General features: G+C 71.3%; 46 protein-coding genes and 1 pseudogene. 34 read left to right on the top strand and 13 right to left on the bottom strand.

Annotation, left to right across the window (positions count from 1 at the left end):
• Nucleotides 1–267 precede the first annotated feature (267 nt).
• Nucleotides 268–933, bottom strand: coding sequence for a hypothetical protein (locus tag AB0M88_RS10840; protein WP_364098724.1), 666 nt, complete (start codon nucleotides 931–933; stop codon nucleotides 268–270).
• 78 nt (nucleotides 934–1,011) lie between these two features.
• Between AB0M88_RS10840 and AB0M88_RS10835 the strand changes: the two genes are divergently transcribed.
• From AB0M88_RS10835 to AB0M88_RS10825, 3 genes are read left to right on the top strand one after another with little or no spacing between them, the layout of a single operon-like run.
• Entirely contained in the window at nucleotides 1,012–3,633 is a 2,622-nt protein-coding gene (locus AB0M88_RS10835; RefSeq protein ID WP_364098721.1) for a valine--tRNA ligase, read from the top strand.
• Complete coding sequence (locus tag AB0M88_RS10830) at nucleotides 3,630–4,955, top strand: folylpolyglutamate synthase/dihydrofolate synthase family protein (protein ID WP_364098718.1); 1,326 nt, start codon at nucleotides 3,630–3,632, stop codon at nucleotides 4,953–4,955. The genes AB0M88_RS10835 and AB0M88_RS10830 overlap by 4 nt, the downstream gene beginning before the upstream one ends.
• A complete protein-coding gene (locus tag AB0M88_RS10825; RefSeq protein WP_364098715.1) occupies nucleotides 4,952–5,341 on the top strand; it encodes a DUF4233 domain-containing protein in 390 nt (129 codons plus the stop codon). Before AB0M88_RS10830 ends, AB0M88_RS10825 begins: the two co-directional genes overlap by 4 nt.
• Nucleotides 5,342–5,375: 34 nt before the next feature.
• Here AB0M88_RS10825 and AB0M88_RS10820 read toward each other — a convergent pair whose 3' ends face one another.
• Nucleotides 5,376–9,380: a VOC family protein gene (locus AB0M88_RS10820; protein WP_364098712.1), complete on the bottom strand. Its 4,005-nt coding sequence runs from the start codon at nucleotides 9,378–9,380 to the stop codon at nucleotides 5,376–5,378.
• A gap of 145 nt (nucleotides 9,381–9,525) precedes the next feature.
• On the opposite strand from AB0M88_RS10820, the gene ndk reads away from it, so the two are divergent.
• From ndk to AB0M88_RS10800, 4 genes are all read left to right on the top strand, one after another.
• Entirely contained in the window at nucleotides 9,526–9,942 is a 417-nt protein-coding gene (gene ndk / locus AB0M88_RS10815) for a nucleoside-diphosphate kinase (protein WP_364098710.1), read from the top strand.
• A gap of 226 nt (nucleotides 9,943–10,168) precedes the next feature.
• Nucleotides 10,169–13,327 (top strand): isoleucine--tRNA ligase, encoded by a 3,159-nt coding sequence (gene ileS, locus AB0M88_RS10810; protein ID WP_364098746.1) that lies wholly within the window; start codon nucleotides 10,169–10,171, stop codon nucleotides 13,325–13,327.
• Between the two features lie 147 nt (nucleotides 13,328–13,474).
• Nucleotides 13,475–14,158, top strand: a complete 684-nt coding sequence (locus AB0M88_RS10805; protein WP_364098708.1) for a lysophospholipid acyltransferase family protein — start codon at nucleotides 13,475–13,477, stop codon at nucleotides 14,156–14,158.
• Nucleotides 14,159–14,167: 9 nt separating this feature from the next.
• On the top strand, nucleotides 14,168–14,950 hold the full coding sequence (locus tag AB0M88_RS10800; protein ID WP_364098705.1) for an alpha/beta hydrolase: 783 nt from the start codon (nucleotides 14,168–14,170) through the stop codon (nucleotides 14,948–14,950).
• Between the two features lie 7 nt (nucleotides 14,951–14,957).
• On the opposite strand, the gene AB0M88_RS10795 is transcribed toward AB0M88_RS10800, so the two are convergent.
• Nucleotides 14,958–16,229 carry a hypothetical protein gene (locus AB0M88_RS10795; RefSeq protein WP_364098703.1) on the bottom strand — a complete coding sequence of 424 codons (1,272 nt, stop codon included), beginning with the start codon at nucleotides 16,227–16,229 and terminating at the stop codon, nucleotides 14,958–14,960.
• Between the two features lie 214 nt (nucleotides 16,230–16,443).
• Between AB0M88_RS10795 and AB0M88_RS10790 the strand changes: the two genes are divergently transcribed.
• From AB0M88_RS10790 to AB0M88_RS10740, 11 genes are all read left to right on the top strand, one after another.
• A complete protein-coding gene (locus AB0M88_RS10790; RefSeq protein WP_364098700.1) occupies nucleotides 16,444–17,184 on the top strand; it encodes an alpha/beta hydrolase in 741 nt (246 codons plus the stop codon).
• A gap of 14 nt (nucleotides 17,185–17,198) precedes the next feature.
• Nucleotides 17,199–19,697, top strand: coding sequence for a SpoIIE family protein phosphatase (locus AB0M88_RS10785; RefSeq protein ID WP_364098697.1), 2,499 nt, complete (start codon nucleotides 17,199–17,201; stop codon nucleotides 19,695–19,697).
• The gene (locus AB0M88_RS10780) at nucleotides 19,697–20,050 is read left to right on the top strand and encodes an STAS domain-containing protein (RefSeq protein ID WP_364098694.1); all 354 of its coding nucleotides are present in this window, start codon (nucleotides 19,697–19,699) and stop codon (nucleotides 20,048–20,050) included. The genes AB0M88_RS10785 and AB0M88_RS10780 overlap by 1 nt, the downstream gene beginning before the upstream one ends.
• A 20-nt stretch (nucleotides 20,051–20,070) precedes the next feature.
• Nucleotides 20,071–22,014, top strand: a complete 1,944-nt coding sequence (locus tag AB0M88_RS10775) for a TIGR03960 family B12-binding radical SAM protein (protein ID WP_364098691.1) — start codon at nucleotides 20,071–20,073, stop codon at nucleotides 22,012–22,014.
• A 67-nt stretch (nucleotides 22,015–22,081) separates the two neighbouring features.
• Nucleotides 22,082–22,798 carry a TIGR03936 family radical SAM-associated protein gene (locus AB0M88_RS10770; RefSeq protein WP_364098743.1) on the top strand — a complete coding sequence of 239 codons (717 nt, stop codon included), beginning with the start codon at nucleotides 22,082–22,084 and terminating at the stop codon, nucleotides 22,796–22,798.
• Between the two features lie 153 nt (nucleotides 22,799–22,951).
• Nucleotides 22,952–26,401, top strand: a complete 3,450-nt coding sequence (locus AB0M88_RS10765; protein WP_364098688.1) for an Rne/Rng family ribonuclease — start codon at nucleotides 22,952–22,954, stop codon at nucleotides 26,399–26,401.
• A gap of 100 nt (nucleotides 26,402–26,501) precedes the next feature.
• Nucleotides 26,502–26,948: a hypothetical protein gene (locus AB0M88_RS10760; RefSeq protein ID WP_364098685.1), complete on the top strand. Its 447-nt coding sequence runs from the start codon at nucleotides 26,502–26,504 to the stop codon at nucleotides 26,946–26,948.
• A 194-nt stretch (nucleotides 26,949–27,142) separates the two neighbouring features.
• Nucleotides 27,143–27,457 carry a 50S ribosomal protein L21 gene (rplU, locus tag AB0M88_RS10755; protein ID WP_169180867.1) on the top strand — a complete coding sequence of 105 codons (315 nt, stop codon included), beginning with the start codon at nucleotides 27,143–27,145 and terminating at the stop codon, nucleotides 27,455–27,457.
• 14 nt (nucleotides 27,458–27,471) lie between these two features.
• On the top strand, nucleotides 27,472–27,729 hold the full coding sequence (gene rpmA, locus AB0M88_RS10750; protein ID WP_364098681.1) for a 50S ribosomal protein L27: 258 nt from the start codon (nucleotides 27,472–27,474) through the stop codon (nucleotides 27,727–27,729).
• A 77-nt stretch (nucleotides 27,730–27,806) separates the two neighbouring features.
• Nucleotides 27,807–29,312 (top strand): GTPase ObgE, encoded by a 1,506-nt coding sequence (obgE, locus tag AB0M88_RS10745; protein ID WP_364098678.1) that lies wholly within the window; start codon nucleotides 27,807–27,809, stop codon nucleotides 29,310–29,312.
• 57 nt (nucleotides 29,313–29,369) lie between these two features.
• Nucleotides 29,370–29,822 carry a GNAT family N-acetyltransferase gene (locus tag AB0M88_RS10740; protein WP_364098675.1) on the top strand — a complete coding sequence of 151 codons (453 nt, stop codon included), beginning with the start codon at nucleotides 29,370–29,372 and terminating at the stop codon, nucleotides 29,820–29,822.
• Here the strand turns inward: AB0M88_RS10740 and trpS are convergent.
• Nucleotides 29,811–30,830: a tryptophan--tRNA ligase gene (gene trpS / locus AB0M88_RS10735; protein ID WP_364098672.1), complete on the bottom strand. Its 1,020-nt coding sequence runs from the start codon at nucleotides 30,828–30,830 to the stop codon at nucleotides 29,811–29,813. The two genes, AB0M88_RS10740 and trpS, sit on opposite strands and share 12 nt — an antisense overlap.
• A 190-nt stretch (nucleotides 30,831–31,020) precedes the next feature.
• Between trpS and pepN the strand changes: the two genes are divergently transcribed.
• The 7 genes from pepN to AB0M88_RS10700 are packed head-to-tail and all read left to right on the top strand — an operon-like array spanning nucleotide 31,021 to nucleotide 38,009.
• Complete coding sequence (pepN, locus tag AB0M88_RS10730; protein ID WP_364098669.1) at nucleotides 31,021–33,513, top strand: aminopeptidase N; 2,493 nt, start codon at nucleotides 31,021–31,023, stop codon at nucleotides 33,511–33,513.
• Between the two features lie 46 nt (nucleotides 33,514–33,559).
• The gene (locus AB0M88_RS10725; RefSeq protein ID WP_364098666.1) at nucleotides 33,560–35,065 is read left to right on the top strand and encodes an ATP-binding protein; all 1,506 of its coding nucleotides are present in this window, start codon (nucleotides 33,560–33,562) and stop codon (nucleotides 35,063–35,065) included.
• Nucleotides 35,066–35,113: 48 nt separating this feature from the next.
• Nucleotides 35,114–35,719 (top strand): nicotinate-nucleotide adenylyltransferase, encoded by a 606-nt coding sequence (nadD, locus tag AB0M88_RS10720; protein ID WP_364098663.1) that lies wholly within the window; start codon nucleotides 35,114–35,116, stop codon nucleotides 35,717–35,719.
• Nucleotides 35,720–35,760: 41 nt separating this feature from the next.
• Nucleotides 35,761–36,162 carry a ribosome silencing factor gene (gene rsfS / locus AB0M88_RS10715; protein ID WP_364098660.1) on the top strand — a complete coding sequence of 134 codons (402 nt, stop codon included), beginning with the start codon at nucleotides 35,761–35,763 and terminating at the stop codon, nucleotides 36,160–36,162.
• Nucleotides 36,159–36,764 (top strand): histidine phosphatase family protein, encoded by a 606-nt coding sequence (locus AB0M88_RS10710; protein ID WP_364098657.1) that lies wholly within the window; start codon nucleotides 36,159–36,161, stop codon nucleotides 36,762–36,764. Before rsfS ends, AB0M88_RS10710 begins: the two co-directional genes overlap by 4 nt.
• Before the next feature lie 13 nt (nucleotides 36,765–36,777).
• Nucleotides 36,778–37,131 (top strand): hypothetical protein, encoded by a 354-nt coding sequence (locus AB0M88_RS10705; protein WP_364098654.1) that lies wholly within the window; start codon nucleotides 36,778–36,780, stop codon nucleotides 37,129–37,131.
• 29 nt (nucleotides 37,132–37,160) lie between these two features.
• Nucleotides 37,161–38,009 carry a DegV family protein gene (locus AB0M88_RS10700; protein ID WP_364098652.1) on the top strand — a complete coding sequence of 283 codons (849 nt, stop codon included), beginning with the start codon at nucleotides 37,161–37,163 and terminating at the stop codon, nucleotides 38,007–38,009.
• 87 nt (nucleotides 38,010–38,096) lie between these two features.
• Here AB0M88_RS10700 and AB0M88_RS10695 read toward each other — a convergent pair whose 3' ends face one another.
• Both AB0M88_RS10695 and AB0M88_RS10690 read right to left on the bottom strand, forming a co-directional pair.
• Nucleotides 38,097–39,143, bottom strand: a complete 1,047-nt coding sequence (locus tag AB0M88_RS10695; RefSeq protein WP_364098649.1) for a hypothetical protein — start codon at nucleotides 39,141–39,143, stop codon at nucleotides 38,097–38,099.
• Between the two features lie 9 nt (nucleotides 39,144–39,152).
• Nucleotides 39,153–39,923 (bottom strand): putative protein N(5)-glutamine methyltransferase, encoded by a 771-nt coding sequence (locus AB0M88_RS10690; RefSeq protein WP_364098646.1) that lies wholly within the window; start codon nucleotides 39,921–39,923, stop codon nucleotides 39,153–39,155.
• A 1,026-nt stretch (nucleotides 39,924–40,949) separates the two neighbouring features.
• Between AB0M88_RS10690 and AB0M88_RS10685 the strand changes: the two genes are divergently transcribed.
• The 5 genes from AB0M88_RS10685 to AB0M88_RS10665 all read left to right on the top strand — a co-directional run bounded on the left by AB0M88_RS10685 (nucleotide 40,950) and on the right by AB0M88_RS10665 (nucleotide 46,200).
• On the top strand, nucleotides 40,950–41,570 hold the full coding sequence (locus AB0M88_RS10685; protein ID WP_364098740.1) for a ComEA family DNA-binding protein: 621 nt from the start codon (nucleotides 40,950–40,952) through the stop codon (nucleotides 41,568–41,570).
• Nucleotides 41,567–43,975, top strand: coding sequence for a ComEC/Rec2 family competence protein (locus AB0M88_RS10680; protein WP_364098643.1), 2,409 nt, complete (start codon nucleotides 41,567–41,569; stop codon nucleotides 43,973–43,975). Before AB0M88_RS10685 ends, AB0M88_RS10680 begins: the two co-directional genes overlap by 4 nt.
• A 23-nt stretch (nucleotides 43,976–43,998) precedes the next feature.
• On the top strand, nucleotides 43,999–44,586 hold the full coding sequence (locus AB0M88_RS10675; RefSeq protein ID WP_364098640.1) for a GNAT family protein: 588 nt from the start codon (nucleotides 43,999–44,001) through the stop codon (nucleotides 44,584–44,586).
• Nucleotides 44,587–44,833: 247 nt separating this feature from the next.
• Nucleotides 44,834–45,817 carry a DNA polymerase III subunit delta gene (gene holA / locus AB0M88_RS10670; protein ID WP_364098737.1) on the top strand — a complete coding sequence of 328 codons (984 nt, stop codon included), beginning with the start codon at nucleotides 44,834–44,836 and terminating at the stop codon, nucleotides 45,815–45,817.
• Entirely contained in the window at nucleotides 45,814–46,200 is a 387-nt protein-coding gene (locus tag AB0M88_RS10665; protein WP_364098638.1) for a hypothetical protein, read from the top strand. The genes holA and AB0M88_RS10665 overlap by 4 nt, the downstream gene beginning before the upstream one ends.
• Before the next feature lie 549 nt (nucleotides 46,201–46,749).
• On the opposite strand, the gene rpsT is transcribed toward AB0M88_RS10665, so the two are convergent.
• Together rpsT and AB0M88_RS10655 are read right to left on the bottom strand one after the other, a co-directional pair.
• Nucleotides 46,750–47,016: a 30S ribosomal protein S20 gene (rpsT, locus tag AB0M88_RS10660; protein ID WP_364098635.1), complete on the bottom strand. Its 267-nt coding sequence runs from the start codon at nucleotides 47,014–47,016 to the stop codon at nucleotides 46,750–46,752.
• A gap of 156 nt (nucleotides 47,017–47,172) precedes the next feature.
• Nucleotides 47,173–48,207, bottom strand: coding sequence for a phosphotransferase (locus tag AB0M88_RS10655; RefSeq protein WP_364098632.1), 1,035 nt, complete (start codon nucleotides 48,205–48,207; stop codon nucleotides 47,173–47,175).
• A gap of 34 nt (nucleotides 48,208–48,241) precedes the next feature.
• Between AB0M88_RS10655 and AB0M88_RS10650 the strand changes: the two genes are divergently transcribed.
• The 3 genes from AB0M88_RS10650 to AB0M88_RS10640 all read left to right on the top strand — a co-directional run bounded on the left by AB0M88_RS10650 (nucleotide 48,242) and on the right by AB0M88_RS10640 (nucleotide 51,149).
• Nucleotides 48,242–48,775: a DUF4240 domain-containing protein gene (locus AB0M88_RS10650; protein ID WP_364098629.1), complete on the top strand. Its 534-nt coding sequence runs from the start codon at nucleotides 48,242–48,244 to the stop codon at nucleotides 48,773–48,775.
• 136 nt (nucleotides 48,776–48,911) lie between these two features.
• Nucleotides 48,912–50,792: a translation elongation factor 4 gene (gene lepA / locus AB0M88_RS10645; protein ID WP_364098626.1), complete on the top strand. Its 1,881-nt coding sequence runs from the start codon at nucleotides 48,912–48,914 to the stop codon at nucleotides 50,790–50,792.
• An 81-nt stretch (nucleotides 50,793–50,873) separates the two neighbouring features.
• Nucleotides 50,874–51,149 (top strand): GlsB/YeaQ/YmgE family stress response membrane protein, encoded by a 276-nt coding sequence (locus AB0M88_RS10640; protein WP_364098623.1) that lies wholly within the window; start codon nucleotides 50,874–50,876, stop codon nucleotides 51,147–51,149.
• 108 nt (nucleotides 51,150–51,257) lie between these two features.
• Here the strand turns inward: AB0M88_RS10640 and AB0M88_RS10635 are convergent, their stop codons facing one another.
• From AB0M88_RS10635 to AB0M88_RS10615, 5 genes are all read right to left on the bottom strand, one after another.
• A complete protein-coding gene (locus AB0M88_RS10635) occupies nucleotides 51,258–51,617 on the bottom strand; it encodes a MerR family transcriptional regulator (protein WP_364098621.1) in 360 nt (119 codons plus the stop codon).
• The gene (locus tag AB0M88_RS10630) at nucleotides 51,614–52,294 is read right to left on the bottom strand and encodes an NAD(P)H-dependent oxidoreductase (protein WP_364098618.1); all 681 of its coding nucleotides are present in this window, start codon (nucleotides 52,292–52,294) and stop codon (nucleotides 51,614–51,616) included. The genes AB0M88_RS10635 and AB0M88_RS10630 overlap by 4 nt, the downstream gene beginning before the upstream one ends.
• 43 nt (nucleotides 52,295–52,337) lie before the next feature.
• Nucleotides 52,338–53,984 (bottom strand): PAS domain-containing protein, encoded by a 1,647-nt coding sequence (locus AB0M88_RS10625; protein ID WP_364098616.1) that lies wholly within the window; start codon nucleotides 53,982–53,984, stop codon nucleotides 52,338–52,340.
• 140 nt (nucleotides 53,985–54,124) lie between these two features.
• Nucleotides 54,125–54,919, bottom strand: a complete 795-nt coding sequence (locus tag AB0M88_RS10620) for a hypothetical protein (protein ID WP_364098735.1) — start codon at nucleotides 54,917–54,919, stop codon at nucleotides 54,125–54,127.
• A gap of 111 nt (nucleotides 54,920–55,030) precedes the next feature.
• A complete protein-coding gene (locus AB0M88_RS10615) occupies nucleotides 55,031–55,813 on the bottom strand; it encodes an enoyl-CoA hydratase-related protein (protein ID WP_364098613.1) in 783 nt (260 codons plus the stop codon).
• 36 nt (nucleotides 55,814–55,849) lie between these two features.
• Between AB0M88_RS10615 and hemW the strand changes: the two are divergent.
• Nucleotides 55,850–56,848, top strand: a pseudogene (gene hemW, locus AB0M88_RS10610) (radical SAM family heme chaperone HemW); the annotation flags it as partial.
• Nucleotides 56,849–56,966 lie beyond the last annotated feature (118 nt).

Raw genomic sequence — 56,966 nt, 5'->3', positions numbered from 1 at the left:
TACTGCACTCGGGAGGGTGTGGGAGAGTAGGACACCGCCGGACTCAACGTGAACAGTAGGCCCACCCCTGCGGGGGTGGGCCTACTGCCGTTTACCGACCTTTTCGACGCCGTGGATGACCACTCGAACGCGGCCCCGGCCGGAGTTGCAATAGCACGATAGGCGCGCTGCGGCCTTTAGTGGCACATGGTGGCGTGCGGCAGCGGCGAAGCCGGGTTCGGACGTTGCGCGTTTGGGGACGGCGGACGAGGCGTACGGAAAAAGGGGTTAATGCCTTTTCTGCGCCGCGTCCCGGATGCTGCGGAGCAGGGTGGCCGCGGCGGCTTCCGGTTGGTTCGGGAACATGGCTACGGCGAGCGAGCCGTGGTCGGCCCAGCCGCACACCGCGAGCGCGCCGTCGTCGGACTTGGTGGTGCCACATTTCATCGTGCCGCCCAAGCGGCCGGCGTCGACCTTGTGGAGGCCGGTGACCGCGCCCTGCTTGTCGGAGATCAGGCCGAAGGCGTTGTCGAGCTGGGCGTCGGGGCTCCAGATGGTGGCGGTGCCGCCGAAGAACAGGACGTTGTGGCCGGCGCTGTCGGCGTAGACGGCGCCCACGGTCTGCTTGAGGTTGATCTCGGCGTCGAGGGCGGTCTGGAGGTAGACGGCGGTCTGCTGGCCGTTGTCCGAGGTGTCGAGCCGCAGGGTGCCGATCTGGTCGGGGGTGCTGAGCGTGGCGTCCTTCTGCGTGCCGATCTGCCAGCCGGCGTAGCCGAGCGTGCCCAGGCCGGCCAGGGCGATCACCAGCAGGGCCAGCAGGACGACGCGGCGGATCGGGGAGTGGCGCTTCGGCTCCGCCTGCTCGCGGCCCTGGTCACCGTTGGGGGTGAGATCGAACGACTCGCCGATCTCGATCGGGCGGGCTTCGTCGAACTGGTGGGGCGCTTCGGACATCGGACGAGCCTAGCAACGCTTATCCACAGAAGGAGGTGCGAATTCCCGCTTCGAATTCCACCTCCGTAGACTTGTCGGGTGACCGATGCAACGGAGACCCGCACCCCCGACAGCCGGCCCGCCGGTGAACTCTCCGCCCAGTACCAGCCGGGCGAGGTAGAGCAGCGGCGGTACGAGACCTGGGTATCGGAGGGTTACTTCACGGCGGACCCGAAGAGTGACAAGCCCGCGTTCTCGATCGTCATCCCGCCGCCCAACGTGACCGGCCAGCTGCACGTCGGGCACGCGCTCGACCACACGATCCAAGACGCGCTGAGCCGCCGGAAGCGGATGCAGGGCTTCGAGGTGCTGTGGCTGCCCGGCATGGACCACGCCGGCATCGCCACGCAAAACGTCGTCGAGCGTCAGCTCGCCGGGCAGCAGCTGTCCCGCCACGACCTGGGCCGCGAGAAGTTCGTCGAGAAGGTCTGGCAGTGGAAGGCCGAGCTGGGCGGTGCCATTCTCGGGCAGATGCGCCGGCTGGGCGACTCCGTCGACTGGAGCCGGGAACGGTTCACGATGGACGAGGGCCTGTCGCGGGCCGTCCAGACGATCTTCAAACGGCTGTATGACGACGAGCTCATCTACCGGGCTAACCGCATCATCAACTGGTGCCCGCGCTGCCTGACCGCGCTCAGCGACATCGAGGTGGAGCACACCGACGACGACGGCGAGCTGGTGTCGATCCGCTACGGCGACGGGGCGAACGCGATCGTGGTCGCCACCACCCGGGCCGAGACGATGCTCGGCGACACCGCGGTGGCCGTGCACCCCGACGACGAGCGCTACAAGCACCTGATCGGCACCGAGGTCGAGCTGCCGCTGACCGGCCGCCGCATCCCGGTCGTGGCCGACGAGCACGTCGACCCGGCGTTCGGCACCGGCGCGGTCAAGGTGACCCCGGCCCACGACCCCAACGACTTCGAGATCGGCCAGCGGCACAACCTGCCCACGATCACGATGATGGACGAGCGTGCGGTGGTCACCGTGCCCGGCCCGTTCGAGGGACTCGACCGCTACGAGGCGCGACCCGCGATCGTCGCCGCCCTGCGCGAAGAGGGCCGGATCGTCGCCGAGAAGCGGCCCTACGTGCACTCGGTCGGGCACTGCTCGCGCTGCGAGACGACGGTCGAGCCGCGGCTGTCGCTGCAGTGGTTCGTCAAGACGGCCCCGCTGGCCCGGGCGGCCGGCGACGCCGTGCGCGACGGCCGGGTGGCTATCGAGCCGGCCGAGCTGTCCAAGCGCTACTTCGCCTGGGTCGACAACATGCACGACTGGTGCATCTCGCGCCAGCTGTGGTGGGGTCACCGCATCCCCGTCTGGTACGGACCGGACGGTGAGGTCGTCTGCGTCGGCCCCGACGAGCAGCCGCCGGCCGGCTTCCGTCAGGACGACGACGTGCTCGACACCTGGTTCTCGTCCGCACTGTGGCCGTTCTCGACCATGGGATGGCCGGCGCAGACCGCGGAGCTGGAGAAGTTCTATCCGACCAGCGTGCTGGTCACCGGCTACGACATCCTGTTCTTCTGGGTCGCCCGCATGATGATGTTCGGGCTCTACGCGATGGACGGCGTCCAGCCGTTCAACGTGATCAACCTGCACGGCATGGTGCGCGACGGCCGCGGCAAGAAGATGTCGAAGTCGTTCGGCAACGTGGTCGACCCGCTCGACTGGATCGAGCGGTATGGAGCCGACGCCACCCGGTTCACGCTGGCCCGCGGCGCCAATCCGGGGTCGGATGTTCCGATCAGTGAAGAGTGGTGCCAGGGGTCGCGGAATTTCGCTAACAAGCTCTGGAATGCGACCCGGTTCGCCCTGCTCAACGGCGCTCGCTCTTCGTCTCTCCCCGACAAGTCAGACCTCTCGGCCGTCGACAAGTGGATCCTGTCCCGGCTGCAGCATGTGATCGGCGAGGTCGACGGCTATTTCGCGTCCTACGAATACGCCAAGGTCTGCGACACTCTCTACCACTTCGCGTGGGACGACGTCTGCGACTGGTACCTCGAGCTGTCGAAGCCGGTCCTCTCGGCGGGCGGCGAGACCACGCGGCGGGTGCTCGGGCACGTGCTCGACCAGCTGCTGCGCCTGCTGCACCCGGTGATGCCGTTCGTCACCGAGGAGCTGTGGATCGCCCTCACCGGCGGCGAAACGGTCATGAAGGCGTCCTGGCCGGCCGCCGACCCGGCGCTGGTCGACGACGCGGCCGAGGAAGAGCTCGCCGCGCTGCAGAAGCTGGTCACCGAGGTGCGGCGGTTCCGCTCCGACCAGGGGCTCAAGCCGAGTCAGCGGGTCAGTGCGGCCCTCACCGGCCTCGGCAACGTCGGCATCGACACCCACGAGTCACTGATCCGCTCCCTGGCCCGGCTCGACCGGCCGTCCGCCGACTTCACCGCGACGGCGACGCTCGCGGTGACCGGTGGCATCACGGTCGACCTCGACACCCGCGGCACGATCGACGTGGCGGCCGAGCGGGCCCGGCTCGAGAAGGACCGGGCGGCGGCCGAGAAGGAAGCCGTCCAGACCCGGGCGAAGCTCGGCAACTCGGCTTTTGTCGCGAAAGCACCGGAAGCGGTCGTCGCCAAGATGAAGGACCGCCTGGCGGCCGCCGAGTCCGACCTGGCGCGAATTGCGGCGGCCCTCGAAGCGTTGCCAACAGCATGAGCGACTACAACGAGGTGACAGCCGCGCTCGACGGGCGCGGCTTCACCCGCATGGCTTTCGACATGCAGAAGATCCGCGACCTGATGGACGTGCTGGGCAGCCCGCAGCGGGCCTACCCGGCGATCCACCTGACCGGCACCAACGGCAAGACCAGCACGGCCCGCATGATCGACGCGTTGCTGCGGGCGCACGGCCTGCACACCGGGCGATACACGAGCCCGCACCTCGAGACGGTACGCGAGCGCATCAGCCTCGACGGCGAGCCGATCTCCGAAGAGCAGATGGTCTCCGTTTATCAGGAAGTCGCCCCGCTCGCCGATCTGATCGACGCGAGGAACTCGGAGCCGCTGACGTACTTCGACATGACCACGGCGATGGCCTATGCGGCGTTCGCCGACGCGCCGGTCGACATCGCGGTGGTCGAGGTCGGGCTCGGCGGCGAAGAAGACGCGACCAACGTGATCGACGCCGGGGTGTGCGTGATGACCCCGATCGGGCTCGACCACACCGAGTGGCTCGGCGACACGATCGAGGACATCGCCTGGGCCAAGGCCGGCATCATCCACAAGGGCGCGACGGTGATCACGGCGCTGCAGACCGAGGACGCCATGCGGCCGATCCTCGAGCGCTGCGCCGAGATGGGCGCGACCCTGGCCCGCGAAGGCCGCGAGTTCGGCGTGATCGAGCGCACCCAGGCGGTCGGCGGCCAGGTGCTGCGGCTGCAAGGGCTGGGCGGCCACTACGAGGAGGTCTTCCTGCCGCTGTTCGGTGCCCATCAGGCACAAAACGCGGCGCTGGCCCTGGCGGCGGTCGAGGCTTTCCTCGGCGCAGGCGCCGGGAAACAACTTGAGCTTGAGCTCGTACGCGAGGGCTTCGCGCAAGTGGACTCCCCGGGCCGCCTGGAACGGGTCCGTAGCGCGCCGACGATCCTGCTCGACGGCGCCCACAACCCGCACGGGATGGCGGCGACGGTGGCCGCACTCGAGGAGGAGTTCTCGTTCCGGCACCTCGTCGCGGTCGTCGCGGTGATGGCCGACAAGGACGTGTCGGGGCTGCTCGACCTGCTCGAACCGACCGCGGCCCGGATCGTGGTGACGCAGAACAGCTCGCCGCGCTCGATGCCGGTCGAAGAGCTGGCCCAGGTGGCGACCGACATCTTCGGCGAGGATCGAGTGACGGTGGCACACAACATGCCGGACGCGATCGAGGAGGCGGTGGTGATCGCCGAGGAGGACGCGTCAGGCGAACTCAGCGGGGTCGGCGTGCTGATCACCGGCTCGGTGGTGACGGTTGCCGACGCGCGGAGGCTGCTGAAGCGATGACTACCCCTCCCACCCCATCGGGCGCGCCCCCCGACGACGAGGAGGCGCCACGGTCGGGACTCCGCAATCCGGCCGCGGCGGTCCGAGGGCTCGGGGCGGCAACGCTCGGGCTCGAAGGGATCGTGCTCCTGCTGGCGATCCAGCCCATCCGGATCATGGGCGGCCATCTGAGCGGGTGGGGGATCGGCACGGTCGTCGCGCTGGCGGTGCTGTGCTTCCTGCTGACCGGCATGATGCGGCGGTCGTGGGCCTGGAGCGCGGGCACCGTCCTGCAGGTGCTGTTGCTGGCCAGCGGCTACTTCCACTGGTCGCTGACCCTGGTCGGCGCCATCTTCGGGGCGGCCTGGGGCTACGCCCTGTACGTGCGGCGGTCGATCCTCGGCTGAACCGCCCCGGCCGTTGCCGGCCGGGGCAGTGACGTCAGCGGATGGCGCGCCATTGAGTGATGGCGATGTTGTGGCCGTCCGGGTCGAGGAAGGTGGCCGACCACAGTTCAAGCCGGTCACCCCGGTTGACCGGGCGCGGGGCGTGGAGGAACTCGACACCCTTCGACCGGAGCTCCTCGTAGATGGCCTCGACGTCGCCGACCTCCAGATTGAGGTAGATCAGGCGGCCGGCCTCCGACGAAAGGCCGTCGACAGTACGCAAAACCAGGCGCGTGTCGCCGGACGCCAGCACGGCACTGCCCGCGCCACTGTCGATCACGAAGAAGCCGAGCAGGTCCCGGTAGAACACGATCGACCGGTCCAGGTCGGTGACCAGAATCGTGATGCCGACGCCGTGAATGGCTCCGGCCGGTCCCGGGCGCGCGCTCGGGTACGCGGTGATCAGGTCGTCGGCCCGCTCGTCCGGCTCGGTGCCCTGGGTCAGGTCGGCCCACGGGCTGCCCTCGGCCCGAGATTGCCCACTCCGAGCCGGCCCGGCACCTGCTGCGCCTGTTCTTTCCGCGGTGCTTGCGCCTGCTGGGGTGCTGGCGCTTGCTGGGGTGCTGGCGCTTGCTGGGGTGGTGGCGCTTGCTGGGGTGCTGGCGCCTGCTGCGAACCCTGCGCCTGTTGCGGCGCCTGCTGCTGCCGCGGCGCCGGCCGCTGCCGCAGTGGGAACCGCCTCATCAGCTGCGGAAGGGCCTGCGGACGAGGGCTGGGCCGCGGTGGGGGCGGCGGTGACCGGCTCGGTCGGAGTTGTCGGCTCCGGGTGGACGCTGGGCAGCTGGACGGTGTTGGCCGTGCCCGTTGTCCGCTCGGCCGGCGTCGGCACGGCGACTGACCCGGCTCCGACAGCGTCGGCTGCTGGGTCGGCTGGGGGTTGGGCTGGGAAGGCTTGGGTTGCCGCTGGGTCGGTTGCGGGCTGGGCTGGGAGAGCTTGAGTTGCGGCCGGGTCGGCTGCGGGTTCGGCTGGGAAGGCCTGGGTTGCCGCCGGGTCGGTCGCGGGCTGGGCTGGGAAGGCCTGGGTTGCGGCCGGGTCGGCTGCGGGTTCGGCTGCGAAAGCCTGAGTTGCCGCCGCGTCGGTTGCGGATTGGGCTGGGAAGGCCTGGGGTGCGGCTGGGTCGGCGGCGCTTTCCGAGGTTTCGGTGGACCCACGCGAAGCTGCCGGGTCGACGGTGGAGGTTGACTCGCGGGCGGCGGTGGCCGGATCTTCGGAGGTTGCGGGGGGCGGCTCCGGCGCTGGGTCGGTGTGGTCCTGGGTGTGGGCCAGGCGCTTGACGGCTGCTACGGCGGCGCCGACTGCGGCGGCTGCGCCTGCCACTACGGCGCCGGCGCCGTGTTTGGGGGGCTCGCCGGGCGCGGGCTGGGTCTCGAAGGACTCGGTGGGCACGGTGGATTCGTGGGCCGCGTTTGTGGCGAAGCGGGTGGAGGTTGTGGGGTCGGTCGTGCGGGAGGCGGGTGACTCGGGCCTCGACCAAGGGCTGGAGGACTGGGCTGTGGGGGAATCGTCCGGCTGGGCCGCTGGGTCGGTGGTCATTGCCGGGGACACCCGCTGGGGCGGCTCGTAGGCGGTGGGGGCCGGAGGGGCGGCCGCTCCGGCCGTTGGGGACTGCTCGGGGGTCGGCGGGACGGGCTCGGCGGCCGGCGGGATGGGCTCGGGGGACGAGACGATCGGGTCGTCGGCCGGTGGGGGTGCGATCAGGTCTTCGGCGCGGGCCTCGGCGGCCGCGGGGGTGGACTCCGGGGGGAGGTCGGGGTCGGCGTCCAAGGGGAGGTCGATCTCGTCGTCGCGCACGGCGTCCGGAGCGGTGGGGCGCTGGCTTGTGGGTTCCGGCGCGGTCGGTCGTGGGGCCGTCGGCTGCGGTGCGGTGGGGTAGGACGATGTCGGCGAGGGGGTTGGGGCCACCCGGGTCGGTTCGGGGTGGGGACGCGGAGAAGGCCGGGAGCCTGCTGTGTCTGTCTGCTCCGCCGCGTCGGGGGACTCCGGGGTCGAGCCGGTGCGCTGCGACGGGGCCGAGCGGCGGCCCGCGATGTAGGCGGCCCCGGCTGCGGCCGCCGCGCCGGCCGCCTCGGCGAATCGCCGGCCCACGCCGGGGCTCTCCTCGGGGGCGGCCTGCTCGGCGTCCGGCTGGGGCCGACTGGGTTCGGCGGCCCATGCCGACCCGGCCATATCTGTGCCTCGCCCGGGTTTGGGGGAGCCGTTGCCCTCTTCGGTGGCACGTGTGTCCTCACCCGGCAAGTCGGTCGCCTGGGCGGCACCCGACGCAGGGTCGGCCTCGCCGGGCGCGTCGGTGGGCTGGGTGGGGACGGGCGCTGGGGCGGCCGGTGCGGTTCCGGATGTGCCGGTGGCGCGGGTGGTGTCGGCCTTGCCTGGCTCGTTGGTGGGTTGAATGGGGGCGGCCCCTTGGGTGGCTGATGCGGCAGCGGGTGTGCCCGTGGCGCGGGTGGTGTCGGTGGGGGTGGATGGCTCGGTGGTCGCGGTGGGGGTGGATGGCTCGGTGGACTGGGTGGGGTGGCCCGGCTGAGGGGAGTCGGGGTCATCCAGGGGGATGTCGGTGAGCAGGTCGTCGTCGGGGTGGGGGGAGCGCTGGGCGGGTGGGGGAGGGGGTGGGGTGAACGCGTCGCGGGTTTGGGTTGCGGTTGGGGAGTGGGACGGCGCGCCTCCGGAGGGCCGGTGGGAAGACCCGGCGTAGGTGGCCGTGCGGGGGTCGGCCGTCGCGGTGGCCGTGCCCTGGTTTCGGGGGTGGGGGCTGGGGCGGTGGCGGGATGTGGCGGCGCCTGCCGCGGAACCGGATGCCGCTGCGGCGGCTGTGCCTCCGCTGGACGACGGGCCTGTGGCGGAGGTGCCGGGTGCGGAGGCGGACGGCGGCGTCGAGCTCGGAGAGGCCGCGGGCGACGGATATGGGGCTGCGGGCGACGGATAAGGGGCGCCGGGCGGCGGGTTGGCGGCCTCGGGCGGCGGGTTCGCGGCGTCGGGCGATGGGGTGGCGGCGTCGGGCGGCGGGTTCGCGGCGTCGGGCGGTGGGGTGGCGGCGTCGGGCGGCGGGGTGTGGGCGCCGGATGGCGGTGCCGGAGCTGCGGAGTCGGCCGGAGGTGTTGGACTCGTGCTGCCCGGGGACGGTGCTGGGCCTGCGTGGTTGGCCGGAGAGGAGTGGCCTCGGGGCGCTGCTGAAGGCGAGTGGCTCTCGGGGGAGGGTGCCGGCTCGGGCGGGGGTGGGTACGTCGTGCTGCCGGGTGGCGGGGGCGGGGGGTAGTCCGGGTCGGGGTTGGCCGGGTCGCTGGCGGCGCCGGCCTGGTCGGCCAGGTCTTCGCGGGCGGCTCGGCGGGGGAGGGGCATGTCGTCGGCCGGGTCGACCAGTTCGCCCTCGACTATGCGGCCCTCGGGGGTGTCGCGGACCACGACCGTGTCGGCTGGGCGGTCCCAGTCGTCGGGGCGGGTCTGCCACGGGGGTGGGGCCACCTCGCCCAGCAGGTCGTCGTCGAGTTCGTCTTCCGGGTCGCCGTAGTCGACCGTCTCGCGGGCGGCGGTCGCGGGGGGCGGTGGCGGGTCTTCGCCGGTGAGGCGGCCGCCCGCCTCTTCCCAGTTGATTTTGACGCGGCGCATGTCGTCGACGTCGACCGTGATCGGGAGGGTGTCGCCGATGACCGGCCACTTGGCGACCGGGACGCGGGGGTCGCGGATGGTCACCTCGGAGGTGGGCAGGCCGGGGGCGACGATGACGGCCTGGATCTCGGCGCGGCCGTAGACCGCCGAGGACGAGGTGGGCGGCGGGGAGACGGCTTGGACGTCGGCGTTGCCGGCGACCCAGGCGCGGGCGCCGCGGCGGACCACGTTGACCATGCCGAGGGCGATCGACAGGGCCAGCAGGGCGATGCCGAAGACGACGACCGCCCAGCTCATCATGCCTATGCCGAAGACCGTCAAGAAGGCCGCGATCGTGCCCATGACCAACGCCACCAGCTTGCGCGCCGGGGCGATGGGACGGCCGGCCTGGTTCGCCACTGTGGACCTCCTGGTTGTTCCCGTCAGGTTATTGCCCGGTCGACTCTTCGCGAAAGTGCGGCAGTCCCGGTGTTAGCGCTCGCCCGATTTCCGGTACCGATAGGCTGACTACCGCGTGTCGCCCCTTCCCCAGGAGGATCTTTCCGTGTCCAGCTCCACCGAGCGCTCGCTCGTGCTCCTCAAGCCGGATGCCGTCCGTCGCGGTCTGCTCGGCGAGATCCTGTCCCGGTTCGAGCGTAAAGGCCTGGTCGTCGAGGCGCTGGTGCTGCGCACGATGGACGCGGAACTCGCCGATCAGCACTATGCCGACCACGTCGAGAAGCCGTTCTATCCGCCGCTCAAGGAGTTCATGACCAGTGGCCCGCTGGCCGCGCTGGTGCTCTCCGGCGACGACGTGATCGAGGTGGTCCGGGCGATGATCGGGTCGACCGACGGGCGTAAGGCGGCGGCCGGCACGATCCGTGGCGACTTCTCGCTGTCGAATCGCGAGAACCTGGTGCACGCGTCGGACTCTCCCGAGAGCGCGAAGCGTGAGCTGGAATTATGGTTTCCGGGCATGTAGCCGGGGCCGGTAGAGTTGTAATGCTCGCAGGCTATGAACCGGCCATCACCGGGGAGCCTCCGGAAGAACGGGCGCCGGGAAACCACGGAGCCTCACTAGATCCGGGCGTCACCGGCGCGCGCACCACAGCCGGGCAATGAGCGGGCGGTCGTAAGGCCGCCAAGCGAGGTGGTACCGCGGGCGTGCGCTCGTCCTCGCAGTTTCGTGAAGAACTGCGAGGAGCATGATGGCTTACCCGAAGCACAGCGATGCCACCGGCGTGCCGGCCAGCCCGGATCTGCCCGCCGTCGAGCGCGCGGTTCTCGAACACTGGGCGGCCGACCGGACCTTCGAGGCGTCGGTCGACGCGCGTCCGGCCGGTGAGCGGGGCGCCAACGAGTTCGTGTTCTACGACGGCCCGCCGTTCGCCAACGGCCTGCCGCACTACGGTCACCTCTTCACCGGCTACGTCAAGGACGTCGTCCCGCGCTATCAGAGCATGCGGGGCAAGCACGTCGAGCGCCGGTTCGGGTGGGACACCCACGGGCTGCCGGCCGAGGTGAAGGCCGAGAAAGAGCTCGGCATCACGACCAAGGCGCAGATCGTCGAGCTGGGCATCGACAAGTTCAACGAGGCCTGCCGCACGTCGGTGCTGGCCTACACCAAGGACTGGGAGCGCTACGTCACCCGGCAGGCCCGCTGGGTCGACTTCGGCAACGACTACAAGACCCTCGACCCCGGTTACATGGAGTCGGTCATGTGGGCGTTCAAGACGCTGCACGACAAGGGCCTGGTCTACGAGGGTTTCCGGGTGCTGGCGTACTGCTTCCGGTGCGAGACCCCGCTGTCCAACACCGAGACGCGGATGGACGACGTCTACCGCGACCGGACCGACCCCGCGCTGACCGTGACTTTCCGGTTGGAGACGGGTTCATTGCCGGAGGCGGTAACAGACGGTGCAGACATCGCGGTCTGGACTACCACGCCGTGGACGCTTCCGTCGAACCTCGCGCTGGCGGTGGGTCCGGACATCGAGTACGCGGTGCTGGAGAAGGACGGCCACAAGCTCATCGTCGGGGCTTCGCGCGTCGCCGCGTACGGGAAAGAGCTGGAAGGCTATGAGCAAGTCGCGGCAGTGAGAGGAAGGGATCTCGCGGGCCGGCGTTATACGCCGATGTTCGCCCATATGCCTTGGCAACAGAGCCTCGTCGAGCAGGCCGGGCCGAACGCCTTCCAGGTGCTGGCGGCCGACTATGTCAGCGACGAGGACGGCACCGGCGTCGTGCACCAGGCCCCGGCGTTCGGCGAGGAGGACCAGAACGTCTGCAACGCCGCCGGCATCCCGACGATCGTGACCGTGGACGAGCACACCCGGTTCACCTCGATCGTGCCGACGTGGCAGGGCCTGCAGGTCTTCGAGGCCAACAAGCCGATCACCGCTCTGCTGAAGGAGAAGGGCGCGGTGCTCAAGCAGGAGGGCTACACGCACTCCTACCCGCACTGCTGGCGCTGCGACACCCCGCTGGTCTACAAGGCGGTGTCGTCGTGGTTCGTCGCGGTGACGAAGTTCCGGGACCGGATGGTCGAGCTCAACCAGGAGATCACCTGGACGCCGGCCCACATCAAGGACGGCTCGTTCGGCAAGTGGCTGGCCAACGCCCGCGACTGGTCGATCTCGCGCAACCGGTTCTGGGGTTCGCCGATCCCGGTGTGGAAGTCGGACGATCCGCAGTACCCGCGGGTCGACGTGTACGGGTCGTTCGAGGAGCTGGCGAAGGACTTCGGCGTCGAGATCACGGACTTGCACCGGCCGTACGTCGACGAGCTGACGCGGCCCAACCCGGACGACCCGACCGGCCGGTCGACGATGCGCCGGGTTCCGGAGGTGCTCGACTGCTGGTTCGAGTCGGGGTCGATGCCGTTCGCCCAGGTGCACTACCCGTTCGAGAACAAGGACTGGTTCGAGCACCACTACCCGGGTGACTTCATCGTCGAGTACATCGGTCAGACGCGCGGCTGGTTCTACACCATGCACGTGCTGGCGACCGCGCTCTTCGACCGGCCGGCCTTCCGTAACTGTCTGAGCCACGGCATCCTGCTGGGCGACGACGGGCGCAAGATGTCGAAGTCGCTGAGCAACTATCCGGACGTGTACCGGGTCTTCGACACGTACGGCTCGGACGCGATGCGCTGGATGCTGATGTCGTCGCCGGTGCTCCGGGGTGGGGACATGGCGGTCACCGAGACGGCGATCCGTGACTCGGTGCGCCAGGTGCTGCTGCCGCTGTGGAACGTCTGGTACTTCTACAGCCTCTACGCCAACGCCTCCGGCTATGAGGCGAAGTTCCGGACGGACCAGACGCACCTGCTCGACCGGTATGTGCTGGCGAAGACCGCCGAACTCGTCGAAGACGTCCAGAAGCAGATGGACGAATATGACATCTCGGGCGCGGCGGGTACGGTGCGCGACTACCTCGACGCCCTCACCAACTGGTATGTGAGGAGGTCCCGCGACCGCTTCTGGGCCGGCGACGAGGACGCGTTCGACACCCTGGCCACCGTGCTCGAGACCCTCTGCCGGGTGGTGGCGCCGCTCGCGCCGCTGACCGCCGAGGAGATCTGGCGCGGCCTGACCGGCGGCCGCTCGGTCCACCTGACCGACTGGCCGTCCGGCGACGCCTTCCCGGCCGACCACAAGCTGGTCGACGAGATGGACGCGATCCGCGACGTCGCCTCGGCCGCGCTGTCGCTGCGCAAGGCCCGGGCCCTGCGGGTGCGCCTGCCGCTGGCCGGTCTGGTCGTGGCCACCGCCGAGGCCCCGGCCCTGGCCGGCTTCGCCGATCTGCTGAAGGACGAGGTCAACGTCAAGGACGTGGTCTTCACCGACGACGTCGCCGCGTACTGCGAGCAGGTGCTGACCGTGGTCCCGCGGGCCCTCGGCCCGCGGGTCGGCAAGCAGGTCCAGGCGGTGATCAAGGCGGTCAAGGCCGGTCAGTGGGAGCTCGTCGACGGCGCGCCGGTCGCGGCCGGGGTCACGCTGCAGGAGGGGGAATACGAGCTGAAGCTCGTCGCCGCCGACACGGCGAACTCGGCCCCGGTGGCCGGTGGCGCGGGCGTGGTCGTGCTCGACACCGCGGTCACCCCGGTGCTGTACGCCGAGGGACTCGCCCGGGATGTCGTCCGGGTCGTCCAGCAGGCCCGGCGCGAGGCCGGCCTCGACGTCTCGGACCGGATCACCCTGGTCGTCGCGGCGTCGCCCGAGGTGCGGGCCGCGGTCGAGGCGCATGGCGAGTTCGTGGCCGGCGAGACGCTGGCGACGTCGGTGACCTTCGGCTCGGACGAGGGCTTCGCCGGTGAGGTCGGCGACGGCGAGCAGGTCACGGTGGCGGTTACCCGTACGGTGTGAGTGGCGCGACCGGCGCTCGGACATTTGCCGTCTCTGCGGTGAATGTCCGAGCGGCGACCCGAGATGGGCAGGGACTTCCGGCGTGCGGTCGGATAACCTCATGCCCGCCCCCCACCATTTGCACTTCCCGCTCCGGAGGAACCCGCGTTGCCGCTGCTCTACTCGATCGGCAAGGTCACCGTCGGCCCTGCGCTGATGCTCGGCTGGCGGCCGCACGTCGAAGGACGCGAAAACATCCCCAAGACCGGCGGCCTGATCTTCGCCGGTAACCACCTTTCGGTCGCCGACGAGCTCTTCCTCGGCGCGTCCGTGCCGCGGCACATCGCCTTCTGGGCCAAGTCCGACTACTTCACCGGCACCGGGTTCAACGGCTGGTTCTCCCGCACGATCCTCAACGGGCTCGGCGCGATCCCGGTCAACCGCGGCGGCGGGCGGGCCGCGCTCACCGCGTTCGACGGCGCGATCCCGGTGCTTCAGGGCGGCGACTGCGTCGCCGTCTACCCCGAGGGCACCCGCTCTCCGGACGGACGGCTCTACCGCGGGCGTACGGGGGTGGCCCGTCTCGCGGTCGGCGCGGGTGTCCCGATCATTCCGGTCGGCACGATCGGCACCGAGCGAGTGCAGCCGATCGGCCAGCCCTATCCGATGCCGTTCCGCGGCAAGATCACGATCAAGTACGGCAAGCCGATCGACACGACCGGCCGGGCCGACGACCGCACCTCGCTGCGCGCCCTCACCGACGAGGTGATGGCCGAGATCCAGAAGCTGACCGGGCAGGAATACGTCCCGCGTTACGCGCCGTCCAAGAACGCGTCGCCTCCGGACGCCTAGGCTGTCGCTATGGAGACGGTGACCTCCCGTGACGGCACGGCGATCGCGTTCCACCGGACCGGTGACGGCCCGGCGGTCGTGCTGTTCGCGGGGGCCCTGGGCACCCGCGGCGGCGGCCCCGGGCAGCTCGAGGTGCTGCTCGCCTCGGCCGGGTTCACCGTGTTCGGCTATGACCGGCGCGGGCGCGGCGACAGCGGAAACACCCTGCCCTACGCGGTCGAGCGCGAGGTCGAGGACCTCGAGGCGGTGATCGGGGCGGCCGGCGGGTCGGCGTACGTCTTCGGCATGTCCTCCGGCGGCCAGCTGGCGCTGCGGTCGGCCCGGGTGCTGCCGCAGATCCACAAGCTGGCGGTCTACGAGCCGCCGATCATCGTCGACGACTCCCGGGAGCCGCTGCCGGCCGACTATGTGGACCGGCTCGACGCGGCTTCGCCCGGCGAGGCGCTGACCATCTTCATGACCGACGCGATCGGGCTGCCCGGCCCGGTTCTCGACCAGATGCGCGGCGGGCCGCTGTGGCCGGCGCTCGAGGGGGTCGCGCACACGCTGGCGTACGACGGGCGGGTGGTCGGGGAGACCATGTCGGGTCACCCGCTGGGCGCCGAGTGGGGTGACGTCGCGGCGCCGGTGCTGGTGGTGACCGGCGGGGCGAGCGACCGGTTCATGCGCGACGGCGCCGACGCCCTGGCCGGGGTGCTGCCCAACGCGTCGTGTCAGGTGCTCGACGGCCAGGACCACAACGTCGATCCCAAGGTCCTGGCCCCGCTGCTGATCGATTTCTTCCGCGGTTAGACCCGGTTCACAGGTTGGGGATTCCCCCCGAGGGCTTCGCGATGCCCGGGGTCAGGACGGCGCCGCGGAGCTGGGCGACGAGCTGGGCGCTCTCGTCGAGCGAGCGCCGGGTCAGCAGTACGGTCGCCAGGCTGCCGTGATCGGCCCAGGCGCACACCACGACCGCTTTGCCTTCCGTCCGGCCGACCCCGCACTCCTCGTGGACGCCGAACGCGCCGGTGTCGAACGACTGCACGTCGCCGAGGCTGAACTCGTCGGAGAGCCGGTCCAGTTCCGTCCGCACGTCGCGGGCCGGGTCGAGCCGCCAGCCGGTGACTCCGAAGACGGTGATCCGCTTGCCGTCACCGTCGCCGTAGATCCCGGCGAACGTCTTGCCGCCCGCGTCGCGCAACTCGTCGGCCAGCTTGGCCGCCGCCGCCTTGCTGCTGTCGTCGTTGCGTTTGTTGAGGTCGAGGAACGAGTCGGGCAGGACCGCGTTGACCGGATATTGCCGGGCGTCCGGGAAGTTGAGGTAGGCGAGCGGGAGGCCGCAGCAGCAGAGCAGCCCGAAGAGGCCGAACAGCGTGAACCGGCGGCCCCAGTGGCGTTTGCGGCGTCGTGGGGGCGGTAGCGGGCGCTGCGGCGGCCGCTGAATCCAGGGCGGCGGGGGTGGCAGCCCCTTGACCTGCTCGCTCGCGGTCGCCGGGCGCCGGACACGGGTGACCGGCTGGTTTGTCGGGGCCGGCTGCTTCGGCTTGCGGCCCCAGCGGCTCTTCTTCGGAGGGGCCGGGGGCGCCGGCCGCTGGGCCGCCGGGGGCGGCGCGGCCGGAGCGGGGGCCGCCGGCGGACCGTCGATCCTGGTCTGGGCCGGCCGGTCGAGCCGGGTCGGCGGCAGCGGTGGCTCGGGCGGCAGGGCCGCGGCGGGATCGCCGCCCACTGGATCGCCGCCCACTGGATCGCCGCCCAGCGGATAGGGATCCCACGGCGTGTCCTGGTCGGCCCACGGGTCGACCGGCGGCATCGACGCCCAGTCGTGGGGGTCCACCGCGGTGGGATCGCGTTCCTCCGGCGCGGAAGGCGCGGGCGGCGCGGGCGGCGCGGAAGGCGCGGCCGTGTCCTCGCGGGCGAACCGGGCGGCCCGCCGCGAGTTGCGGGACTTCTTCGGGCCCGGTTGTGGCACCGCCGCCGATCCGCTCCAGCGCTCCGGCGCGGTCGCGGTCGGGGACTCGCCCGCGGCGGCCCGGGTCTCGTCTGGTTCCCCCGCTGCCGGCTCTTCGTCGCCCGGCTGCTGGTCAGCCATCCGTCGATCTCCTTAGCTGCCCCGGTGAGGGCGTCTAGGGCCAGGTTAGAGCGGGTGTGCCAGCGGTTCCCGGAACCGGGGGACCGAAAACCGGACCCAAATGCCGGACAACGAGGGCGATGTGCCAGACGCCGGGGAGCCGTATGGTTACCCGGACATGAGAACGACACAGAGAAATGCCGTCACGTTGACCGGGAATCCACTCGGTCCGCCGATGGTGTTCGCTCACGGTTATGGCTGCGACCAGAACATGTGGCGTTTCGTGGCTCCGGCCTTCGCGGACACTCATCGGCTCGTTCTTTTCGACCACGTCGGCAGCGGCAAGTCCGACTTGTCGGCCTACTCCGACGACCGTTATGCGAGCCTCGACGGCTACGCCGATGACGTCCTCGAGATCCTGCACGACAACGATCTGTCCGACGTGATCTTCGTCGGCCACTCGGTGAGCGCCATGATCGGCGTGCTCGCGGCCGTCCGGGAGCCGGAGCGCTTCGCCAGGCTGGTGTTGATCGGCCCGTCCCCGCGCTACATCGACGCGCCGGCCGAGGAATACACCGGCGGTTTCACGCGAGCCGACATCGACGCGCTGCTCGATTCCCTCGACAGCAACTATCTGGGCTGGTCGAGCCAGATGGCGCCGGTGATCATGGGCAACGCGGACCGGCCCGAGCTGGGCCAGGAGCTGACCAACAGCTTCTGCCGCACCGATCCCGAGATCGCCAAGAAATTCGCGCGGGTGACGTTCCTCTCCGACAACCGCGACGACCTTCTCAAGCTGCACACCCCGGCACTGATCCTGCAGTGCTCGGACGACGTCATCGCGCCGGCCTTCGTCGGTGACTACGTGCACGAACACACCCCGGGGAGCACCCTCGTGCGGCTGAACGCGACCGGGCACTGCCCCAACCTCAGCGCACCGGAGGAGACTGTCGACGCCATCAAGGCCTGGCTCTAGAAGCGAAGCGGATCGTGAGTGACTCTGGTGGGCCGGACGTGACTCAGGAGCTGCGGCTGCCCTGGGACGACGATCCCGACGACCTGTACGAGCATGCCCCGTGCGGCTACCTCACCACGCTCCCCGACGGGACGATCGTCAAGGTCAACCAGACCTTCCTGAGCTGGACCGGCTATGCCCGCGGCGAGCTGATCGGCCGTCGCCGGTTCCGCGACCTGCTCAGCGCGGGCGGGCAGATGTTCCACGAGACCCACTACGCGCCGCTGCTGCGCATGCAGGACGACGTGCACGAGATCGCGTTCGACGTGGTCTGCTCCGACGGCCGTGAGCTGCCCACCCTGGTCAACTCGCGGCTCGGCCGCAGCGAGTCCGGGCACCCCCGGGCGATCCGCACCACGGTGTTCAACGCGACCGACCGGCGGCGGTACGAAAACGAGCTGCTCACGGCCCGCCGCACCGCCGAGGAGTCGGAGCAGCGCGTCCGCGTACTGCAGCAGATAGTGGCCGACCTGGCCGCCGCACCGACCGAGGCCGAGGTGGCCGAGGCCGTCCTGCGGGCGCCCGAGCCTGCCTTCGGGGCCGTCAGCACCAGCATCTATCTGATCGACAGCGAGCGCGACGAGATCATGGCGGTGGCTTCGACCGACCCGACGACCGGCAACTGGACCGACATGCCCCGGTCCTCGTCGCGGGCTGTGGCCCGGGTGGCCGAGCGCGGCGACCTGCATGTGGTCGGCTCGCTCGCCGAGGCCGAGCAGCACTTCCCCGACCTGGCCGAGACCATGCGCCGGTCCGGCCGCAACACGGTCGTGCTGCTGCCGCTGACCACCGGCCCGGCCGACGAGCAGGGCCTCGCCGAGACGCTGGGCGTGCTGGCGTTCAGCTTCACCGAGGAGCGCCGCCTGACCGACAACGAACTGCGGGTCGTGCGGCTCCTCGGCCAGCAGGCCGGCCAGGCACTCGACCGGGCCCGGCTGTACGACGAGGAGCGCCGCCGGGAGGACCGGATCACCTTCCTGGCCGAGACGACCCGGGTGCTCGACGAGAAGCACCGGCTGCTGCCGCGGGCCCGCCGGCTGGTCGAGCGGCTGGTGCCCGCGATCGCCGACTGGGCCGACGTGCGACTGCAGGTCAACGCCCTGGTTCTCCAGGAGCACGCGGGCGCCCCGGCACCCGACGCGGGCCTGCTCGCCGACCGGATCGCCACGGTGGCGGCCAGCGGCGCGCCCGCCTTCCCGTCCGAAACCGACAAGCTCGACTGCGCGGTGCTGCCGCTGACCGCCCGCGGCCGGGTGCTCGGCACGCTCGCGCTGCGGACGGTCGACTCGCGCCCGGGCGACCCGACCGAGCGGATCTTCCTCACCGACCTGGCGTACCGGGCCGGGCTGGCCCTGGAGAACGCCCGGCTGTACGAGCAGGAGCGGCAGATCGCCCGTACGCTCCAGCGCAGCCTGCTCGCCAGCGATCTGCCGCGCGGTGACTCCCGGTTCGTGGTCGAGACCCACTACCAGGCGGCGGCTCAGGATCTCGAGGTCGGCGGCGACTGGTTCGACGCCTTCCTGATCACCGTCGACAAGCTGGCCGTGGTGGTCGGCGACGTGGTCGGCCGGGGCATCGAGGCCGCTACCACGATGGGCCAGCTGCGCAGCGCGGTCCGCGCCCTGGCCTCGGCCTCCGAGGGCCCGGCCCGGCTGATCGAGGGCCTCGACCGGTTCGTCGACCGGGTCGAGGCGGCCCGGATGGCCACGGTCGCCTACGCCGAGATCGACCTGACCACCGGCGACCTGACGTACGCCTGCGCCGGCCACCTGCCGCCGCTGCTGCACGAGCCGACCGGCGGCCCCGCCTACCTGATGCAGGGCCGGTCGGCGCCGCTCGGCTCGCGGGCCGGCGACACCAAGCGCACCGAGCACCGGCAGCGGCTGCGCGCCGGCAGCCGTCTGCTGCTCTACACCGACGGGCTCATCGAGCGCCGCGCCCGCTCGATCGAGAAGGGCTTCGAGGTGCTGGCCCGCGAGTTCGCCCGCCGCCGGGACGCCCCGCTGCCGGGCCTGACCGCGGGGCTGGCCGACACGCTGGTCGGCCGCGACCACGCCGACGACGTCTGCCTGCTCTGCCTGACCCTGGGCACCGAGGAGCGCATCGAGCGGTCGATCGGTGCCGACCGGGTGCAGATCGCGCTGCTGCGAGCCGATCTGCGAGGCTGGCTCGACGCCCACGAGGTCGACCCGGTCTGCCGCGACGCGGTGCTGCTGGCCTGCTCGGAGGCGGTCGCCAACGCGATCGAGCACGGTTATCGCGACGACCCGTTCGGCATGATCGACGTGACCGCGACGGTGACCGCCGACTCGGTCGAGGTGCGGGTCAGCGACCACGGCGTCTGGCAGGGCCCGGTGGCCGACGTGTCCCGCGGGCGCGGCCTGCAGATCATCCGGCAGTCGATGGACCAGGTCATGTTCGATCGCAGCGACGGCACCACGGTGACCATGCGGCGGAAGCGGGAGGACGCTTGATGGCGGCGGCGACGGATCAGTGGGTCACCTTCTCCCGCCTCGGCTCGGCCGAGCTGGTCCGTCTCACCGGCGAGATCGACCTGGCCAACGCGCACGACATCGGGCGCGCGATCGCCCGGCACACCTCGGCGGCCGGCGCGGTGCTGATCGACCTGACCCGGGTCTCGTTCCTCGACAGCGCCGGGGTGCGGCTGCTCGACGCGCTGGCCGGCGACATGAGCCAGAGCGGCACCCCGTTCCGGTTGGTCGTGGGCGATCGGGGAGCGGCCCGGATCACGCTCACGTTGTGCGCGTTTCGCGATGATTTGCTGGCCACCGACCTGGACCGGGCCGCGGCGGAGCTGGGGAGTTAGTCCGCGTACCCTGGACTCCCATGAGCGTGAGTTCCGTCTTCCCGCAGCTCGAGCAGCTGCTGCCGCGGGTCAGCAAGCCCATCCAGTACGTGGGTGGCGAGCTCGGCGCCGTCGTCAAGGACTGGGACGCCGCTTCCGTGCGCTGGGCCCTGATGTACCCGGACGCCTACGAGGTCGGCCTTCCCAACCAGGGTGTCCAGATCCTGTACGAGGTGCTCAACGAGCAGCCCGACGTGCTCGCCGAGCGGACGTACGCGGTCTGGCCCGACCTCGAGCAGCTGATGCGCGAGCACGGCGTCCCGCAGTTCACCGTCGACGCCCACCGCCCGGTGCGCGCGTTCGACGTGCTCGGCGTCTCGTTCTCCACCGAGCTGGGTTACACCAACCTGTTCACCGCCCTCGACCTGGCCGGCATCCCGATCCTGGCCGCCGACCGCACCATGGATGACCCGGTCGTCCTCGCCGGTGGGCACGCCAGCTTCAACCCGGAGCCGATCGCCGACTTCATCGACGCCGCCGTGCTCGGTGACGGCGAGGAGGCGGTGCTGGAGATCTCCGGCATCATCCGGGAGTGGAAGGCCGAGGGGCGCCCGGGCGGCCGCGACGAGCTGCTGCTGCGCCTGGCCCGCACCGAGAGCATCTACGTCCCCCGCTTCTACGACGTCGACTACCTGCCCGACGGCCGCATTCAGCGCGTCGTGCCCAACCGGCCCGACGTCCCGTTCCGGGTCGCCAAGCGCACGACGATGGACCTGGACGCCTGGCCGTACCCGAAGAAGCCCCTGGTCCCGCTGGCCGAGACGGTCCACGAGCGGTACGCGGTGGAGATCTTCCGCGGCTGCACCCGGGGCTGCCGCTTCTGCCAGGCCGGCATGATCACCCGCCCGGTCCGCGAGCGGTCGATCACCACGGTCGGCCAGATGGTTCGCGAGGGGCTGGAGTTCTCCGGCTTCTCCGAGGTCGGCCTGCTCTCGCTGTCGAGCGCCGACCACTCCGAGATCGGCGACATGTGCTCCGGCCTGGCCGAGCAATACGCGGGCACCAACGTCTCGCTGTCGCTGCCGTCGACCCGGGTCGACGCGTTCAACATCGATCTGGCCCAGGAGCTGTCGAAGAACGGGCGCCGCACCGGCCTGACCTTCGCTCCGGAGGGCGGCTCGGAGCGCATCCGCAAGGTCATCAACAAGATGGTGACCGAGGAAGACCTGATCCGGACGGTCGTCACGGCGTACACCAACGGCTGGCGGCAGGTGAAGCTCTACTTCATGTGCGGCCTGCCGACCGAGACCGACGAGGACGTGCTCCAGATCGGCCGGATGGCCCATGAGGTGATCAAGGCGGGTCGCGCGGCGGCCGGCACCAAGGACATCCGCTGCACGGTGTCGATCGGCGGGTTCGTGCCCAAGCCGCACACCCCGTTCCAGTGGGCGGCGATGGCGCGTCCCGAGGTCATCGACGCCCGTCTCCAGATGCTCAAGCAGGAGATCAACTCGGACCGTTCGCTGGGCCGGGCGATCGGCTACCGCTATCACGACGGCGAGCCGTCGCTGATCGAGGGGCTCCTTTCCCGGGGCGATCGCCGCGTCGGGGCAGTGATCCGGCGCGTCTGGGACAAAGGCGGACGTTTCGACGGCTGGAGCGAGCACTTTTCCTACTCCCGCTGGACCGAGGCGGCGGCCGAGGTCCTCCCCGGCTTCGGCGTCGACCTCGACTGGTTCACCACCCGCGAGCGCGACCAGGCCGAGGTGCTCCCCTGGGACCACCTCGACTCCGGGCTCGACAAGGACTGGCTCTGGCAGGACTGGCAGGACTCCCTCAGCGAATACGAGCAGGACGACTGCCGCTGGACCCCGTGCTTCGACTGCGGCGTCTGCCCGTCGATGGACACCGAGATCCAGATCGGCCCGACCGGCAAGAAGCTGCTCCCCCTGACCCCGGTGAACAACCTGCGGGTCCCCGCTTAGGAGAAACGACATTCCGCCCAAGAATCAGCCCGTCGGCGGCCAGGCCCCGGTCGTCCAGCGGATCCGGATCCGCTATGCCAAGCGGGGCCCGCTGCGCTTCACCTCGCATCGCGACTTCGCTCGCGCCTTCGAGCGCGCCTTGCGGCGCGCGGCGGCGCCCATCGCGTTCTCGCAGGGCTTCACCCCACACCCCAAGATCTCGTACGCGAGTGCCGCTCCCACCGGAGTCGGCAGCGAGGCGGAATACCTGGAGATCGGGCTGCAGACCGAGGTCGACCCGGAGGAGTTGCGCGTCGCCCTGGACGCGGCCCTCTCGCCCGGGCTCGACGTGCTCGAGGCCGTGGTGGCCGGCGAGGGCAGCCTGGCCGACCGGATCGACGCCTCGAGCTGGCTGATCGAGCTGCCCGAGGTCGAGCCGGAGACCGCCCGGCAGGCCGTCGAAGCCTTCCTCGCCGCCGAGGAAGTGCTGGTCGAGCGCATGACGAAGCAGGGCCGGCGGTCCTTCGACGCCCGGTCGGCAGTGATCCGGCTCTCGCTGAAAGAGCAGTCCGACCTACCTAGCGGGGCGGACGCCGCACCGTGTGCGATAATTGACCTCGTCGTACGGCAGGTCACACCCGCCGTTCGGCCCGATGACGTCCTCTCCGGCCTGCGCGTGGTGGCCGGCCTGGAGCCGCCGGTCCCTTCACGGGTCACCCGGCTGGCCCAAGGCACTCTCACCACCGCGGGAGATATCGTCGATCCGTTGGAAGCGGATCGCGCATCTCTTCCTTCCGGGATCTGAGACGCCGTCGGAGGTCGCCTGCTTGGCAGTGGGCGTCCCGCTGGCAGACTTCGGCCGCTCGTCCGAACCTTCGGTCGGGCCCGAAAAACTTGCGGCGACCCTGCGTGGCAGCGTTCCAACGCGCCCGGGGCCGCCAGAACTGGAGAGCGCCCCATGCTCGATAACGAGCACCCGGTCAACCCGGGCGAACAGGGCGGCGAGCCGGACGGGATTTCCACCCCGTCCGACGAGACCGCCGAGAGCACCACTACCCCTGCGCGGCGCACCCGCGCCACCCGCCGCAAGGCGGCCGCGCCGCCGCCCGAACCCCCGCTCGACGCCTCCGGCGACGTGAGCAGCGCCGACGCGGGAGTCGTGGCCATCGGCCGCGCCTCTGTGCCGTCGGCCGCCGACGCCGGCGCCTCGGCCGCCAGCGCCCCGGCCGCCGGCGCCCCGGCCGATAGCGCCGACGCCGAGGTGCCGACCAGGCCGGTCAAGGCCGCCCGCAGTCGCCGCAAGGCCACTGCTCCCGCCGCTGCCTGGGCCGCGTCCGCCGAGGGCGCAGCCGCGAGCACTGACATCGCCGCGAGCACTGGCACCCCAGCGAATACTGGCACCGCCGCGAGCAGCGACACCGCCGCGAGCACCGACGTCGCCGCGAGCACCGGCGCCGAGGGTGCCGCGGCCGCCGCGGAGAAGCCGGTCAAGGCCACCCGCAGCCGCCGGAAGAAGGCGGCCGCGGCCGCCGTTCCGGCGCCGGCCGACGAGGTACCGGGCGCCGACCAGCCGCTCGTCGAGCAGACGACGCCCCCGACTCCGGTCGAGCCGGCCGGGGTCGACCGGCCCGACAGCGAGCGCGTCACCGCCGCTCGGACGGCCGCGACGCAGACCAGCGCCGCGCCCGAGGCGGCCCTGGCCGAGGACGAGCCGGACGAGGAGGAGGCCGCCGAGGGCGCCCCCATCGTCGCGGTCATCCCGCTCGACGACGACTTCGTCGAGGAACAGCCCACCTCGCGTACGCGCAGCCGCCGGGCCGCGCTGCCCCCGGCCGTACTCTTCATGCCGCCGGACCCGGCCGAGGCCGAGGCCGCCGCGGCTCCGGTGAGCCGCCGCCGTCGCCGTGGCGCGGCGGCCGAGGAGGCTCCGGCCGAGGTCGAGACGCTCGCCGAGGCGCCGGTCGCCGAGGTCGCCGAGCCGGTCGAGGCCACCCGCCGCAGCCGTCGCCGTCGCCGGGGCGCCGCGGTCGAGGAGCCGATCGAGGCCGAGGCCGTCGACGCGGTCGAGACCGACGAAGAGCCGGTCGACGAGGCCGACGAGTCGGCCGACGACGTCGAGGAAGGCATCGACGACGACTCCGAGGACGACCTGGCCGGCGGGCGTCGCCGCCGTCGCCGGGGCCGCCGGGGCCGGGGTCGTGGCAAGGGCCCGGCCGACGAGGGCGAGGGAGACGAGGGCGACGAAGCTGTCGCCGCGTCCGAGGGCGACGGCGAGCCGGAGTCCGAGGAGGACGAGGAGTCCGACGAGGGCGACGGGGTCACCCGGCGTCGCCGGCGTCGCCGCCGCAAGGGCTCGAGCGGCGACGGCGAGACCGGCGGCATCGAGGACGGCGTGCACACCGTCGTGCGGGTGCGCGAGCCGCGCCGCAGCGACGAGGTGCAGGGCGTCTCCGGTTCGACCCGGCTCGAGGCCAAGCGCCAGCGCCGCCGGGACGGCCGCGAGCAGCGCCGCACCCGCCCGCCGATCCTGAGCGAGTCGGAGTTCCTGGCCCGCCGCGAGGCGGTCGACCGGGTCATGGTCGTGCGGCAGAAGTCCGACCGCACCCAGATCGCGGTGCTCGAGGACGGCATCCTGGTCGAGCACTACGTCGCCCGGGCCACGTCCGGCACGATGGTCGGCAACGTCTACCTCGGCAAGGTGCAGAACGTGCTGCCGAGCATGGAGGCGGCGTTCGTCGACGTCGGCCGGGGCCGCAACGCGGTGCTCTACGCCGGCGAGGTCAACTGGGACGCCACCGGGCTCGAGGGGCGGGCCCGCTCGATCGAGCAGGCGCTGCGCTCCGGCGACTCGGTGCTGGTGCAGGTCACCAAGGACCCGATCGGTCACAAGGGCGCCCGGCTGTCCAGCCACATCGCGCTCTCCGGCCGGCACCTGGTCTACGTGCCCAACGGCAACGCGTCCGGGATCAGCCGCAAGCTTCCCGACAACGAGCGCAAGCGGCTCCGCGACATCCTCAAGAAGATGGTGCCGGACGGCGCGGGCGTGATCGTGCGTACCGCGGCCGAGGGTGCGAGCGAGGACGAGCTGGCCCGCGACGTGAAGCGGCTGCAGAGCCAGTGGGAGGAGATCCAGCGCCGGGCCGCCGAGGGCCACGCGCCGGCCGCCCTCTCCGAGGAGCCCGATCTGGTCATCCGGGTCGTGCGGGACCTCTTCAACGAGGACTTCCGCGAGCTGGTGGTGCAGGGCGACCAGGCCTTCTCCGAGGTCGAGAGCTACCTCAACTCGGTGTCTCCCGACCTGATCGAGAGGCTGCACCGCTACACCGGCACCGGCGACGTCTTCGCCGACAAGCGGATCGACGAGCAGATCCTCAAGGGCCTCGACCGCAAGGTGTTCCTGCCCTCGGGCGGCCACCTGGTGATCGACCGGACCGAGGCGATGACGGTCGTCGACGTCAACACCGGTAAGTACACCGGCGCGGGCGGCAACCTCGAGGAGACGGTCACCCGTAACAACCTCGAGGCGGCCGAGGAGATCGTGCGTCAGCTGCGGCTGCGTGACCTCGGTGGCATCGTGGTCATCGACTTCATCGACATGGTGCTGGAGAGCAACCGCGAGCTGGTGCTGCGGCGGCTCACCGAGTGCCTGGGCCGCGACCGGACGAAGCACCAGGTCACCGAGATCACCTCGCTCGGCCTGGTGCAGATGACCCGCAAGCGGATCGGTTCGGGCCTGCTCGAGGCGTTCAGCGAGACCTGTGACCACTGCAAGGGCCGCGGCGTGATGATCCACACCGAGCCGGTGCCCGAGAAGCGGTCCAACGGCGCGGCGGCGACCCAGGTCAAGGCGGTCGCGGCGGCTCCGCGTATCGAGCAGCAGCAGCCTCCGGCGGCGGCTCCGGCGGCCACCTCCGGCCGGTCGCGGCGGCGGCGTGGCGGCGGCACCGAGCAGGTCGAGACCCCGGTCGAGGCTCAGGTCGAGGCTCGGTTCGAGCCCCAGGTCGAGGCTCGGTTCGAGCCCCAGGTCGAGGCGCCGATCGAGGAACCGGTCGAGGTGCTCGAGACGCGGCACGACGGGGAGGACCCGATGGCGATCGCCGCCGACCTCCCGCCCGTGCTGGGCTCGGGCATCGTCTCGGCGGCCGTCAGGTCGGCGCCGGCCACCGACGACAGCGCCGACGAGTACGACATCAGCGGGTACGACCTGTCGCGTTACGAGTCGCCGGCCTTCGAGGAGCCGGACGATGAGCCGGACGAGGAGCGCGAGCCGCTGCGGCTGGTCGGCTCCGACGACCCGGACGCGGCCGAGGACGACGACGAGGAAGAGGACGACGAGGCGGTCGGTGCCGGCGCGGGTAACCGGCGGCGGTCTCGCCGGAGCGGGACGCGGCGGCGCACTCGCCCCTGAGCGGTACGGGGAGCGGTTCGGCAAAGAAAGTTAACTGCCGGGCCGCTCCTCGGCTACCCTCTCGGGATCGATCCCCGTCCCCCTCTGGAGCTCGATCCCCATGAAGCGTCTCGTCGTGGTGAGCGCCCTCGCTCTCGTGAGCCTCACCGCCTGCACCTCGACTGACAAAGCAGATAAAACCGCCACCGACCCCAAGGTGGCCGACGCGGCTCTCAGCCAGGACACCAAGGCGATCTGTGACCAGGCCGACCGCACCGGCACGTCCTTCGGCAGCACGCTGACCGCCGATCTCAAGCTCCAGCTCGACGCTCGGAGCAAGGGCGCGGCGGCGACGGCCGAGGCGAAGCAGAAACTCACCCAGGACGTGTCCAACTACTCGTACGCGCTCGGCGACATGTCGAAGCTGGCCGGTGACGCGACGCTCAAAAGCACGCTGAAGCAGATGTCCGACCAGGTCACGGCGTTCTCGGGGGACGCCTCGAAGATCGACGCGAGCAAGCTGTCGGAGCTCTCGGATACGCTTGACAAGGCGTGCGGCAAGGGCTGAGGTCCCCGGTTTGGGTCTGACGCCACCGATGACGTAGGCTGTCTGACGGCGCATTTCCACTGCGTCTCGTGTTCTGACGCCCTCCCCACTGGGTTCACCCGGGGACACCGGGTCCACCCGGGGAGCTGGCAGGACCAAGCAACATCCGCCAGCAGCGGTCGTTCGCTGCGTAAGTCTCAGGGAGTCCGCGTCCGATGTACGCGATCGTCAAGACCGGCGGCAAGCAGTACAAGGTTGCCGAGGGCGACGTGATCGAGGTCGAGAAGCTCGCGGGTGTTCCCGGCGACGCGCTGACCCTCGCCGCTGTCCTCCTCGTCGACGGTGACAACCTGGTGACCGACGCGGCCAAGCTTGCCAACGTTACGGTGTCCGGCGAGATCGCCGAGCACACCAAGGGTCCGAAGATCCGGATCCACAAGTTCAAGAACAAGACCGGCTACCACAAGCGCCAGGGGCACCGTCAGCCGCTGACCCGCGTCAAGGTGACCGGCATCTCCAGCGGGAAGTAAGGGGCGGATCAGCCATGGCTCATAAAAAGGGTGCGTCCAGCTCGCGTAACGGCCGTGACTCCTCCGCTCAGCGGCTCGGGGTCAAGCGCTTCGGTGGCGAGCTCGTGAACGCCGGCGAGATCATCATTCGGCAGCGCGGCACCAAGTTCCACCCGGGCGAGCTCGTCGGCCGTGGTGGCGACGACACGCTGTTCGCGCTGGCCAAGGGCAACGTGCAGTTCGGCACCGTGCGGGGTCGCAAGGCCGTCAGCATCGTGCCGGTCGCGGAGTAAATACTTCTTCAACAGCGGGCCGCGGACCTGTCGGGTCCGTGGCCCGCTGTTTTGTTTTTCGTACAGAGGAGTTCGTTGTGACCACGTTCGTCGACCGGGTCATGCTGCACCTGCAGGCGGGTGACGGCGGGCACGGCTGCGTCTCGGTACGCCGCGAGAAGTTCAAGCCGCTCGGCGGTCCGGACGGCGGCAACGGCGGGCACGGCGGCGGCATCAGCCTGGTCGTCGACCCGCAACTGCACACGCTGCTCGACTTCCACTTCCACCCGCACGTCAAGGCGAGCAACGGCGGGGGCGGGGCGGGCGGCAACCGCGACGGCGCGAACGGCAAGGACCTGGTGGTCCGGGTGCCCGACGGCACGGTCGTGCAGACCGCGGACGGCGAGGTGCTGGCCGACATGGTCGGGGCCGGCACGACGTTCGAGGTGGCGCGCGGTGGCCGGGGTGGCCGGGGCAACGCCTCGCTGGCCAACACCCGCCGCAAGGTGCCGGGCTTCGCCGAGCTGGGCGAGCCGGGCGACGGGCTCGACGTGGTGCTCGAGCTCAAGAGCGTGGCCGACGTCGGCCTGGTCGGCTTCCCGTCGGCCGGCAAGTCGTCGCTGATCTCGGTGATGTCGGCCGCCAAGCCGAAGATCGCCGACTACCCGTTCACCACGCTGGTGCCCAACCTGGGCGTGGTGCAGGCGGGCGAGAAGACCTTCACCGTGGCCGACGTCCCCGGCCTGATCCCGGGCGCGGCCACCGGCAAGGGCCTGGGCATGCAGTTCCTGCGGCACATCGAGCGCACCGCGGTGCTGGTGCACGTGCTCGACGCGGCGACGCCCGAGATCGAACGTGACCCGCTGGCCGACCTGGATGCGATCGAGGCCGAGCTGTCGGCGTACGGGGGGCTGGAGGACCGGCCGCGGCTGGTCGTGCTCAACAAGATCGACATCCCGGACGGGCGCGACCTGGCCGAGATGGTCCGGCCCGACCTCGAGGCCCGTGGCCATCGGGTGTTCGAGGTCAGCGCGGTCACCCGTGAGGGCCTGCGCGAGCTGATCTTCGCGCTGGCCGAGACGGTCGAGGCGCACCGGCTGGCGACGCCGCCGCGCGAGGCCACCCGGGTCGTGGTGCGGCCGCGGGCGGTCGACGAGAGCGGCTTCACGGTCGAGCAGGACGCCGAGGGCGTCTTCGTGGTCCGTGGGGTGCAGGTCGAGCGCTGGGTGCGGCAGACCAACTTCGACAACGACGAGGCGGTCGGCTACCTGGGCGACCGGCTGGAGCGCCTCGGGGTCGAGGACGCGCTGATCAAAAAGGGCGCCGAGGCCGGCGACCCGGTACGCATCGGCACCCACGAGTTCGACTGGCAGCCCAACGCGGGCGAGTTCGTGTCGGGCCCGCGCGGCACCGACGCCCGCCTGGAGGAGCCGACCGGCCGGGCGTCCGCCGCCCAGCGCCTGGCCGCCCGCAAGGCGCGCCGGGTGCGATCGGACGACGAGCTGCTGCACATGGCGGCCGACGGCACGGTGACCAGCGTGGCCAACTCGCATCAGCCGGTCCTGGTGACCGACGAGGACGATGAGGACGACACCGGCGAATAGGGCATCGTCCAGCTGTCGGCAACCCGCCGGAAAGGGTCGTCACTTAGGGTTATCCGGGTGCTGATCGAATCCCGCTCCGCTTTCGACCCCGAGCTTGCCGCGCTGGTCACCGCCCAGCAGCGCGAGATACGGGAGCTCGGAGGTGTGCCGGTGCGCGCCGCGTTCACCCCGGACGACGACTCTGCGTATCTGGTGGCGGCGGTCAACGGGCGGGCGGTGGCCTGCGCGGGCTGGCGGCCACTCGGAGACGGGGTCGCCGAGCTGCGCCGGACGTACGTGCGACCGTCGTTCCGCGGCCGGGGCATCGGTCGCCAACTGGTCGTCTGGGTCGAGGAAGAAGCGCTCGCGGCCGGGTGCCCGGTCATCCGGCTCGACACCAACCCGCTGCTCGAGGCCGCGATCGGGCTCTACCTCAGCTCCGGCTACCGGCCGATCCCGGCGTACGGCGAGTACGCCGGGAACCCCGACCGCGTGTGCTTCGAGAAGAGGCTGGTCGCCCTAGTCCAGTAGGCCGAGGGCGGCACGCGTACGGCGTACGGTCTCGGAAGCGACCGGCCGCACCCGGGTCTTGCCCTCCGCCAACACCGAGCGTAGATAGGCGGGGTCGGCGGAGAGCGAAGCGTAACGCGCCCGGATCGGCGCGAGCAGCGCCTCGACCGCGTCTGTGACCTCCCGCTTGAGCTCGCCGTAGGAGGTGAACGCCCGTGGCGGCTCGCCGGTGCAGGCGGCGAGGATGCCGAGCAGGTTGCTGATGCCGGGCTGGTTCTCCGGATCGTCACGCACCTCGCCGACACCGTCGGTGACCGCCCGGGCGATCGTGCGCCGCACCACCTCGGGCGGGTCGAGCAGGCCGATGCGCCCGGCCGCCGACGGGCTGCTCTTGCTCATCTTGCGGGTCGGCTCGGCCAGGTCCATGACCCGCGCCGCCTTCTCGGGGCGCACTCCCGCGGGCACCGTGAAGGTTGTCCCGTAGCGCGCGTTGAACCTGGTCGCGATCGTGCGGGCGAGCTCGAGATGCTGATTTTGATCCTCGCCGACCGGCACGAAAGCGATGTCGTAGAGCAGGATGTCGGCCGCCATCAGCACCGGATAGGTCAGCAGGCTGAGGCGCACCGGGCTTTTTGGCCGCAACCCGAAAGGCTTCGAGAGGGCCTCGGCCGATTTCTCCTTGAACTGGATCATGCGGGCCACCTCGCCGTAGTTGGCGACGCATTCCAGCAGGTAGTGCAGCTCGGAGTGCTCGGGTACCTGCGAGTTGGCGATCAGGGCGGTGTGCTGAGGATCGACGCCGGCGGCGAGCAGGACGGCGGCCAGCTCGAGGCTGGCCGCCCGCACCTTGGCTGGATCATGCTCCATCGTGAGCGCGTGGAGGTCGGCGATCATGGCGATCGACGGGCCGGCGTACTGGCTCTCGACCAGCGGCCGGATGCCGCCGAGGAGGTTGCCCAGGTGGAGGCCTCCGGTCGGTTGAAGACCGGTCAGGCGGGTGGTCACCGTGGGTGCGGCGGTTGCGGTCATTTCGGTTCCTCTTTTCCGTACGCGGGTGGACCGTCGCCGGGAACCGAAAACGGCCGCCCGGAGGCGGCCGCAGATGGATGAGTGCGCGTGGGTGGGCCGCCCGTCAGGGCAGCCACCAGGACATGGTCGTCGTGCGCACGCGACCATGCTAGCGCGCGGCGGTGCAAGCTCACCAGGCAGAATGGGGCCCATGCCGAGCCTGACCCACACTGAGGCGCTTACCCGCGCCGCCGTTGTCGACGTTCATCACTACGAGGTCGCGCTCGACCTCACCGCCGAGGGCGATACCTTCCGCTCGCGTACGGTGCTGAGGTTCGGCGCGTCGGCCGATGCGGTGTTCCTCGACTTCGAGCCGGCGTCGGTCATCTCGGCGACGCTCAACGGTGCGGTCGTGGCCCCGGAGGCTCTGGCCGGTGAGCGGCTCTCGCTGACCGGCCTCGCCTCGCAGAACGAGCTCGTGGTCGAGGCGGACATGCGTTACTCGAACTCGGGGGAGGGGCTGCACCGCTACACCGATCCCGAGGACGGCAACGTCTACCTCTATCAGCACATGTTCATGGACGGGGCGCGGCGCATCTTTCCCTGCTTCGACCAGCCCGACCTCAAGGCGACCTTCCAGATCTCGGTGACCGCGCCGGCCTCGTGGCTGGTGGCCGGCAACGCCGCACTCGAAGAGCCGGTCACCGACGGGCACTGGCGGTTCGCGGCCACCAAGCCGATCTCGACCTATCTGGTCACGTTGATCGCCGGGCCGTACCACCGGGTGGACGACGAGCACGAGGGCATCCCGCTGGTGCTCTACACGCGGGCCGCGCTCGCCGCGCAGCTCGAGGCCCAGGCGCCGGAGATCTTCACGGTCACCCGGCAGTGCCTCGACCGCTACCACGAGATCTTCGACATCCCGTACCCGTTCGGGCACTACCAGCAGGCGTTCGTCCCCGAGTTCAACTTCGGCGCAATGGAGAACCCGGGCCTGGTGATCTTCCGGGACGACTTCATCTTCCGGTCCGCGGTCACCGAGGCGCAGCGCGAGAACCGGGCCAATGTGATCGCCCATGAGATGGCGCACATGTGGTTCGGCGACCTGGTCACCATGGCCTGGTGGGACGACCTGTGGCTGAACGAGTCGTTCGCCGAGTACATGGGCTCCCGGATCACCGCCGAGGCGACCGCGTTCACCAAGACCTGGACCACGTTCGCGATACACCGCAAGAGCTGGGGGCTGCGGGCCGACCAGCGCCCGTCCACCCACCCGGTCGCGCCGGCCGACGTCGCCGACACGCATCAGGCGCTGCTCAACTTCGACGGCATCTCGTACGCCAAAGGCGCCTCGGTCCTCCGGCAGCTGGTGGTCTGGATGGGCGACACCGACTTCCTCAAGGGGCTCAACGAGCATTTCGCGGCCCACGCGTTCGGCAACGCGACGCTGGCCGACCTGCTGCAGTCGCTCTCCCATGCCGGCGGGCGCGACCTGGCCGCCTGGGCCGAGCAGTGGCTGCGCCGGGCCCAGGTCAACACGCTCCGGGTCGAGGTCTCCCGCGACGGCTCCGACTATGCCGAGGTGGCGATCGTGCAGACCGCCCCCGCCGACTACCCGACGCTGCGCCCGCACCGGGTCGGCCTGGGACTCTTCGACCGCGCCGCGGACGGCACGGTCGTGCGGCGGGAGCGGATCGAGGTCGAGATCGACGGTGCGCGCACCGTCGTTCCCGCGCTTGCGGGCGTACGCGTATCCGACCTCCTCCTTCTCAACGACGGCGACCTCACGTACGCGAAGATCCGCCTGGACCCGGAGTCGACCGCGGCGATCCCGGCCGTCCTGCCGCTGATCGACGACTCCCTGGCCCGCGCCGTGATCTGGGCGTCCGTGCTCGACGCGGTGGTCGACGGCGAGCGCCCGGTCGCCGACCTGGTCGCCCTGGTGCTGGCCGGGCTGCCGGTCGAGTCCGAGGTCGTGGTCGTCGAGGACGTCCTGCGCCTGTCCCGCGGCCTGGTCGACCGTTACGCCACCCCGGCCACGCGGCCGGCCGCCCTGGAGATGATCGAGCGGGCGGCCGACCGGCTGCTCGCCGCGGCGACTCCCGGCGGATCCCTCCAGCTGGCCGCGGTCCGCGGGCTGATCGGCTCGACCGTCGACACCGCCCGGCTCGAGGGCTGGCTGGCCGGCGAGGGCATGCCCGAGGGGCTGACCGTGGACGCCGACATGCGGTGGCTGATCCTCTACCGGTTGAGCGTGCTCGGGGTGGCCGGGGAGGCCGAGATCGGCGCCGAATACGACCGCGACCGCAGCTCGAGCGGCGAGCAGTGGGCCGCCCGGTGCCGGGCCGCGCGACCGGACGCCGGGGCCAAGGAGGCGGCCTGGTCGGCGGTGGTCCGGGACCGGTCGCTGTCCAACCGGCTGGCCGAGCTCACGGCGTCCGCGTTCTGGCAGCCGGAGCAGGTCGAGCTGCTCACCCCGTACGTGGAGCGCTATTTCGCCGACATGCCCGAGATGATGCGGGTGCGCAGCGGGATGAGCGCGGAGAAGACGGCCATCGCGGCGTACCCGAGTGTGATGGTGGCCCCGGAGACCCGGCGGCGGGCCGCCGAGCTGCTGGCCCGGGAAGACCTCGACCCGATCCTGCGCCGCGTCGTCATCGACGCCGACGATGACCTGCGACGGGCGCTCGCTGCGCGTTTTTAGCGTTTAGCGATGCTTTGAGCGGATACCCTCAGGCCGGGGGTGACTCGTGGAGTGGTCGGAGGAACTGTCCGGCGGCCTGCTCCTGGCCGCCCCGGACGCGATCCTGGTGCTGGACGACGGCGTGATCGTGCACGCCAACGACCGGGCCGAGGAGCTGTTCGGCTATCGACGGGCCGAACTCCTCGGCCGGCCCGTCGAGATGGTGCTCACCAACGCGTCGCGCGCGATCTACGACGCCCGGGCCCGGCAGGTCCAGGAACGGGGGCCCGGGCCGATCGGCGCGATCACCACCTCGGTACGCCGCAAGGACGGCGCCGAGGTGCCGGTCGAGGCGACGTCGGCCGTCGTCGACACCGCGCAGGGCCGGCTGGCCATCTCGGTGGTCCGTGACCTCACCGAGCGGGTCCACGCCGAGCAGGAGAAGGCCCGGCTGCGCGCGGAGACCCAGGTGCACCGCAACCAGCGGCTGGAGAGCCTCGGGCAGCTGGCCGGCGGCATCGCGCACGACTTCAACAACATGCTCGGTGTGATCGTCAACTACGCGAGCTTCGTGATCGAGGAGGCCGAGTCGGAGTCCCCGGACGTGAAGATGATCGCGGCCGACGCGCGCCAGGTCATCCGGGCCGGCGAGCGCGGAACCGACCTCACCCACCAGCTGCTGGCGTTCGCGCGGCGCGAGGTCGTGCGGCCGCAGGTGCTCGACCTGAACGCGGTGATCGGCGAGGTCGAGGAGATGCTGCGGCGCTCGATCGGCGAGCACATCACGTTGATCGTGCGGCCGGGGATCACGCTACCGCCGGTCAGGTGTGACCCGGGGCAGATCGAGCAGTTGCTGGTCAACCTGGCCTTGAACGCGCGGGACGCGATGCCGTCGGGCGGCAACCTGGTGATCGACACCGAGGCGCACGACGATCAGGTGCGGATGCGGGTGTCGGACTCGGGGCGGGGAATGGCTCCCGACGTGGTCGAGCACGCCTTCGAGCCGTTCTTCACGACCAAGGCCAACGGCGAGGGGACCGGGCTCGGGCTGGCCACGGTCTATGGCATCGTCACCCAGGCCGGGGGTGAGGTGAGCATCGCCTCGTCGCCCGGTCTGGGCACCACGGTGACCGTTCTGCTCCCCGCGGCGGCCGCCTCCCCCGACGCGCCGGCCGTTCCGCTGGAGTCGGTGCCGGTGGGCGGGAGCGGGGAGACCCTGCTGGTCGTCGAGGACGAGGCGGCGCTGCGGGACGTGGCCGGGCGGATCCTGTCCGGGGCCGGTTACCGGGTGCTGGCGGCCGAATGCGGGCCCGAGGCGCTGGAGTTGGCGGCGGCGCACGAGGGCGCGATCGATCTGCTGGTCAGCGACGTGGTCATGCCCGGGATGCTGGGGAAGGACCTGGCCGAGCGGCTGTGCATCGCGCGACCCGAGACCCGCGTTCTGTATATGTCCGGGTATGCCCAGCCGGTCCTGCATACTCACGGCACTCTCGACCCCGGCGTGGCGCTGCTGGAGAAGCCGTTCACGGCGAATGACCTGCTCACGGCCGTACGCAAGCGCCTCGATGGTTGATCCCCCTCCGGCCCGGCCCTTGATCGGGAAAAGATCTATATTGAATCGATGTCCGACCGGCGCATAGGGATCATGGGCGGCACGTTCGACCCGATCCACCACGGGCACCTCGTCGCGGCCAGCGAGGTGCAGGCGCGGTTCGACCTCGACGAGGTGGTCTTCGTCCCGACCGGCCAGCCCTACGAGAAGGGCAGGGTCACCCCGGCCGAGGACCGTTACCTGATGACGGTGATCGCGACCGCCTCCAACCCGCGCTTCCACGTCAGCCGGGCCGACATCGACCGGGACGGCCCGACGTACACCGTCGACACGCTGCGCGACATGTCCGCGATCTACGGCAGCGGCACCGAGCTGTTCTTCATCACCGGGGCGGACGCGCTGGGCCGCATCCTCTCGTGGAAGGACGCGCTGGCCATGCTCGAGCTGGCGCACTTCGTCGGGGTCACCCGGCCCGGCTTCGAACTCTCCGGCGATCACCTGCCGCCCGACCGGGTCACCCTGGTCGAGGTGCCGGCCATGGCCATCTCGTCGACCGCCTGCCGCGACCGGGTGGCCGGCGGCAAGCCGGTGTGGTACCTGGTGCCGGACGGGGTCGTCCAATACATCAACAAGAGGGGCCTGTATCGGGGTTCCGGAAATGTCATAGCGGTGTGAGACCCTTGAAGGCAAGTGAGAAGCCGACCGAGGGGATCCTCTTGCCCGTCACTGAACGCGCTCTTGAACTGGCGATGACGGCCGCCCAGGCCGCCGCCGACAAAAAGGCGCAGGACATCGTCGTCATCGACGTCGCCGAGCAGCTCTACATCACCGACGCCTTCGTGATCGCCTCGGCCTCCAACGAGCGTCAGGTACTCGCCATCGTCGACGCGATCGAGGAGGCCCTGCTCAACCTCCCGGAGAAGGCGAAACCGGTCCGGCGTGAGGGCGAGCGAGCCGGCCGCTGGGTGCTGCTCGACTACGTCGACATCGTGGTGCACGTCCAGCACGCCGAGGAGCGCGAGTTCTACGCCCTCGACAAGCTCTGGAAAGACTGCCCCAGCATCCCGTTCGTCGACCGCGACATGGTCGACGCCGACTCGTCCTCGGGCGCCGCGTGACCCGACTGATCGTCTGGCGTCACGGCAACACCGACTGGAATGCGAACGAGCGCGTCCAGGGCCAGTCCGACACCCCGCTCAACGAGCTCGGGCGCCGGCAGGCGGCCGCCGCGGCCCAGTTGCTGCTCGCCATGCGACCCGACGCGATCGTCGCCAGCGACCTGCTCCGGGCCTCCGACACCGCGTCCGCCCTGTCCGCGGTCAGCGGCCTGCCGGTGAGCTACGACAAGCGGCTCCGGGAGCGGTTCTTCGGCGCCTGGCAGGGGCTGTTCATGACCGAGGTCATCGAGCGGTTCCCCGAGCAGCACGCCCGCTGGACGTCCGGCCAGGAGATCGGGGGCGACGTCGAGAGCCTCGACGAGCTGGGCGCCCGGGTCTCGGCGGCCCTGCTTGCCGCCGCCTCGCTGGGCGACACCGTGGTGGTCGCCACCCATGGTGCCGCGGCCCGCCAGGGGGTGGGAGAGATACTGGGGTGGCCGCTGTCGGTGCTGCGCACCCTGCGACCCCTGGAAAACTGCCACTGGATCGAGCTGATCCTCGACCAGCGGCGGGGATGGCAGATGGCCGGGTTCAACGTCGGGGAACCCGGGATTCTCCGATAGCGTCCTAGGCATCATGCGTGTTCGTCTTGTCGCCGCTCTGTCTCTGGTGCTGCTCGCGGGGTGTGCGTCCACCTCCCCGTCGTCGGCGCCGTCTTCTTCATCTCCGCCGTCGTCGCCTTCGTCCTCGCCTTCGTCCTCGCCTTCGTCCGAGGTCATCTCGGGAACCGTGACGGCCGGGGTCGAGCCGCACTGCCTGGTCCTGCGTGATGCCGCCGGCTCGCACTCGCTGTACTTCCACGACGAGTCGCTTCGCCCGCTGGCTCCCGCCGGCGCGAAGGTCACGCTCGTCGGCCACCCCTCGCCAGGGATGATGACGACCTGCCAGCAGGGCGAGCCGTTCATCGTGACGGAGGTCCGGAAGAACTGATCCCGGGCCGGATGAGCTACCGTGCCCGCATGCCCGTCGCGGTCGTCACCGACTCCACCGCGTACCTGCCGGCCGAACTCAGCGGCACGTATGACCTGACCGTCGTGCCCCTCACCGTCGTCATCAACGGGTCGTCCGGGCTCGAAGGGCTCGAGATCTCGCCGGCCGAGGTGGCGCGGGCACTCAACGCGCGCCGGTCCGCGGTCAGCACGTCCCGGCCGGCCCCGTCCCAGTTCGCGACGGCCTACCGGGAACTCCTGGACGCCGGGGCCACCGGGGTGGTTTCGGTCCATCTGTCGGCCAAACTCTCCGGGACCTACGAGGCGGCTTGCCTGGCCGCGGCCGAGGTCGGCGACCAGGTCACGGTGGTCGACAGCGGAACCACGGCGATGGGACTGGGCTTCGCGGCCCTCGCGGCGGCCACGGCCGCCTCGGCCGGTCAAGACCTTTTGGAGGTACGCGACGCCGCGCGCTCCCACGCGGCGCTGGTGAGCACGCTGTTCTACGTCGACACGCTGGAGTTCCTGCGCCGCGGGGGCCGCATCGGGGCGGCGTCGGCGCTGCTTGGGACCGCGCTGTCGGTGAAGCCGATCCTGCACGTCGTCGACGGGGCGATCGTGGTGCGCGACAAGGTGCGCACGGCGGGGCGGGCCCTGGCGAAACTGGTCGACCTGGCGGTCGAGGCGTCGGGTGAGGGAGAAGTGGACATCGCGGTCCATCATCTGGAGGCCGCGGATCGTGCGACGGCGCTGGCTGACGCGCTGGTGGTGCGGCTGGGCGACCGCCTGCGGGATTGCTACATCACCGAGGTGGGGGCCGTCGTGGCCGCCCACGTCGGGCCCGGAGTCGCCGGGGTCGTGGTGCACCGCCGGCCCTGAGCTGCGCCGGCCCTGAGCTGCGCCGGCCCTGAGCTGCGCCGGCCCTGAGCTGCGCCGGACAGTGGGGTGGCCGGCCGGCGCGGAGGGTTACGGCGGCCAGTGGGTGGCTTGCCAGCGCGGAGGATCCAGGTCGGGGGCGCGGGTGAGGCGCGGGGCCAGGGACCGCCACGGGTGGACGACCGCGCCGGCCAGAACCTCGTCGGCGGTCGGGAGCAGGATGGGCTCGTTCTCGGCCCACACGGCCTGGGTGCGCCAGCCCGTGGAAACGTCGCCGGTCAGCTGCAGGGCGGCGGCGCCGGGGGTGTGGGCGGCCTGGACGGCGTACTCGTGAAGCGCGAGCACCCGCTCGGCCCGCCCGACCGTCTGATGGAGCGGGTGGCCCGAAGGGGCCCGGTAAGGCTGCGGGCAGCCGTTCTCGTCGCTGACGTAGGCCATCGGGGTGATCGGCCGTGACGACGCGGCGAAAATCTGCTCGGCGCGGGCGAACAGCCCCGGAAGGTGGTCGCTGCCGTCGGCGGTGACCAGAACGGTGCCGCGCTCGGGGGCGAAGGCGACCGGAACGCCACCGACCTGGTCGGCCAGGCGCTCGAGCCAATGCGGAAGAAGCAGGTGCGAAGTCCAGTAGGCGTCGCCGTCATCGACGAACTGGACGATCGTCGGCTCGGTGGCCCGGCCCTGGAGGACGGCGCCGGTGAGATTGGCCCGGGCGGCCTCGAACGCCTGGTCGGCGGTCACGTTCCAGGCCGCCAGCTGAGCCGCCGAGACGTAGGTCATCGTGTCGGGCTGGTCCACCACCACGAACTCGGAGAGGAACGGCAGGACCGGGCGGCGCAGGGGGTCGCCGGGGGTCGTGCCCCGCAGGACCGGGCGGAGCAGGGGCTTGGCCGCGGACCACGATTGGGGGAGCCCGGGATTCAGGAGGAGGCCGGCCACGTACTCGTCGACCCGGCGCCGACCCGGTGTGACCAGCAGCGGCGCCAACTCGATGAGGGTGGGGACGTCGTCGCCCGGCGCGGTGAAGCGGACCTGGAAGGCGCGCGTGTCGTAGCGGGCGTCGGCCAGGCCGGCCCGGCGCAGTCGCTTGAGGACCCGGCCGGCCAGCCGGGCCCGGCGCAGCCTTCGGAGCAGGCCCACCCCGGCCTCCTATCGGGTACGGCGTCCACGGATCACTCGGGCTTCGAGATCATCGTCGTAGATCGAGTCGGCGTCCAGACCCGCGCGGTGAACCGCTTCAGTCGCCGGCCCGAGCTGGGCCTCGGTGATCTCGGAGAGCAGGACGCCACCGGGTGTCAGCCATTGGGGGGCCGCGGCGGTGATCCGGCGGAAGACGTCGAGGCCGTCGGGGCCGCCGTCGAGGGCGGTCCGGGGTTCGTGGTCGCGGGCCTCGGCGGGGAGCAGGGGGATGTGGTCGGTGGCGACGTAGGGGACGTTGGCGATCAGGACGTCAATCCGGCCCCGGAGAACGTCGGGGAGGGCGTCGAAGAGGTCGCCCTGGTAGACCGGGGTGGTGAGGTTGTCGCGGGCGGTGGCCACGGCGGTGGGATCTACGTCGGCGCTGTGAAGAGTGATGGCTTTTTGCTGGTTTTGGTGGAGTACCGCCAGGCCCAGGGCGCCGGAGCCGCAGCAGAGGTCGACGACGGTGGTTTCCTCAGCCGTCTCGTCGGCGGCTATCCGCACCAGGAGTTCGCTGCGGACGCGAGGGACGAAGACGCCGGGGCGGAGCCGGACGCGGACGCCACAGAAATCGGCGTAACCGGCGACCTGCTCCAGGGGTTCGCCGGTGGCGCGGCGTTCGACCAGGGCGGCCAGGGTCTCGTCGTTGCCGCCGGCGGCCTCGACCAGGACGGCCGCCTCCTCCTCGGCGAAGACGCAGCCGGACTCGCGGAGACGAGCGATCGCTTGAGCATGTGTCACGGGGTCGTCTTTTAGCACAGATCGCTCGGGGCCGTCGCGTTATCCACAGGGCGAATCGGCTGTCCACAGGGGCGGAACGATCACCGGGCGAAATCCGTACGGTCGGCAGGCGTGCGAGAGCCGAAGGATGCGGACGACGTGGTGGCCGAGCGTTTGAGAGCTGTGCTGGCGAAGGTGCCGGCCGCTGTTCCCGCGCCCAAGCCGGAGCCCCTTGCGGACCTGGCCCGGGTGGGGGAGCCGCTGCGGTGGTCCGACATCATTCCGGGTTGGTCCGAGGACGCCGATGCCGACGCGGGCCGGCCGCCGGCGGCGGCTTCTTCCGGTACGCGATGGCCGGCGGAGGGGTTTCCGCCGGGGTCGGCCTGGGGCTCGTTGCCGGGGACGGGTTCTGCTGCGCCGGGTTCTGCCGCGCCGGTTGCGGCGGCGGGGCCCGACCTGGATCCGCCGGGTTCCCTGGCGGCGCCTGCGTTGGCAGTAGTGCCGGGTTTTGGGGTGCCGCCGATCTTGGCGTCGTCGTCGTCGTCGTCGTCGCCGTCGCCGTCGCCGTCGCCGTCGCCGTCGGTGGCAGCGGCAGCGGCGGGGGCGCCGGCTTGGGCGGGGTCGGCGGTCGGCGGTGGGCCGGGTGCGGGTTTGCCGGTGGCTGGGCCATCGGCTTCGGAGGAGATCGCCGGTTTGCCGGGTGGCGTGGGCGTGCCGGCGGCGAACTCGGTCGACGCGAAACGGCAGCGGGTTGACCGGATTCTCACGTCGGACGACTTCGACGGGGCCTCCTGGGAGATCGTCGCGCCCGGCGTCACCGAGGTGTCACCGGCGTTCGCCGGACAGCCGCGGCCGTCCGGCTCGCGGGTGTCGTCGGCGCCGCCGGCGTGGGTGTTGCCGGACCAGCCGGATGAGGCCGACGAGGACCCGCTGGCCCGGCTCGGGGTGTCGGAGTCGTGGGCGGGGCCGCCCAACTCTTCCCCGGACGAGAGCGGGCTGAGCGCGGCCGGGGCCTTCGGTGGCCACGACGAGCGGAAGGAGCGGCGGATGGGTTTGCGGGCCTTCGATCCGGGGCGGCGGGGCGTGCGGGCGCTGGTGGCGGTCGCGGTCTTGGTGATCGTCGTGGCGGCGTTCCTGGCCTGGCGGGCCCGGCCGCGGGTCGATCCGGTGGCGGCGCCGTCGTTCGAGGGCGGCGCGGCCACCGACGAGCCGGCGGTTCCCTCCCCGGTGGTCTCGGCCGAGGTCATCGTGGCCGTGGAGGGCAAGGTCCAGAAGCCGGGAGTGGTGCATCTGCCCGCCGGGTCGCGGGTGGCCGACGCACTGGAGGCGGCCGGCGGCGCCCAGCCCGGTGTCGACGTGGCGATGCTCAACCTGGCCCGCAAGGTCGTCGACGGCGAGCTGATCCTGGTCGGGGTCACGCCGTCACCGGGGACGAGCCTGCCAGCGGCGCCGGTCGGTGGGGCGGCCGCGCCCGGAGGCCTGGTCAACCTCAACACGGCCACGCTCGCCGACCTCGACACCTTGCCCGGCGTCGGGCCGGTGCTGGCCCAGCGGATCCTCGACGCCCGGACGGCCCAAGGCGGCTTCAAGGCGGTCAGCGACCTGCGCAAGGTGAACGGCATCGGCGACGCCCGCTATGACCAGCTCAAAGACCTGGTGACGGTGTGAGCGGCGACCAGAGGAAGGCGCCCGACCTGCGGCTGGCCGGCTTCGCGATCGCCATCTGGCTGGCCTCGCTGGCCTCGCTCTACCTGTCGTCGCGCGGCGGCCTGCTGCTCGGCGCGACCGGTCTCGCGGCGGCCGGTGTGGTGGCTTTCGGGCCTTGGTGGCGCGACAACGCGCGAGGCGACGGGCCGCAACGGAAGGCTGCCCGCTCTGCTGGTCGGGGCTTCGCGGAGTTCCGACTTGCTGCGGGCGGGGTGCGGTGGGTTGGCGTGGCGGTGCTGTTGGGGGCCGGGTGTGGGGGCTTGGCTACCGGGGTTCGGATGGGGGTTGTGGAGTCGGCGCCGCTGGGGGCGGTGGTCGCGAGTGGGGAACGCGTACGGGTTGATCTGGTTGTGCGGGATGACCCGCGGGCCTTGAGCGGGTCGCCTGGGTTGCCGCCCACCTACCTGGTGGGGGTTGATCTTTTGGGGGTTTGGCCGGAGGAGGGTGCTGGGCTGCGGATGTCGGTCCGGGCCCTGGTGTTGGGGAATGATCCGGGGTGGCGGGGGCTGCTGCCCGGACAGCGGGTGCGGGCGACCGGGAAGCTGTTGCCGCGGCGCGAGGGGGATTTGCGGGCGGCGGCGGTGTCGGTCCGGGATGCGCCCGAGTTGGTGGGGCGGCCACCCTGGGTGCAGCGGGCGGCGGGGGTGCTCCGGGCGGGACTGCAGCGGGCCTGTGAGCCGCTGCCCGACGATGCTGGTGGGCTGCTGCCGGGGCTGGTCGTGGGGGACACCAGTCGGTTGGACCCGGCGTTGTCGGATGACTTCAGGACAACCGGCATGACTCACCTGAATGCGGTTTCTGGGGCGAATGTCGCGATTGTGCTGGGCGTCGTGCTGTACGCGGTGCGGTGGGTACGGGCCGGGCCGGTCGTCAAGGCGGTGGTGTGCGGAATGGCGCTGGCCGGGTTCGTGATTTTGGCCCGGCCGTCGCCGAGTGTGATCCGGGCGGCGATGATGGGGGCGATCGGGCTACTCGGGCTTGCCTCGGGGCGACCCCGGGCGGCGCTCCCGGCGCTGGCCGGTGGGGTGGGGCTGCTGATCGGATATGACCCGGAGCTTGCGGCGGACCCCGGGTTCGCGCTGTCGGTGCTGGCCACGGCGGGATTGCTGCTGCTCGCACCGGTGTGGCGCGACGCGCTGCGGCGCAAGGGCTGGCCGGGGTGGGCGGCCGAGGCGCTGGCCGTACCGGCGGCGGCGCAAGTGGCCTGCGGGCCGGTGATCGCCGGGATCTCGGGGACGGTCAGCCTGGTCGCGGTGCCGGCCAACCTGATCGTCGTGCCGGCGATCGCGCCGGCGACGCTGCTCGGGATCGCGGCGGCGGTGCTCTCGCCGGTGTGGGCGGCCGGGGCCGGGTTCGCGGCGTGGCTGGGCTACTGGCCGGCGAAGTGGCTGGTGCTGGTCGCGACGTACGGCGCTCGGGTGCCGGCCGGGGCGCTGCCGTGGCCGGGCGGGGTGCTCGGGGCGCTGCTGCTCGCGGTGATCACGATGGCGTTGCTGGTCGCGGCCCGGCGGCCGGTGGTGCGGCGGCTGGTCGCGGTGGTCGCGCTGGGCGGGATGCTGGGCGCTCTTCCCGTACGCGTCCTGGCCCCCGGCTGGCCCCCGCGCGAGTGGATCGTGGTCGCCTGCGACGTCGGGCAGGGCGACGCGATCGTCCTGCCGGCCGGCGACGGGCGGGCGGTCGTGATCGACGCCGGGCCGGAGCCGGACCCGGTCGACCACTGCCTGCGGCGGCTCGGGGTCCGGCAGGTCGTGCTGTTCGTGGCCAGCCACTTCCACGCCGATCACGTGGGCGGGGTGGCTGGAGTGTTCCGCGGGCGGGCGGTGCTCGCGGTGGCCGGGCCGGACTGGCCCGAACCGGTCGGGGGACGCTCCGAGGTGGTGGCCGCGGCCGGGCGGCGGCCACTGCACGTGATCGGCCCGGGATGGTCCTATGCGGTGGGTGGGCTGGAGTTGAGGGCGCTCGGGCCGTTCGAGGTGCTGCACGGGACGAACTCGGACCCCAACAACAACTCGCTCGTGCTCCGGGCCCGGGTCGACGGCGAGACGGTGCTGCTGCCGGGCGACGCCGAGACCGAGGAGCAGGACGAACTGCTCAACCACCTGGGACCCGGTGCGATGCGGGCCGACGTGCTGAAGGTGGCCCACCACGGATCGGCCTACCAGGAGCCCCGGTTCCTCGACGCGGTCGACCCGGCGGTGGCGCTGGTGTCGGTCGGGAGGGACAACGACTACGGCCATCCGAACGCGAACCTGCTGGCTCGTCTGGTGCGGGGTGGGGCGCGCGTGTTGCGTACGGACCAGGCCGGTGATCTGGCCGCGGTCGTGACACCGGCTGGGCTGGGGGTGGTGGCGCGCGGGGGATCGTAGGGAGTCGACCTAGCCTGGCCGGCATGACGCAGCCCACGATCACGGCCGGCGAATTCGCGCTGCGGCCGTTCACGCCCGCGGACATCGCCTGGGTTTACGCGGTGTCGCTCGACCCGGCGGTCCAGAAGTATGTGCAGATTCCGATGCCCTACCGGGTCGAGGACGCCGAGTTCTTCGTGCGGGAGATGGCGATCGGGGCGTGGGAGCGGCGGGAGCGGGCCGAGTTCGTGATCGTTGCGGGTGCGGGCAACGGCACGGGAGTGGGGGAGCGGCTCGGGCGGGTCGGGCTCGGGCTGGACGGGAACGGGGCGGCGCAGGTCGGGTACTGGATGGACCCGGCGGCCCGGAGGCGGGGACTGGCCACGCGGGCGCTGCGGGAGTTGTGCCGGTGGGGGTTCGCGGAGCTGGGGCTCGGGCTGATCGAGTGGCGGGCCGAGGTGGGCAACGTGGCGTCGCGGCGGGTTGCGGAGAAGGCCGGGTTCACGGTTGAGGCGGTGCTGCGGCGACGGCTAGTGCACCGGGGCGGCCGGGTGGACGCGTGGGTCGGGTCGATGCTTCCCGAGGACCTGGACGGGGCTGGTGGCACGCTCTCGACTGGCCGGGCGGAGTGATCTGGGGGCGGCCGAGGGATGCTCGACACGCCCGGGGTCGGTGGTTCGGGGGATGGTGTGGTCGGATGATCGGGGTCGATGGGTGGGGCGGGGTGGCCATTTGGTGGAGGGGGCAGTCGGCCTGATCGAGGGACTCTACGGTGCCTGTGACATGGGAAGACGCCGATATGTCGGGTTTCGCGTTCAGTGATCGACGGGTCTGCGCGAAGGAGTGAGGGGCGCGGAAACGTCAGCCGGTCGTGCAACGATATTGGACGTGAACAGCAACCCTCCCGACGCATTGGTGCTCGTCCAGGGTGACGAGGAGTTGCTGGCCGCTCGCGCGATCACGGCGGCGGTCGACTCGGCGCGGGAGGCCGACCCCGGGGCCGACGTCCGCGAATACGAGGCGGGGGCGCTTTCGGCGGGTGAAGTGGCCGAGATGCTCAGCCCCTCGTTGTTCGGCGGCCGTCGCGTGCTCGTGGTGCGCAGCGGGCAGGACGCCCGCAAAGATCTGATCACGGCCCTCGTGGCGTACGCGAAGAACCCCGACCCCGACGTGAGCCTGATCGTCTCCCACCTGGGTGGGGCGAAGGGCAAAGCCCTCGCCGACGGGTTTCGCGCCGCCGGCGCGACCGTGGTGCCGGTCGCCAAGTTGAAGGGCGACCGGGAGCGCATCGCCTTCGTGCGCGACGAGTTCCGGCGCCACGGCGGGCGCTGTGACGAGGCGGCCGCGTCGGCGCTGCTCGCGTCGGTGGGCAACGACCTGCGCGAGATCGCGGCGGCCTGTTCGCAGCTGCTGGCCGACACCGACGGGCGGGTGACCGAGGCGGTCGTCGCGCGCTACTACAAGGGCCGGGCCGAGGTGAGCGGTTTCACCGTGGCCGACGCGGCGATGATCGGCGATGTGCCGGGGGCGCTCGAGGCGCTGCGGTGGGCGCTGCACGTGGGGGTCGATCCGGTGCCGATCGCCGATGCGATCGCCGACGGCGTGCGCACGGTGGCCCGCGTGGCGTCGGCCGGGCGGGGCAATCCCTACCAGCTGGCCAGCTCGCTGGGCATGCCGGCGTGGAAGATCCAGCGGGCCCAGGAGCGCAGTCGCGGCTGGACGCCCGAGGGCCTGGTCGACGCGATGCAGGCGGCAGCGGCGTGCAACGCGGCGGTCAAGGGCGGCGGCGAAGACCGTGGCTACGCGCTGGAACAGGCCGTCTTCGCGGTGGCCGCGGCGCGCCAGGGCGGGGTCCGCCGATGAGCACCCGCCCGCTGTACGCGCGAATGCTCCGCCTCAAACACATCACGCCCGGTGGGCTGCTGTGCTTCGTCTTCCTCGAGGGCGCGGCGGCGCTCGGCATCCTGCTCGCGCTGGCCGAACTGGTCAGCTGGTGGGGCGTGATCGTGCTCCCGCTGACCGTGGCGCTGATGGTCAAGCTCAACGACGTGATCGCCGGGATGCTGCCCCGGTCGGCGCCGACCGGCGAGCCGGTGGCGGCGCGGGCGGCCGTGCGGCGGTCGATCGCCGGGGAGTCGACTACGCGGCTCCCGGCCGGACAGGGCGGCGTCAAGCGGCCGTGGGTCGAGCGGCTGGAGCTGCAGCAGCAGTTGACGCGGCAGTCGGCGGCACGCCGCTACGAGTAGGCCGGGCGGCCGCTGGGTTCACCCCGTCTCACGGACGGGGAGCCGACGGCGACGTACCTGCCGTCCCGCGGTCTGAGTCGGCGATCGACCGGGGCGCTCGATCACCGAGATCGACGACGGCGCTGTCCGACGACGCCGACCCGCCGGACCGGCACGTGTACGCGGCCTGTCCCCTGAAGCTGACAGGTCGTGTGCGGCGGTGACGCCGCGCTGGACAAGCCGTCCGAGCTGGCCGCGACCTTCCGGGCCGGAGCGCGGGGCCGCACTCTCTGCCTGCACGCCATGCACAGCGTCGTTATGCGATCTGGACCGGGGACGGCGAGCTGTGGCGTTCCCTCAGCCTGTCGCCCGGCTCGGCCGGCCCGTCTCGGCTGGCCTGACTCAGTCGGCCCGGCTCAGCTGGCTCGGAAACGACTGCGCTGGCTCGGAAACGACTGCGGGCACCTGCTGGACCCAGGAACGGTCCGGCGGTGCCCGGAGTGTGGTCGGCGACCGGCCCGCCGGTGAGGGCGGGCTTCGGCGGTCGCGGCGATGCGATCCCGGCCGGGATCAGGCAGACAGCGCGCCGACCCGCTTGGCGATGGCCGACTTGCGGTTCGCCGCCTGGTTCTTGTGGATGACGCCCTTGCTGACTGCCTTGTCGAGCTGACGCGAAGCGTCACGCAGCAGGGCGGTCGCCGTCTCGGTGTTGCCGGCCTCGCTCGCCTCGTTGAGCTTGCGAATCACGGTCTTCAGCGACGACTTGACCGACTTGTTGCGCAGACGGGCCTTCTCGTTCTGCCGGTTGCGCTTGATCTGGGACTTGATGTTCGCCACGCGACAGCCTGTCCTGACTAGGTTTGCGGAATCTGGTCTCGAGCGGTGGGTTGCCCCCAGTCGCGGCCGAAGCAGCGGACAGCGGCGCGTCACCACACGCGATGAACCAGACTACCAGCACGCCCGCGACCCGCCAAAACGGGCCGCGGCGGGAGGTCACGACCACCCGCGGCGGGCCGAGAGCCACGACAGCGCGGCCCGCCCGCTGTAGAGCTGATGCTGCCGGCTGTGGGGCGACGCACTGCTCGGCGGCCCGGCCGCCCGGGCCAGCCAATAACCGGCCAGGCCGGCCAGGGCGGCGTCCACACCCTCGGCCGGGGCATCGGCCAGGAAGCGGTCCACTTCCGCTCCCGAGGCGTACGCCGTCACCAGGAGCGTCACCGTGTCGAACCAGGGCGCGCCGAGGCACGGCCAGGTCCAGTCGCACAGCCACGCCTTCCCGGCCCGGTCGATCAGCACGTTGTCGACGCGCAGGTCGCCGTGCAGCATCCCGGAGCCCTCCACGGCGTCGGGGAGGAGCCGCTCCAGCTCGACCAACTCGGCCAGGACGTCCGGCTCGGCAACGGCGGGCGGCTCGGCAACGGCGGGCGGCTCGGCAGCCGCGGCCGGCTCGGAGTGCGCGGCCGGCTCGGAAGGCGCGGGCGCGGCCGGCTTGGAAGGCGTGGGCGGCGGCAGGGGCTGGTCGGCTCGGAGCGTGCCGGACGACCAGGCTGACATCTCCGCGCGGACGATGTCCGGCAGCCGGGGAAGGCCGGAGAGCGGAGGTGTGGCCAGCGCGGACGCCGCCGTGGTCCACGCCTCGACGGCCGCCTCCAGCTCCGACGTGACCCACGGGAGGGCGGGAACCACGCCATCCACGAAATCGAGGCACAGGACGAAATAGCCGGAGTGGGTCATCGTCCAGCGGGGGCGGCCGGCGGGCACGACCGCGGGCAGAGCGGCAGTGATCGACGCCTCCCGCGCGTACCAGTCGGAAATCGGTTCCCGCAGGGGAGCCGCCTTGATGAAGGCCCGGAATCCGGCTTTTGTCGTGATGACCGCGGCGAAGGCGCGGGTGAAGCCTCCGCCGGCGCTGCGCGCCGCGATGATCGGCCCTCCGAGGCGCACGCTGATCGCCTCGCGCAGGCTTTCCGGCAGGTCAGGCCAGTTCGGGCGTACGGCGGTGGCGCGGTAGGAGACCTCCGGCAGCATCGTTTTGTCGTACCCTCCTGGCAGGATTCCGGCTATGAGAACCGACGACTTCTGGGCCGTCATCGGCCGCGCGACCGCCGACCGGCCCGCCACGCCCGGCGAGGTGGCCGAGCGTGCGGTGGCCGAACTGGCCACCCGCGATCCGGAGGAAATCGTCGCGTGGGGTCACCATCTCGACAAGGTGATGGTCGCCTCGGGCACCGAAGACCTGTGGGCCGCGGCTTATCTGATCAACGGCGGATGTTCCGACGAGGGCTTCGACGCGTTCCGGGGCTGGCTGATCGCGCACGGGCGTGAGGCCGTGGCCCGCTCGGTCAAGTCACCCGATTCGCTGGCCGGTGTGGCGGTCGTCAAGGGCGCCGCCGACACCGGCGCGGTCTTCGAGGCGGCCGAGGTGCTGTCGATCGCCGCCGAGGCCTATCGGCAGGCCACGGGCGAGGAGCTGCCGGAGCAGGAGCGGCCGAAGACCCGTCCCGAGGTCGCCGACCTGTGGGATTTCGACGACGAGGAGGAGATGAAGCGCCGCCTGCCCCAACTCTCGGCCCTGTTCCTCGCCGAGCCGGAGTGAGAACACGCGGGACGCCGGAGTGGGAGCGCGCGGGACGCTGGAATGAGAGCGCCCGGACGACCCGCGAAGAGAGCGTGGGACGATAGAGAACGCCGTCCGTCCGTCGGCGACCCCGAAGCTTGAGAAACGGAAGACCGTGCCTGGACCGCTCGTCCCCGGCGAGAACGTGATCGGAGCGACCGATCCCGCTCGCATCCGCAACTTCTGCATCATCGCCCACATCGACCACGGCAAGTCGACGCTGGCCGACCGCATGCTGCAGATCACCGGGGTGGTCGACCCGCGCCAGATGCGCGCTCAATATCTCGACCGCATGGACATCGAGCGCGAGCGCGGCATCACGATCAAGTCGCAGGCCGTGCGGATGCCGTGGACGGTGCGCGAGGGCGACAAGAAGGGCGACTCGGCCGTCCTCAACATGATCGATACGCCCGGTCACGTCGACTTCACCTATGAGGTGTCGCGCAGCCTCGCCGCCTGCGAGGGCGCGGTCCTGCTGGTCGACGCCGCCCAGGGCATCGAGGCGCAGACGCTGGCCAACCTCTATCTGGCGATGGAGAACGACCTTCACATCATCCCGGTGCTCAACAAGATCGACCTGCCGGCGGCCCAGCCCGAGAAATATGCCGAGGAGCTGGCCCAGCTGATCGGCGTCGACCCGTCCGATGTGCTGCGGGTGTCGGGCAAGACCGGCGTCGGGGTGGGGCACCTGCTCGACGAGATCGTGCGGCAGTTCGACCCGCCCGTCGGCGACGCGAGCGGACCCGCCCGCGCGATGATCTTCGACTCGGTCTACGACGTCTATCGCGGCGTGGTCACGTACGTCCGGGTGATCGACGGGCGCATCGAGGCCCGCGACAAGATCAAAATGATGTCCACCGGCGCCGTGCACGAGCTGCTCGAGATCGGCGTCGTCTCGCCCGAGATGGAGAAGGCGGGTGCGCTCGGGGTCGGCGAGGTCGGCTACCTGATCACCGGCGTGAAGGACGTCCGCCAGTCCAAGGTCGGCGACACCGTGACCGGCAACATCCGGTCGGCCAAAGAGGCGCTGGGCGGCTACAAGGAACCCAAGCCGATGGTCTATTCGGGTCTCTACCCGATCGACGGCTCGGACTATCCGGCGCTGCGCGACGCCCTCGACAAGCTCAAGCTGAACGACGCCGCCCTGGTCTATGAGCCGGAGACGTCGGCCGCGCTCGGCTTCGGCTTCCGCGTCGGCTATCTCGGACTGCTCCACCTGGAGATCATCGGCGAGCGGCTGGAACGCGAGTTCAACCTCGACCTGATCTCCACCGCGCCGAACGTGGTCTACCGGGTGTTCACGGAGGACGCCGAGGAGAAGGTCGTCACCAACCCGAGCGAGTTCCCGACCGGCAAGATCGCCGAGATTCACGAGCCGGTGGTGCGGGCCACCGTGCTGGTGCCCAACGACTATGTCGGCGCGGTCATGGAGTTGTGCCAGAGCCGCCGGGGCAGCCTGCTCGGCATGGAGTACCTGTCGTCCGAACGGGTCGAGTTGCGCTACACCCTGCCACTGGCCGAGATCATTTTCGACTTCTTCGACCAGCTCAAGAGCAAGACCAAGGGCTACGCGTCGCTGGACTACGAGCCGTCCGGCGAGCAGGTCGCCGAACTGGTCAAGGTGGACATTCTGCTGCACGGTGAGCCGGTCGACGCGTTCAGCGCGATCGTGCACAAGGACAAGGCCTACTCGTACGGCGTGAACATCGCCTCCAAGCTGCAGAAACTGATCCCGCGGCAGCAGTTCGAGGTGCCGATCCAGGCCGCCATCGGCAGCCGGATCATCGCCCGCGAGACGATCCGGGCGATCCGCAAGGACGTGCTGGCCAAGTGCTACGGCGGTGACATCACCCGCAAGCGGAAGCTCCTCGAGAAGCAGAAAGAGGGCAAGAAGCGGATGAAGATGGTCGGCCGGGTCGAGGTGCCGCAGGAGGCGTTCATCGCCGCCCTGTCGACCTCCGATTCCGCCGACGCGAAGGGTGCGGCCAAGAAATAGTCGGTTTGGCTTCTCGGGGTGTCGGGAAATCCATTTCTCGACGGACGCAACGAAAGCTCCACCCCCGAGGAGGAACCCCCAATGACTGTCACCGGCATCGTCATGGCGCTCATCGTCGGCCTGATCGTCGGCGCTCTGGGCCGCCTGGTCGTACCCGGCAAGCAGAACATCCCGATCTGGCTGACCATGGTCATCGGTATTGTCGCCGCCCTGCTGGGCACCGTGATCGCCCGCGCGGTCGGCGTCTCCGACACCAAGGGCGTCGACTGGATCGAGCTGCTCTTCCAGGTCGTCCTCGCGGCTATCGGTGTCGCCCTGGTCGCCGGCGTCGGCAGCCGCCGTCGCCTGACCCGCTGACCCTCGGCCGGATTCCGGCGGAGCAACCAGATCACAGCGCAACCAGATCACAGCGCGAAGGCGCCGGCCCCGATGGGGTCCGGCGCCTTCGCCGTACGCGCGCAGGCCCTAACTCTGATGTGGCTGAACGAGGAAGTCGAGGGTGGAGAGCTGGTCCACGGTCGACTGGAGCTGGACGATGCGGGCGCGGCCGATCCGGACGAGTTCCGTGCCGGCGGCGGTCCACCGGTCGAGGTCGGGTGACATCGGCGGGATGCCGGCGAGGATGGCGGCACTCTCCTTGAGGGTGATCCCGACCCGTTGGGCGGCCCGCGCGAGCCTGATCCGGCGGATCGCGTCGGCCGGGAACCGTCGGGCGTTGGTGCTGCTGCGGTGGCCGGTGACCACGCCGTAACGCTCGTAGAAGCGGACCGCGTTGGCCGTCACCCCGGCGGCGTCGGCCAGTTGACCGACGGTCAGCAAGGTCATCCCGCACGCTCCGATGTCGTCGCTGCTCCCACCGGCTTCATTGTCGTCCGGATTGTCGTCCGGGCGCCGGTGGCCTCGGCCCGGTGACGCTGATCACGCCGGCCGGCCGGATGCGCGAACCGGGCCGAGCGCAACGCGCGCGCCCATGTGGCCAGCTCGTTCATCGTCGCGTGCAGCGCCTCGGTCGTGCCGGGCGGAGGGCGGAAACGTCCCGCGGTGTCGAGGTGGTTCCACGGCATCGGCAACAGGACCGACTCCCGCACCGTGGCGGCCCGGAGTTCGGGGAACACCGTGCGCAGCTGCTCGACGGCCCGGATGCCACCGGAACCGCCGTACGCGACGAAGGCGACCGGCTTGTACGCCCACTCCTCAAGATGCCAGTCGATCATGTTTTTCACCGAGGCCGGGAAGCTGTGGTTGTACTCCGGGGTGAGCAGCACGAATCCGTCGGCCGCCGCGAGTCGCCCGGCGATCGGCGACGCGGCGGCCCCGCCCGGCCGCATCTCGTGCATCGGGAGCGGAACCGAGGCCAGATCGATCATGTCGAGCTCGGCCCAGTCCACTGCGGCCAGCTCCTGCTCCAGCCACGCGGCGAGCGGGTCGGCCAGTCGCGGCGTGCGTACGCTGCCGATCACCACGGCGATCCGGAGCCGGGCCTCGAGGTTGTCATCTGTCATGCCGCCGACGCTAGGAACTCGCCTATAGGCGAACTCAAGGTCGTCAGTAGCGGAACTTGTGCTGGGCGCTGCGGCGGTTGACCCAGGCCGGGAGCTCGTCGACATGGTCGAGGTGGGGCATCTGCTCGACCGGATCGTGGGCCTTCGTCACGTCGCGCAGGGTCACCACGTAGCCCTGGACCAGGCGGTCGGCCCGCAGGTCGCGGTAGGTGACCTCGACGTAGACCTGAGTGTGGTCGGGGCGGCGCAGGGCGCAGAACACGGTGCCGTCGCCGGAGGACAGCAGGGCACGGCGGACCTGGCCGCGGTCGTCGGGGTGGACCAGGTCGGCCAGGGTGGCCAGCGGGGACAGCTCCTCCTGGCCGAGCAGCGTGCGCAGGGCCGGGCTGGCATAGCGGATGCGCTGATCTTCGTCGATCACCAGCATCATGTCGGCCGTGTTGCGGATCACCGCTCGCAGGTAGAGGTCGCTGTCACGGCGGCCGACGGCCTCGACCAGGCTGATCCGGTCGAGGGCGAGCGCGGCCTGGCCGGCCAGCACCTCGAGGGCGTCGCGGGCCATCGCCAGGTCGTCGCGGCGGCCGGTCAGCACGAGGGCGCCGCCGCCCGGGCGAGCGACGGCCAGCGGCTCCAGCCACAGCGGACAGACCAGGGTGGCCTCGTCGGCCGGCGGGTCCCGCAGCCACCAGCTGCGGTGCCCGGACCGGTCGGCCGGGCCGCTCGTCGCGGGCAGGGCCTCGGCGAGCAGCTGGCGGTCGTCGGCGGCGAAGACGATGTCGGTTACCGCGGCGGCCGGAAGCAGCACGGCGACCGCGGAGCGTACGGCCACGTCGACCGCCGGGGGGTCGACCGCCGCGACCAGGGCGGCAGTCGCCGTGCGCAGCCCTCGCTCGCGGTTGAGTGCCTGGCCGCTCAGGCTCACCGAGTCGGCCAGGCGGGTGATGGCTAGGGTCAGCGTGATCGCGCCGGCCACCGCGATGACCACGCCGTCGTGGACGTCGCCCCGGATCGCCTCGTAGAGCAGCACCAGCGGCGGGGTTGCCACCGAGGCCCCGAGCAGCGCCGCCCACGGGCGGCGCCATGGCGTCAGGCGGGGCGCCATCGGCTGGGTCAGCCCGGTCATCGACGGGTGGAGCGCGGCGACGCCCCAGCTGACGTAGAGGACTATGTAGCCGGTCTCGGTGAGCGGCCCCGGGGCCAGCGGATAGACGATGTCGCTGATCAGCATGCCGGCCGCGCCGCTGAGCAGCAGCTTGGCCGACGGGTTGCGGCCGGCCGCCATCACCAGCCGCAGCGCGACCGACGTCAGGAGCAGATCGCCGATCACGTCGGCGGCCGAGATCTTCCCGAGGTCGTTGGTGGACCCGATGATGAAGACCCAGATCACCAGCAGCGTCGAACAGGCCCAGGCGAGCAGGTCGATCAGGCGGGCCCGGTCGACCAGAAGCGAGCCGCCGCGGGTGAACTGCACCAGCGCCGCGGCCACCATCACGAACATCGCCAGGTAGAAATATTCGGCGATCGTCTCCAGATCTACGGCGTAGAAGACGTCGCCGACGCCCATGCAGGCGATCGCCGCGCCCAGAAGCGCCCATGGCAGGAACCGCGCTGGTCGTCGCCACCAGGCACCGGCAATGATCGCGGCGGCGCTCGCGCTTCCCAGCAGGATCCATTCGATCGCCCTCAGCACGCCCTTCTTAGTACCAGTGCGATTGCTGTCTGTCCACGTCGATGTATACGCAGCGCAATGGACATTCCGAACGTCAGACATTACGCAGCGCGATCGTTCGACGGGGATAAATGTCCTGCTGGGCGACCGGAAAGCTCACGTCAGCGGAAGACTTCGGCGATGACCTTGCGCTCGTCGATGCCGCCGTCGGTAGTTACCGGCTGCCACTTCCCGGCGCCCGCATCCCACTCCAGGTCGGCGAAACGTACCCGTTCGAGTCCGGTGTCGGACGCATGCGAGACCAGCCAGTGCGCGTAACGCCAGCCGGAGGTCGCGCTCGTGACCGCGACGGTCAGGCCGGCCGCCTGCTCGGCGGCGGCCGAGGTGGGCAATCCGGTGCCCCAGTCGAGCCGCAGCCCGCTCATGAGAGCGGTCGCCGCGGCCGCCCCGCGCAGCGCCGGCGCGCCGGTCACCGTGCAGGCGACCGCGCTCGCCGCCTGCCCGGTCAGCGCCCGGGCCAGCACCTGCGCCTCGTCGGCCCACTTCTGGTAGGCGTTCGGATAGGCCGACCGCTGCACCCGCTGGGCCGCGTCGGTGACCCGCATCTTCTGATAGCCCTTGACCCGCTTGAGCGCCGAATAGAACCTGTCCGCCGAATAGCGCGGGTCTTTGATCTTGTCGGCCGGCCCCCAGCCCTGGCTCGGCCGCTGCTGGAAGAGGCCGATCGAGTCGCGGTCGCCGTCGTCCCGGTTTTCCAGCTTGCTCTCCTGCAGGGCGGTGGCGAGCGCGACCACCACCGCCTGCTCGGGCATCCCCCGGCGCACCCCGACCGCGGCGATCGTCGCCGCGTTGGCCATCTGCACCGGGTCGAGCTCGACCTCGCCGTTCGCGTTGACCAGGCATGTGGAGCTGGCCAGCGACGGGAGCTTGATGTCGTGGGAGAACGAGCGCAGCACGGCGACGAAGCCGAGCGTGCCCACGAGTGCGAGCAGCGCGACCACCACCAGTGGCGTCCGACGCACTCGCACCTCCTCGACGGGTAGAACGACAAGAGTAGTAAACGATCGTTACCGAGCGGGCGATCCGGCCGGGACCCAGGACGCCGGCCGCTTCTCGCGGAACGCGGTCACGCCCTCGACCCCCTCCGGCGACTTGAAATATCCGGCTGAGCGGGCCGACAGCTCGGCGAGATCCTCACGGATCGATTCCTTCGCCGTACGCCGCAGAAGCTGTTTCGTCCCGGCAAGGGCGAGCGGCCCGCCCCGCACCAGCGCGCCGCAGTAGCCGGCGACCGCACCGTCCAGGCCCTCGGCCGAGACCGCGGCCGTCACCAGCCCGACCTCGGCCGCCCGGACCCCGTCGAACACCTCGCCGGTCAGATAGAGCTCGGCCGCCGCCCGTGGCGTCAGCCGTGGCAGCACAGTGGCGCTGATCACGGCCGGGATCACCCCGAGGCGCACCTCGGTGAAGGCGAACGTCGCCTCCCGGGTGCAGACCGCCAGGTCGGCCGCGGCGATCAGGCCCAGCCCGCCGGCCCGGGCCGGACCGGCCACCCGCGCGACGACCGGCTTGGGGAACTCCCACAGCGCGGCCAGGACGTCGGCCAGCATCTCGGCCGGCACCCGCCCGGCCTCGCGGGCCGCCGCGGTCTCCTTGAGGTCGGCGCCCGAGCAGAACACCGGTCCGGTGTGCGATATCACGACCGCCCGCACGTCCGGGTCGACGAGGGTCTCGCCGAGGCGGTCCAGCAGCTGAGTCATCAGCGGCGTGGAGAGGGCGTTGCGGTTGGCCGGGCTGTCCAGGGTCAGCGTGGTCACCCCGGCGGCGGTGGCGGTACGGACCAGATCCATGGCGGAACCCTAACGGGGCCCGTGCACACTTGACGGATGGCTGGTGTGCTTCCCGACGGTGATCCCGTACCCCCCGACGGGTCGCTGCCGCCCGCGGCCGCCGAGTCGGCGGGCCGAAACGGCTTCGGGGTCTATCTCCACGTGCCGTTCTGCGCCAGCCGCTGCGGCTACTGCGACTTCAACACCTACACCGCGAGCGAGCTCGGCGGGGGCGTCAGCCGCGAGGGGTACGCCGACCTGCTGCTGCAGGAGCTCGACCTAGCCCGCAAGGTGATCGAGCCGGGCCGGGTCGACACCGTGTTCGTCGGCGGCGGCACCCCGACCCTGCTCAGTGCCGACGACCTCGGCCGGGTGGTCGAGGGCGTCGACCGGGCGTGGGGACTCGCTCCCGGCGCCGAGATCACCACCGAGGCCAACCCGGAGTCCGTCGATCCGGCCTACCTGCGCCGGCTGCGGGCCAACGGGTTCACCCGGATCTCCCTCGGCATGCAGTCGTCCTCCCCGGCGGTGCTGCGGATCCTCGACCGGCAGCACACCCCCGACCGGGCGCCGAGGGCCGCGACCGAGGCCCGCGAGGCCGGGTTCGAGCACGTCAACCTCGATCTGATCTACGGGACGCCGGGGGAGACGGCCGACGAGTTCGCCGCCTCGCTGCGCGCGGTGGTCGACGCCGGGGTGGATCACGTCAGCGCGTACGCCCTGATCGTCGAGGACGGCACCCGGATGGCGGCCCGGATGCGGCGGGGCGAACTGCCGTACCCGTCGGACGACGTCGCCGCCGACCGCTACCTGGCCGCCGACGAGGCGCTCGGCGCGGCCGGCCTCGAGTGGTACGAGGTGTCGAACTGGGCGGCGTCCGAGGCCGGGCGGTGCCGGCACAACCTGCTCTACTGGACCGGGGCCGACTGGTGGGGGTTCGGGCCGGGCGCGCACAGCCACGTGGGCGGGGTGCGCTGGTGGAACGTCAAGCATCCCGCCGCGTACGGAAAAAAGCTGGCCGACGGCACCTCGCCCGGCCATGCCCGGGAGGTCCTCGACCCGGCCGACCCCCGGGTCGGTGTCGGGTAGTTTCGGGGGCGACGGCGCCCGGGGCATCCCGGGGCCGCGCGCGACCCCCGAGCGGGACCCCCGGGGCGGGCCAAAGCGGGGGACG

Source organism: Actinoplanes sp. NPDC051411, from assembly GCF_040682075.1.
Taxonomy (GTDB): domain Bacteria; phylum Actinomycetota; class Actinomycetes; order Mycobacteriales; family Micromonosporaceae; genus Actinoplanes.
This window is presented reverse-complemented; position numbering and strand designations above follow the sequence as displayed.

Bases quoted from the DNA above. Each gene is read 5' to 3' on its own strand.
- AB0M88_RS10840 (WP_364098724.1), bottom strand. From the start codon at position 933: ATGTCCGAAGCGCCCCACCAGTTCGACGAAGCCCGCCCGATCGAGATC.
- AB0M88_RS10830 (WP_364098718.1), top strand. From the start codon at position 3,630: ATGAGCGACTACAACGAGGTGACAGCCGCGCTCGACGGGCGCGGCTTC.
- AB0M88_RS10825 (WP_364098715.1), top strand. From the start codon at position 4,952: ATGACTACCCCTCCCACCCCATCGGGCGCGCCCCCCGACGACGAGGAG.
- ileS (WP_364098746.1), top strand. From the start codon at position 10,169: ATGGCTTACCCGAAGCACAGCGATGCCACCGGCGTGCCGGCCAGCCCG.
- AB0M88_RS10800 (WP_364098705.1), top strand. From the start codon at position 14,168: ATGGAGACGGTGACCTCCCGTGACGGCACGGCGATCGCGTTCCACCGG.
- AB0M88_RS10795 (WP_364098703.1), bottom strand. From the start codon at position 16,229: ATGGCTGACCAGCAGCCGGGCGACGAAGAGCCGGCAGCGGGGGAACCA.
- AB0M88_RS10790 (WP_364098700.1), top strand. From the start codon at position 16,444: ATGGTGTTCGCTCACGGTTATGGCTGCGACCAGAACATGTGGCGTTTC.
- AB0M88_RS10780 (WP_364098694.1), top strand. From the start codon at position 19,697: ATGGCGGCGGCGACGGATCAGTGGGTCACCTTCTCCCGCCTCGGCTCG.
- AB0M88_RS10775 (WP_364098691.1), top strand. From the start codon at position 20,071: ATGAGCGTGAGTTCCGTCTTCCCGCAGCTCGAGCAGCTGCTGCCGCGG.
- AB0M88_RS10765 (WP_364098688.1), top strand. From the start codon at position 22,952: ATGCTCGATAACGAGCACCCGGTCAACCCGGGCGAACAGGGCGGCGAG.
- AB0M88_RS10760 (WP_364098685.1), top strand. From the start codon at position 26,502: ATGAAGCGTCTCGTCGTGGTGAGCGCCCTCGCTCTCGTGAGCCTCACC.
- rplU (WP_169180867.1), top strand. From the start codon at position 27,143: ATGTACGCGATCGTCAAGACCGGCGGCAAGCAGTACAAGGTTGCCGAG.
- rpmA (WP_364098681.1), top strand. From the start codon at position 27,472: ATGGCTCATAAAAAGGGTGCGTCCAGCTCGCGTAACGGCCGTGACTCC.
- trpS (WP_364098672.1), bottom strand. From the start codon at position 30,830: ATGACCGCAACCGCCGCACCCACGGTGACCACCCGCCTGACCGGTCTT.
- pepN (WP_364098669.1), top strand. From the start codon at position 31,021: ATGCCGAGCCTGACCCACACTGAGGCGCTTACCCGCGCCGCCGTTGTC.
- nadD (WP_364098663.1), top strand. From the start codon at position 35,114: ATGTCCGACCGGCGCATAGGGATCATGGGCGGCACGTTCGACCCGATC.
- AB0M88_RS10705 (WP_364098654.1), top strand. From the start codon at position 36,778: ATGCGTGTTCGTCTTGTCGCCGCTCTGTCTCTGGTGCTGCTCGCGGGG.
- AB0M88_RS10700 (WP_364098652.1), top strand. From the start codon at position 37,161: ATGCCCGTCGCGGTCGTCACCGACTCCACCGCGTACCTGCCGGCCGAA.
- AB0M88_RS10685 (WP_364098740.1), top strand. From the start codon at position 40,950: ATGGGTTTGCGGGCCTTCGATCCGGGGCGGCGGGGCGTGCGGGCGCTG.
- AB0M88_RS10675 (WP_364098640.1), top strand. From the start codon at position 43,999: ATGACGCAGCCCACGATCACGGCCGGCGAATTCGCGCTGCGGCCGTTC.
- AB0M88_RS10665 (WP_364098638.1), top strand. From the start codon at position 45,814: ATGAGCACCCGCCCGCTGTACGCGCGAATGCTCCGCCTCAAACACATC.
- AB0M88_RS10655 (WP_364098632.1), bottom strand. From the start codon at position 48,207: ATGCTGCCGGAGGTCTCCTACCGCGCCACCGCCGTACGCCCGAACTGG.
- AB0M88_RS10650 (WP_364098629.1), top strand. From the start codon at position 48,242: ATGAGAACCGACGACTTCTGGGCCGTCATCGGCCGCGCGACCGCCGAC.
- AB0M88_RS10640 (WP_364098623.1), top strand. From the start codon at position 50,874: ATGACTGTCACCGGCATCGTCATGGCGCTCATCGTCGGCCTGATCGTC.
- AB0M88_RS10635 (WP_364098621.1), bottom strand. From the start codon at position 51,617: ATGACCTTGCTGACCGTCGGTCAACTGGCCGACGCCGCCGGGGTGACG.
- AB0M88_RS10630 (WP_364098618.1), bottom strand. From the start codon at position 52,294: ATGACAGATGACAACCTCGAGGCCCGGCTCCGGATCGCCGTGGTGATC.
- AB0M88_RS10615 (WP_364098613.1), bottom strand. From the start codon at position 55,813: ATGGATCTGGTCCGTACCGCCACCGCCGCCGGGGTGACCACGCTGACC.